Source organism: Candidatus Clostridium eludens, from assembly GCF_045310515.1.
Classification (GTDB): domain Bacteria; phylum Bacillota; class Clostridia; order Clostridiales; family Clostridiaceae; genus Clostridium_B; species Clostridium_B eludens.
In genome coordinates this window covers 57,672-112,868 of sequence record NZ_JBJHZX010000014.1, presented here as the reverse complement: position 1 = coordinate 112,868, position 55,197 = coordinate 57,672, and the positions used below count along the sequence as shown (strand labels likewise).

The window sequence follows — 55,197 nt, the reverse complement described above, 5'->3', positions numbered from 1 at the left end:
GAAACCAGTAGATCCTGAGTTTTCTCCCACATTAAATAATATTTTAAAAAAACCGGGTCTATAATATTATGCTTGGGCCTCATTATACAGACATGCTGATTTACTCTTCCACCTACTATATCCTCAGGTACTAAGGTATATCTTAAAGTAGGGTTTACATTTATATTAATCAATAAGTCTCCCTGTTCTAATTCTATACTTTTCATCTTCTCTGCCGTATCAGCTTCAATAAACACAAGTCCATTATAATCAAACATATTGTGACATATATTTTGACTTCTTACAAATGGTATTCCAGATTCTTTATAAAATTTTTTACCACCTTTTGGAGTAGTTCCTCTGCTTATTTTCGAACAAACATCACCTAATCTAACTTTTTTACGACTATTCTTCATACCCCAGTTCCTCCAAGTTAGCTTTTATTGCCTCATCCAACTCATTACTTTCCTTTATCTGCTTATACAGTTTATCTGTAAGTTTATTCATCTTTTCTTTAAAAGTAATATTGTTACAGTTGTTCTTTTTTCCGCATATACGATGAGCATTTACCATTTCTCCAATTTCCTCTGATGTTTGTACCATTATTCCTTCCTCCTAAAGCTGTAAATCAACAACTTAATATTTACAATTAAATCTATTTTCAAATTCAGTTATCAATTCATCTCTAAATTGAGGGTGTGCAATTTTTATAAGTTCCTTGGCTCTTTCTCTCAATGTTTTACCTTTAAGTCTCGCAATACCATATTCTGTAATTACATACTGAAGATCATTTCTTGAAGTGGTGATTGCCGCACCTTTAGTCAAGAACGGAACTATTCTTGAAATCTTACCACCTCCTGCAGTAGATGGTATAGCAAGAATTGATTTTCCACCATCAGCCATACTAGCTCCTCTCATAAAATCAACCTGGCCACCTACACCACTTATCTGTTTTATACCTACACTTTCGGCACATACTTGTCCCATTAAATCTATTTCTACACAAGAATTTATACATACCATTTTAGAGTTTTTCATAACCACCATAGGATCATTTACATAATCTACAGGATAAGATTCTACCATAGGATTATTATTAATAAAATTATATAGTCTTTGTGTTCCCATTAAGAAGGTTACAACTATTTTTCCAGGGTGAAGTGCCTTTTTCTTGTTTGTGATTACTCCAGCTTCAACTAATTCCACAACTCCGTCAGATATCATCTCCGAATGTATTCCAAGATCTTTTTTATTCTTTAAAAACAGGAGTACTGCATCTGGAATAGCACCTATTCCAAGCTGGAGGGTAGAACCATCTTCTATAAGTGATGCACAATATTTTCCTATTGTTTTTTCCACATCTCCTATTTTAGGAGGTTTTAACTCAACCATTGGGCGGGAACTTTCCACTATATAATCAATATCAGAAATGTGTATAAAATTATCTCCAAAAACTCTTGGCATATTTTCATTTACTTCTGCAATTACAAGTCTGGCCTTTTCTGTAGCTGCCTTTATATAATCAGTTGATACTCCATAACTACAGAATCCATGTTCATCAGGTTTGCTTACTTCAATAAATGTTACATCTACAGGTATATAATCTTCTTTAAATAATCTTGGTATTTCATGAAAGAAACATGGAATATAGTCTGATCTACCTGAACTGATAGCTGCCCTTGTCCCTCCTCCTGCAAACAAAGAATTATAATGTATGTATTTTTCTACACCTTCTTCAGTATATTCTTCAGTTTTAGCCATAGGTATCATGTTGTACAATTGTACACTTTTATATTTTTCCTTGTTTTTAACCAGGGCATGTAAAAGTACTAATGCTGCTGCACAAGCATTACCAAAAACTATTTTGTCCCCACAACTTACTTTTGATACGGCTTCGTCTGCGCTGACAACCTTACTTTTGTATAACTCCTCCAAATTTTTAAAAATCATTTTTATAACCACCTTTCAAAATTAAAAAAATTTTTTTATACTTTTAAATGATGCTTTTTCAAATATCAATATTAATTTAAAGTTTGATATTTGTAACTTATAGTTCTTTGTTTAAACAAAATTTTGATTATTTAGGCCATAAATGTAAAATTAAACAAAATGAATAATTTGTTTAATTTATTATAACATAATATGGCTATATATTCAATTTTTATGATAAATTTTTATTTGAATGCCTATAAAAGGAAAATATTTGTTTACTATAGTTACTATTTTTATAAAATACATTATGGTAGTTTAGGCTGAGTGCATACTTCTATAGTAACTTTAAATGAGTGAATTTCGTTCCATATATTTTCATATGATTTGATTATTTTTTCTGAATTAATATTTACTAAATATTTTTATTAGAATAAAACATTGATAAATAGTCACTTGTAAAATTGTATTATGATTTTTGTTCATTTATACTAACAAAATGAATGTAGCTAAAATATTAATATTATTAATTTATAATTACAGTTAACATGTAAAAATTGTAATATTAGATATACTTATTTCAACTACAATATGACATGTTTTTATTGTTATGACTAACATAAAATATGCTAAATTGTAAAAATATAAAACAAATTATTCATTTTGTCTTATTAGTTGTATAACGTATATTGAGTAATATGTCTACATGTTCTATTTTTTGTAATTTTCATTTCTTCACTATATAAGTTTTAATGAATATAAATATATTTGACTTCTTATAAATTTTTTATATAAAATCTCTTTTTCAAATATAAATTTTGCCTTTGAAAATCTAATATTCATTAAAATTACAAAAAACAAATAATCCTTTCAATAATACAAGTATTAAAAGGATGAAACAGATTATATACTTATCCATAAGAAATTAACAAGTACATGTTCATTTTGACACCCCCTATCACTCGTAGAGATAATGGCCAAAAATATAGGCAGGTCTTCTGACTTAAGAATCATTATTTAAGTACGCCTTCCCTGTTTCCAAGTGACATATTGTACTTAAACTCATCTAATACAGCTACGGGATAGTTCAGGAATTTTACCTGATTCCCTTTTAATTAATCAATCTTGATTAAACCTATATTTGTTATTAAATTTTAGTATATTACCATTTTATTGTAAGTATAACACTATTAAGCGATAAAATCAATCTATATACTATTTTAAATATTTCTAATTTCATTTTACTGATAGGCTTTTTTCTTTTTAGTATAAAAATCAAAATTTAAAAGTAAGTGTTTGAATTACTACTGTTTAGTGGAATATTTTGAATACAGGTGAATTTAGCTCTATTTGGTTCTGGAAATTTGCCTGTTTCATAGCATGAATTTTATTTAATAATAATATAGATAATATAGCAAATATCATAAATCTAAGATAGGGTGATAAATGTGTCTCATAGAAAAGTAATTGAGGAGTATTATTGTGATTTAAATAACCTGACAGATTTATTATCTAAATTAACTAATAATTATAGGGTGCTTATAGGAGGTGCTGGCGAATTAAACTCTATAGCACTAGCTCATAAAAAAGATATTAAAAATGCATTGCATAGGGCAAATGAATTAGGAGATATAATTGATAAAATATTAAATGGCTTGGGAAAAACTACAGAAGGATATGTAGAATATTGTAAAATGAGGGCTGAAATTATAAAAGGAAAAATGTTAGTTCAATATATGGAAACTGAAATAAATGAAGAATTATTTTTAAATAGTTTGGATGATCTAAATAGTGATGATGATATAGATGATAATGATGATATAAAAGGAGATGAAGAAGATTAGGTATACAGTATACTTGACCTAATCTTTTATGAAAAATCATAATAGTTATATAAATTTAATAAAATCAAATTTTTTTAAATTTATGGTTAGATATCATAAGATAAGAAAGTGCTATAATTAGTAAAATTGTAATTTCTGAAGGAAGTGGGTGGTTTAAAGTAAGTAAGCAATAGAGTGATATAAACATACCTGTAAAAGTTATAGGGATACCCAAAAATTGTCCGTCAAAATCAGTAACATTAAATCTTGCCAGTCTATAAGCGCCACATATTGGCAGCAATAATACTAATAAATATCCTAATAATCCTAAATATGAAAAATTATAAATGTTAAAAACAAGAACTGAAGGGGCTACACCAAACGAAACTAGGTCCGCAAGAGAATCTAATTCTTTACCTAGATTACTGGATACATTTAAAAACCTAGCAATCCTCCCATCATATCTATCGGCTAAACATGCAAGTAGTATAAATACACCAGCCCATATATAATTTTCTTCAAAAGACATCATTAGAGACATTACACCACAACTGAGGTTAGTAAATGTGAATACGTTAGGCACAGAACTTTTTGCTATTTTAGCCACTGTGATCACTCCTTAAAATAAGAAAATATTTTTATTGTTTTAAATGAGTAAAAAGTATATAATTACATAAGCTAATTATAACCTATTTTAATAAAATAGTTAAGTGTATAATATACATTATATTATAGTTGCCTTTTATTTGGTTTATTTTTTAGGTTTCTCTTACAACTTTATAGTATTATGATTTAAATAATAATACATTTAAATATAGAATTTTCTTTATGCATTTAATAATAGATGTTAGTTATTATAAAAATATGGCTGAAACTAATTTTTGCTAAAAAGGATAGTTAAAAACTTATGGGGTATAATAAAAAAAATATTATAAAATATGTAGTGAATATTTTGTTATTTATATTAATTGTAGCTATATTATTCAACCATAGAAGACATTTCCATTGTATAAACATGGGAAATATTAAAAGATATATACAAAGTTATGGTAGGTTTTCAGCCTTAGTTTTTCTATTACTTTATATGTTGAGACCTATAATGTTTTTAATGCCTGCATCTTTAATGGCTATTATTGCAGGGAATATTTTTAATTATTATGTAGCTGTTCTGCTAAATATGATTGGATGCTTTGGGTCAGCCACAATAGCGTTTTTTCTGGCTAGATTTTTAGGCCGTTCATTTGTAGACAAGTGTCTGAAAGGTAAAGCCTTAAAATTTAATAAAAATATAGAGAAATATGGTTTTAAAATTATGACTATAATGAGACTGTGTTTTGTATTTCCGTATGATCCCTTAAGTTATAGTGCAGGTCTTACAAAAATTAAATATAGAGACTTCATTTTAGGAACTTTAGTAGGTGTTTTCCCTGAAATTGTAACTTACTCTTTGATGGGAAAGCATTTGGGAAATCCTTTTTCATTTAAATTTATATTGCCTATAATGATTTTGTTTATTATAGCATTCATTTCGGTGTATACATATAAGAGGTCCAAAAATACCAGTATTTATAAGTAATATAGCTCTTTAAATTAGGAGATAATAAATTTTGAAATCTAAAATTTAGAGGGGTGTTATAATGAAGGTTAAGAATATAATGACTAAATCTGTAGCTAGTTTAAATCCCGATGACACTGTACAAAAGGCAGCACAAGTCATGCAGGAAAATAATGTAGGATCTATCCCGGTGTGTCAGGGAGGAAAGGTTATAGGAATTATAACGGATAGAGATATATCTATAAGGGCAGAAGTAACTGAGGGTGCTGGTTCTAAAACTGTAAGGGATATTATGTCATCAAATCCAGTAACAGTATCACCAGATATGGATGTACAAGACGTTTCTAGAATAATGAGTGAAAGACAAATAAGAAGAGTTCCGGTAGTAGAAAATAATAATATAGTGGGTATAGTGTCTTTAGGTGACCTGGCTGTAAATCCTAAATCTAATAATCAAGCAGGAGACGCACTAAGTAGTATATCTCAGCCAAGTAATTCACAGTTTTAGAGATTAATAATTTGTAAATAAATCCACAAGAATTGCTGAGTAATCTTGTGGATTTATTGTTCGTGGTGATATAATTATGTTACGCTATGCATTTAATAATAAGTTTATCATTTAGGAGAGTTAACATGAATAAAGTGAAATTTATTTATAATCCATATTCTGGGGAAAAGGCTATAATATATAATATAGAAAACGTTATTAAGATACATCAAAAATATGGATATCAAATAATACCTTTTAGGGTCAGCTTTGAAGCTGATATGAAAGAGGCTTTTAAAGACATAGATCAGACTTATAAATATATATTAGTAGCTGGAGGAGATGGTACAGTAGATACTGCTGTAAACCATATGAAAAAATTAAATATAAATATACCTATAGCTATACTTCCTGTAGGTACTGCTAATGATTTCGCTAAATTTATAGGGATGTCAGAAAATATTCAAGAGGCTTGTGAACAGATAATAAATAGTATCCCCAAAAAGTTAGATTTAGGAAAAGTAAATGATAAGTACTTTATAAATGTAGCCAGTACAGGTTTATTTACAGATGTATCGCAAAAAACAGATGTAAATTTAAAAAATACAATTGGGAAATTAGCTTATTATGTTAAAGGATTAGAGCAACTTACTAATCTTAGAAAGTTGAAAGTAAAAGTAAAGTCTGAAAATGCAGTTTTTGATGGAGATATGTATCTAATGCTTATATTTAACGGGCAGACAGCAGGGAATCTTAAGTTTGCATATAAAGCTAAAATAGATGACGGACTTTTAGATATAATTATAATAAAAGCATCAATGATAAAAGATACTATTGCACTTTTTATAAAAATGCTTCGGGGAGATCATTTAGAAAATACATCAGGACTTATATATTTTAAATCAAATAAAGTAGAAGTATACTGTAAGGAAGGCATAGTAACTGATATAGATGGAGAGAGAGGTCCTGATTTTCCGCTTATGGTGGAGTGCATAAAGGGTGGAATAGAAGTTTTAGGGATAAAACATAAAATTCATAAATAGGCTTAATGCAAGTTTTTCTTTAAAATAGTAATATGGACTAGGTAATATTAATAAATATAAGTTAGGATACTACTAAAAATAGGGAGGATACATGATAATTTATATTTTTTTATTACCGGTTATGTTTCTAATGCTAATTCAAGGATTGGTTTGGACTAAATCTCTACCAGGTAAAATAAAAGTAATAACCTTTATTATTATTATAGCTATGATATTTAGATATATTTCAATTTCTATTATGCTTTTTGCTACTAATATGAAGTATTTATATATGCTTAAAATTCCGTTTTTTTTAAATTTAATTGTAGTTCCTATGATAGTGTTTACTGTATTATACATTTTTATTAGAAAAAATAATATTAAGTTTTACTATATATTTATAATATCTATAATGTTGATTTTACTATATATTTTTATTATGTATAAATGTGCAGCTGTATTGCAAATTGTAGAAAAATCAGTATACACATTAGTTTTCTTGCAGCATATATATATATATTGGACATACATAGTGTTTAATACTTTAATAATATTTTTTGTTTTAGGATTTGTTAATAAAAAAGGTGTAAACAAATTAGGAATATATTTAGTATTGCTAGCGGCTTTTGTGACCGTAATAGAATCTATATTATGGTTTATGGGTATAAGGATTTTAGTAGAAAATATACTTGGGGATATATTCTGGGTAATTGTATTAATTTATGCATTAAATAAAGTTAAGAAAAATTTAGTAACTAGATTAAATTAGGCTATATAGGAGAAGTCAGTTGTTATAAGTCTATATAAAAACTCACAATGTTTAAGGTAATTGAAGATATACTATGAGATGTGCCATGAAAATGAGCAAACTTACAATAAATTAATGTAATGAGTAAATATAAATAAATTTTATATTTACTGTTGCATTTCAATGAATTTGTAATATAATTAATAGTAGAGAATAAATTATATATATTTTTATTATGTTAGGTGAGGCTCCTATATAGACACATGCTGCTGCCCGGAAACATCGAGAGATGCCAATGGGTCAACAGGTATTACCGAATTAAGGTTTTACTTAATGTAGCTGGACAAAGTTTAGTCTAAAGCTATATAGTGCTAAAACTCAGACGATTTAAAAGTTTTAGTTTAATATGGAGCCCTTAGGGCTTTTTTTAGTTTATTTGCATATATTTAAATTTTTTAATTTAGGTGGTGTGTCAAATGGAAAACGGACCGTATGGAGGTCGGTGTATTTTAAAACAAAAATTTAGAAGGTATACAGGGGATTATTTTAGATAATTGTGTAAATTGGTTTTATAAAATATTTCTCTGTATATTGAAGGAGGAATATTTATGAAAAAATTATCTAGTTTCTTTTTGAGTAAGATTCTCTGTAGAAAAATTTATGATGAATTCAATGAATATGTAGGAAAATTATGTGATATTTACGTTTCTGTTGATGATGGAATACCAAAGGCTATAGGGTATAAAGTAAAAAAAAAGTCAGAAGTATTTAACTGTGAGTGTAAAAATATAAATTTTTATGAAGATAATGATAAGGTAATAATAAAAGGAGAGGGAATAAGAGAAATAATACTGCAACGATATTCGTATCTTTTATCAAAACATTTACTGGATAAACAGATAGTAGATATAAATGGGAAAAAACTTGTAAAAGTTAACGATATTAGGATTACAGAAATAGCAGGAGAATATAGAGTTGTAGCTGTTGATACGGGAGTTTTGGCTTTAGGAAGAAGGTTTGGTCTAGAAGGGGTTGTAAAAAAGTGCTATGATTTGTTTGATAAAAAACCTGAAGATAGCTTAATAATATGGAATAATGTGGAGTCTTTGGAAGTTATAAATGATAATTTAAAGTTGTGTATACCATATAAAAAATTATCTAAGCTTCATCCGGCAGATTTGGCGGATATACTAGAAGATATGGATATAAACTATAGGAAAAGAGTTTTTGAAAGTCTAGATGAAAATTTAGCAGCAGATACTTTAGAAGAGATAGCTCCAGAAATGCAGGTAGATATTTTGGAAAATTTAAGTCAATCTAAAAGGGATGAAGTATTATATAATATGCCAAATGATGAAATAGCAGATATTTTAGAGGAAGCTGATGAAGAGACTGTTGAAAAAATACTTTTCAATATGAAAAAGGAAGATGCAGAGGAAGTAAAAGCTCTTATGGGTTATAAAAAAGAAACTGTAGGAAGTATAATGAATAAAGATTTTATTTCTTTTAATATAAACATAACAGTTAGGGAAACTATTGAACTTTTAAAGGAGATTAAGCCAGAAGACGAAGTATCTTATTATATATATATTATTGATGATAAACAAAAACTTCAGGGGGTTGTGTCTTTAAAAGATTTAATATTATCAAACTTTGAAGATAGATTGAAAGATATAATGGAATGTAGTGTATCTACAGTGAACCATAATGAAAATATTGATAAAGCTATAGAAATTTGTTCAAAATATAATCTCTTTTCACTGCCTGTATTAGATGATGATGAGAGATTATGTGGTATAGTAATAATGAATGATATAGTAGAAGATATATTAATACCTAGCTGGAGAAAAAGATTGAGGAAAGTAGGGTAGGTAATATTATTGTTAAAGCTCTGGAAGAATACTATTAATAATCACCAAAAGGGTGAAATTAATAGTATTTTTTTTCATGTATTTTTTACTATATTTGTGCACAAACTAGATTTACATAATAAAATATCAAAAGGAGAGATGGCTATATGGTAAAAAAGATTATTAAGTTTAAAATAGAATTAATACTAATATTAATTATAATGTTTACATATATATCTACTTCTTTATTTTTACTTCCTTATAATAATGCGGTAAAAGCTGTAGCTTATTATTATGGCTCAAGGGGAAATGTAGTTACACAAGTACAGACAAAGCTCAGAGATTGGGGATATTATAATGGAAATGTAGATGGAATATATGGATATCAAACTTATACTGCGGTAAAATATTTTCAGTCCAAAAATGGATTGAATGTGGATGGAGTAGTTGGAGATGCTACTTTGTCAGCGTTAGCCATAAATGTGGCTGGAAGCAGCGGTAGTGAAAGTAATAATCAAGATGTAATACTATTGGCACGTTTGATAAATGGTGAGGCTAGAGGGGAACCATATGAGGGGCAGGTGGCAGTAGGAGCTGTGATTTTAAACAGGACCAGAGATCCTAGATTTCCATCCACCATAGCTGGAGTAATTTACCAACCAGGAGCTTTTACTGCTATAGTAGACGGTCAGGTACATGCTAATATGCAGCAAAGTTCTATAAATGCGGCCAGAGATGCCTTAAATGGCTGGGATCCTTCAGATGGGGCAGTATATTATTTTAATCCGGATACAGCAACTAGTTCGTGGATATGGTCAAGGCCTCTTATCAAAATTATAGGTAAGCATAGATTTTGCAGATAAAATATATTACGAATTTTAACTTTCCACATATATTAATATTTGTTACAATTAAGTATAAGAAAATTATATTATTATATAACTATAATATATTGGGAGTGATTAAAGCATGTTTGATTTTCTAAAGAAAAATTTTGAGTTAACGGCTCCGATTGATGGAAAAATAATTGATCTGTCACAAGTACCAGATCAAGTATTTTCAGAGAGAATGGCAGGAGATGGTGTGGCAATTGATACAACTGGAGATATGGTTTTAGCCCCTGCAGACGGAACTGTGGTTCTTATACTTAAGACAAATCATGCTTTTGGAATGGTTTTAAAAAATGGTACTGAATTATTAGTACATGTTGGCGTTGATACTATAGAACTAAATGGTGAAGGATTAGAAAGATTGGTAGAAGAAGGTATGAAAGTAAAGGTTGGGGATCCTATGATAAGATTAGATAGGAAGTTTATAGAAGAAAGAGGATATTCTCTTATAACTTCAATTATTATAACAAATTCAGAAACCCTTAAAGATATAAAGTATAATACAGGTAAGACAGTTAAAGCGGGAAAAAATGAGTTAATTATGTATAGAATAAAGTAAACAGCTATTTAATTTACTATTTATTCAATTATGACTTTAAATTTATAAAAAATAGAGAGCCAAAATAGTTGGAGTTTCGACAATATTATTTAATAAAAATTGCTAATAAATAGTATATAAGCATATATATTCTTATATAACCGTAGGTACAAGATTTTTATTGTCACATATAAGGGATAATTTATAATAGTACTAATCTATGAACTGACACATTTCTTTTATAGTATATGTTAATATATTTTTAATGTTAGTATTACTATAAGTAATTGTTGGGGAGGTATTGATTATGGTAGTAGAGAATTTTATTTCCACTGAGACTGTAGAAGATATGAAGTATGTGTATTATTATAGATTGCTTAAAGGAAAAGCGGTTATCACATATCAAAAAGATCGCATAGAAATTCAATCCTATGGTATAGAAGTAGAGAGACAGGACATATTAAATGAAAAATTAGTAAATGTACGAAGAGATTGTATAGAAAGTATAAGTCCATATAGACATAAAGTACATAATCTACTAAAATTGTTATATGAGAATAAAGTGTCGCCACTGCATTTAGTTGATACAATTGGTGATTATGTAGACAGATATATTTTGGATTTCGATAGAGAAGTAAAGTATATAGCATACTAAATCTAGTATAAAAAGGGGAGAGATCCTCTTTTTTAATTACATGCGAGTAGAAAAACAATATTATAAAAGGATAAAATTCTATTTTATCCGAACGCTACAATTACTAACACCCCCATCGCACTCTGTGAAAGCGATTCACACAAAATTAAAAATTTTGGTTCTCTGCTTTTCTATCAAAGTGGGGGATAAGCACTGCTACGCGTCTGGATAAGTTCTTCTCCTAAAGGATAACGTATTCTAAGTGCTAAAGACACTAAGAATACTGTTAATAAGTTCAGATGGAGAAAAGTATTTCTCATAAGCAAACTCCACCTGAACCTAAGAATCACTTGATGAAATGGCCTATTTCTCTGAACATGCCTAAATATAAAATTAACTAGCACTTAGGTAAAATTGTATGTGAACCTAATTTAGTATTTACTGTGCTAATAAATAAATGTAATATAAGATATAATAGTATATTATTTAAGAATTGGATTTGGGGGTGTATTATATTTTGATATTAGGTGTTGGAGTAGATATAGTTGAAATTAGAAGGATTAAAGAAGCCATTGATAAACATGGTAATTTCATAGATAGAATTTTTAGTAAAAATGAAGTAGAGTACCTTAAAAATAGAAATCTAAGGCCGGAATTTGTAGCAGGTAGGTTTGCGGCAAAGGAGGCTGTTGTAAAATCATTGGGCAGTGGATTCAGGGGCTTTGATTTTAAAGACATAGAAATAGATAGAACTGCCTCTGGCAGACCAACTGTAGTACTAAAAGGAAAAGCTAAATTAATGATGAATAAATATGGAAATTATAAGATTCATTTAAGCATATCTCATGGAGTAGATAATGCTATAGCCTACGTAATAATGGAGGTTGATAAAATTGAAGATAGCGACTGTAGAAATGGCTAGGGCCATAGATAGTTATAGTATAAATGAGCTAAAGATACCAGGTATTGTTCTTATGGAAAATGCTGCACTTAAAGTAATTAAAAATATAGATTTGGAGAATTATGATTCTTTTTGTGTAATATGTACACGAGGAAATAATGGAGGGGATGGCTTTGCAGTAGCTAGGCATCTTTATAATTTAAATAAAAGGTTGCAGGTATTTTTAGTTGGAAAAGAAGAAGGCATGAGTGATGACTGCAGGGTAAACCATAGCATTTTGAAAAAATTGGGACTACAGATATATAAAGTAAATTCTCAAGAAGGAATAGATGACCTTAAAAAATGTATAGAAAAAAGTGATGTTACAATTGATGCACTATTTGGAACAGGCATTTCTAGAGATATAAAGGGAATTGAGAGTTCTGTTATATCACTGATAAATGAAAATAGCAGGTATACAATTTCTATAGATATTCCTTCAGGACTTAATGGTGATACTGGGAAAGTTTTGGGTAATTGTGTAAAGGCTAATAAAACTGTTACTTTTCAATTGTATAAAAGAGGATTTTTGACATATGGAAGTGATGAATTTACAGGGGAAATATTAGTAGAAGATATAGGAATTCCACAAGTAGCCATTGATAAGTTTAATAATAATGAATTTATAATTGATAAAAGTTTTGTTAGAAACAATTTAAAAGGAAGAAATAAATTTGGCCATAAGGGAGACTATGGAAGAGTATTTATTATAGCTGGTTCTGAAGGATTTAGTGGAGCTGCATATATATGTACTCAAGGAGCTGTAAGGAGTGGAGCAGGACTTGTTACTCTAGGTTGTTATGAGAATATTAGGACAATAATTAGTTCAAAACTTGTAGAAGGCATGACCATAGCTTTGGATGAAAATTTAAATTTAGGAAAAACCATAGATAAAAGTGATGTTATTGCAATAGGACCTGGAATGGGAGCAAATTACAACACCTTAAATTTGGTAGAAGAAATTACAAAAAGTTTTACAAAGACTATGGTAATGGATGCAGATGGTATTAATGTTTTAAAAGGTAATCTTGAAATCTTAAAAAATAGAAAGTGCGCTGTAATTTTAACACCTCATCTGGGAGAAATGTCTAGAATTACTGGCTTAGATATTGAATATATAAGGGAAAATAGAATTCTTGTAGCAAAAAAGTTTGCTGCAGAAAATAATGTAATTGTACTTTTAAAAGGATACAATACAATTGTTACAGATGGAAATATAGTAGGCATAAATTCTACAGGAAATTCAGCTATGGCCTCAGGAGGCATGGGAGATTGCTTGACGGGAATTATAGCTTCTTTTGTAGCTCAGGGTTATGAGCCTTTTAAAGCAGCATGTACAGCAGCATTTGTACATGGATACTGTGGGGATAAGTTATCTCAGAATATGTTCTGTGTAAATGCAAGCCATATTTTAGAAGAATTACCCTTTTCTATAAAAGAATTAATAAAGTAATTTACAAACACTTATTAAATGAAAAAGTAATATAAGAAGACATAATAGAATAGATTAGTAGTGAAAAACTGTAAAATATGGAGGTATAAAGTGAGAAAAAAACTAATACTAGGAATTATGTCTTTTGCTTTAGTTATAGTTTTTTCATCCTGTAACAAAAATATTCAAAATACAGAAGATTTAATTTATTATTTAAAAGATTTAAACAGTTATAGTTGTAGTGTGAATATTTCCATGAAAAATACTAAACAAGAGATAAATTATAGTGGAAAACAATTTTATCATGCTGAATATGGAGATAGATTTGACCTGGGAAAAGACAGAATAATTTTATATAGGCAAAATAAAATAGTTTCTAAAGACATTAAAAGTGGAAATGTTTATAATGGAGATAAAAACTTTGATAGCTTGTTTAAATTTTGTTTTATAGACCAATATATATCATTAATTTATACTAATGAAAAAGTTGAAAGTTCATTTAAAAATATAGATAATCAACAATACCAGATTATATACTTGGATATACCAGGAAATAATAAAAACATGAGTAAGGCACAATTATATGTAAATCTAAAACATAATATTCCCACATATTTGATAATATATGACTCTATGGGAAAAGAGCGGATAAAAGTCTATTATACTAATTTTAAAGCTAATCCAGAATTGGGGGAAGATGTATTCCAGATAAACTAGTTTTCTATTTAGATACTTGTTAATTTTCATAATATATTCACAATCACAATAAAAAAGGTATATAATTTTAGTATATTTTATTTATTAATATTTTTTAATAGATAATTATTTTTATTAGTTTGTTACAATTATAATAAGTGAGGTGATATATTATGTTTAAAAACTATAGACCTGTATGGGAAGAAATTAATATAGATAATCTTGTATATAATATAGGTCAGATAAAGTTAAAAATTGGTGGTGGGGAGTTGATAGGGGTTGTTAAAGCTGATGCCTATGGCCATGGAGCTGTGGAGGTAGCAGAGGTTTTATTGGAAAATGGGGTAAATACACTAGCTGTAGCTGTATTAGACGAGGCGATAGAACTTAGAAAAAATGGAATTAAAGTTCCTATAATGGTACTTGGCATAGTGCCTCATATATTTTTAGAGGAAATAATAAATTATGACATAGAGCCTATAGTCCCTTCTTACAGTTATGCCAATAAATTATCCAAGCTAGCTGAAAATAAAGATAAAAAAGCTAAAATACATATTGCATTGGATACGGGAATGGGAAGGATAGGATTTTCTATGGATAATAATAGCGTAGAAGAAGTGAGTAAAATAAGTCAATTACCAAATATACAAATACAAAGTTTATTTTCACATTTTTCTACAGCAGATGAGACAGATAAAACTTATAGTTGTCAGCAATTTGAAAAATATAAATTATTCTATAAAGAGTTGATAAAGAAGAACGTGGAAATAAATACCAGGACCATAGCAAATAGTGCAGCCATAATGGAATTACCTGATACTTATTGTGATTCAGTTAGACCAGGAATAATAATATATGGATATTATCCTTCTAAAGAAGTAGACAAGAATAATTTAAGTATAAAACCTGTGATGACTTTAAAGGCCAATGTAGTTTATGTAAAGACATTAGAGGCTGGAAGCTATATTGGATATGGAAATAGATTTAAATGTAGTAGAAAAAGTATAATAGCCACATTACCTTTAGGATATGCAGATGGATATACTAGAAGACTATTTGGTAGAGCAAAGGTTATAATTAATGGGAAATTTGCTCCAGTGGTAGGGAATATATGCATGGATCAGTGTATGATAGATGTTACAGATGTAGGCGAAGTTAACATAGGAGATGAAGTCATAATAATAGGTGAAAAAGGCGGGTTAAGATTTAATGCAGATGATATAGCTGAAATTACTGGAACCATAAGTTATGAGGTACTTTGTATGATAAGCAGGAGAGTTCCAAAAGTATATATAAAAGGAGGGGAGGTAGTTAAGATTAAAAATTATATGATATAAGTTATGATATTATAATTACATATTACAGAAAATAATGGTACTTGCACATAGCCTTTGTGGTAATGTATCTTTGCAATATAATCACATTTATGCATCAAGAAATTGTAGCATTTCTTTATAATAAAAATTAAATTTACTTAAAGTACCTAAGTACTAAAAAGTTGTGAATATAAATTTCAAAATTGGTATAATATATAATATGATAATTAATAAGATAAAAAATTATTCATAATATTTGAATATGAGTTTTAAAATAAATACATATATACATAATTAATATCTAAAATTATTACATAATAAATTATAATATGCTTGGGTAGGGATATGAAGAAGGTTATATTAAGGATTTATGAAGATAAAAAGCCCTATGTAAAAAATTACAAGTAGAAAAATGATGAAATTATAGATAATTTCTTTGACACAATTGTAGATTTGGTACTATAATTGGTTTGTATATATCTTTCGCTTAGGGTAATAGGAGGTATTAATTTGTATATGTCAACTTCAAAGAGATTAGTAATAAACCTCTCAGAAACACTATATAATGAATTCAATAAGGCACTTAAAGAAGATTGCAAAAAAAGAAGTGAATTTATTAGGGAAGTTATCATATTATATATTAGTGAGAAAAAAAGGTTAAATAAAATATCAGAAATGGAAAAAGGGTATAGGGAAATGGCGCAGCTTAATCTTGAATTCGCAGAAATGGGCTTTGCAAGTGACATGAAGGAATTTAAAGAATATGAAGCGAAGCTTTCGGAGAGTGATTTGCAAGATGACAACAATAGTGAAAAGAGGAGATATATTTTATGCTGATCTAAGTCCAGTAGTTGGGTCTGAACAGGGAGGGGTAAGGCCTGTTATAATAATACAAAATGATGTAGGTAATAAATACAGTCCTACTGTAATTGTTGCAGCTATTACCTCTCAGATAAATAAAGCAAAACTTCCAACCCATGTGGAGATATCATCAGAAGCTTATGGACTTAATAAAGATTCGGTAGTATTGCTTGAGCAAATAAGAACTTTGGACAAAAGAAGATTGAAAGAAAAAATTGGCCATATGACAGATGTTGACATGGAAAAAGTAGATGGAGCACTTTTGGTAAGTATTGGGTTACAATAAGAGTTCCTATTATAATTAATTGTGTGCCAATATTTTATGATTTTAATTTTATAAATAACTTTACCGATATAAACCCTCGTGTTTAAAGCACGGGGGTAAAGTTTTTGTGTGATTTTATATATAAAAATAAAATTTTATGTTAAAATAATTATAAAAAATTTGTTTAGTTTATTTAGGAGGTTAGGTTTGTGGAAAAAAATATAGAGGAACTTAAGAAAATTGCAATTACTATAAGAAAAGATATAGTAAAAATGCTAACTAAAGCCGGATCAGGTCATCCTGGGGGCTCCTTATCCATAGTGGAGATTTTAACTGTATTGTATTTTTATGAAATGAATATTAGTCCACAAAATTTTAGGGATTTAAATAGGGATAGATTTGTATTATCCAAAGGCCATGCTGCTCCTGCACTATACAGTGTTCTGGCAGAAAGGGGATATTTTAATGTAGATGAACTTCAATCTCTAAGAAAGCTGGGATCCATGCTTCAGGGTCATCCTAATATGAATGAGGTACCTGGTGTAGATATGTCTACAGGTTCTCTAGGACAGGGAATATCTGCAGCTGTTGGAATGGCTTTAGGCGGAAAAATTGATAAAAAAGATTACAGAGTATATACTTTGCTGGGAGATGGAGAACTTGAAGAAGGAGAGGTTTGGGAAGCTGCCATGGCTGCAGCCCATTATAAACTGGATAATTTAACTGCTTTTGTAGATGCCAATGGACTTCAAATAGATGGTCCTTGCGAAGAAGTTATGTCCGCATATCCTATTGGAGATAAGTTTAAGGCATTTAAATGGAATGTTATAGAAGTAGATGGACATAGTTTGGAGCAGTTAATAGATTCTATTAAAAAAGCAAAGTCAACTAAAGATAAACCTACTGTTATAATTTGTAATACTATTAAGGGTAAAGGAGTTTCTTTTATGGAAAATCAAGTGGGATGGCATGGTACAGCACCTAGTATTGAACAATGTGAAAAGGCATTAAGTGAAATAGGAGGTGAAGAGTAATGTCAAATAAAATAGCAACTAGAGAAGCTTATGGAAAAATATTAGTGGAATTAGGAGCAAAGAATAAAAAAATAGTAGTTTTTGACGCAGACCTTTCCAAATCCACTAAAACGTCTAATTTTAAGGAAGCCCATCCCGAAAGATTTATGGATATGGGTATAGCAGAATCTAATATGATGGCAGTAGCCGCAGGAATTTCAACTTGTGATAAAATACCTTTTGTAAGTACTTTTGCCATATTTGCAACAGGAAGGGCCTTTGAGCAAATAAGAAATTCCATATGTTATCCTAATTTGAATGTTAAGATATGTGCTACTCATGCAGGAATTACGGTAGGAGAAGATGGTGCATCTCACCAGTCCGTAGAAGATATATCACTTATGAGAAGTATACCTAATATGATAGTTATATGTCCAAGTGACGCAGTAGAAACAGAAGAGGCAATTAAGGCCATAGTAGAAATGAAGGGTCCCTGTTATGTGAGACTTGGAAGATCCGGGGTACCTGTTATAAATAATAATGAGAATTATAAATTTCAACTTGGAAAATCAGTGAAGCTCCGTGAAGGCAAAGATGCAGTAATCATGGCTACGGGTATAATGGTAGATGCAGCATTGGAAGCTTATAATATACTTGCAGAGGAAGGTATAAAAGTATCCGTTTTAAATATACACACAATAAAACCTATAGATAAGGATGAGATAATAAAAGAGGCAAGGCAAACAGGGGTTGTTGTAACTGCAGAAGAACATAGTATTATTGGAGGACTTGGTTCTGCTGTGTGTGAAATTTTAAGTGAAAATTTGCCTACTCCAGTGATAAGGGTAGGTATAAAAGATACTTTTGGAGAAAGTGGTAAGCCTGCAGAACTTTTAAAGGCTTATGGATTAACTTCAGATGATATAGTAAAGGCTGTTAAAAAAGGATTAACTTTAAAATAAATTATGATAAAAGCGATGTTATATAATTTTATGACATCGTTTTTAAATGATAAAAAATTTAAGCCTGCGTGTTATGTAAATGTTTACTTGCATGATTTTTACTTGTAAATTTTATGCCGAATAATAAAATAATATAGATTTTAATGTAATAATTTATTTAATGTTAATAATTTTATATTTTTGGTTTTTGTCACGTTATGATATAATAAATTTTATAATATGACAAACTTTAAAAATGTATATAAATATAAGGAGGTTTACATGATAGAGTTTAAAAACGTGAGTATGGTTTATAATAATAACATATTCGCATTGTCTAATATAAATTTAGAAATTGAAAAAGGAGAATTTGTTTTTTTAGTTGGATCTAGCGGTGCAGGAAAAACTACGTTTGTAAAGGCACTTTTAAAGGAAATTCAGCCTACAAATGGAGAGATTGTAGTTAATAATATAAATGTTACAAATTTAAAGAGAAGGCAGATACCTTTATATAGAAGAAAGTTAGGGGTTGTTTTTCAGGATTTTAGGTTGATACCCACACTTAATGTATATGAAAATGTAGCTTTTGCAATGAGAGTTATAGAATCTCCTTCAAGGGATATAAGAAAAAAAGTGCCTGTTGTATTGTCTCTAGTTGGCTTATCTAATAAATACAAATCCTTTCCTCATGAGCTTTCAGGAGGAGAGCAGCAAAGAGTTTCTTTAGCAAGGGCTATAGTAAACAACCCATCCATATTAATAGCAGATGAACCCACTGGAAATTTGGATCCGGATACTTCTATGGATATAATGGAAACTATAAATGATATAAATCATGCAGGAACCACAGTATTAATGGCAACTCACGCAAGCAACATAGTTAATTCTATGAGAAAAAGAGTTATAGAAATAGAAAACGGTGTTATAGTAAGAGATGAACAAAGGGGTGCATATGGCTATGAGGATTAGTACTATAAGTTTTTTTATAAAAGATGCATTTAAAAGTTTAAAGAGAAATAAAACTATAAGTATGGCGTCAGGAGCCACAGTGGCAGCCACATTATTTATATTTGGTATATCTTTGCTTACAATGCTGAATATTAAACAGGGGATACTAGAAGTTCAATCTAAGGTAGAGGTAAAAGTTTATCTTAAGGATAACATAACTACAGCTCAGAAAAAAGATATTGAGGATAAGGTAAAATCTATAGATGGGATAGTTAGCTTAGATTATGAAACAAAATCTGAAGCACTGGATAAATTTAAAAGTCAGTTGGGAGAGCAAAATAAATCTCTTGTAGAGGGACTGGACAAGGATAATCCTATTCCCGGTGCATATATAGTTAAGGTGCAAAAACCAGAAATTGTTTCAGCAGTAGTTGAAAACATAAAGGGAATGCAAGGTATAGACAGTATTCAAGATGGAAGAGGTATTGTAGACAAGATTATAGCTATAAGTAGAACTATAAAATGGGCAGGAAGTATTATATCCATAATATTAATTGGAGTTTGTTTATTCTTGATAGGGAACACTATAAGAATAACACTGTATTCTAGAAGAAAAGAAATAGGCATAATGAAGTATATTGGAGCTACAGATTGGTTTATAAGATGGCCTTTTATCATAGAAGGCATTATAATAGGCCTGGTAGGGGCTGTAGTTTCAAATGTAGTATTATACTATTTGTATAAGATAGTATACAATAAGGTAGCAAATACATTTATAATGATTCAGCTTATTAGTCCTCAGTATGTAATTACCAATATTTTGGGCATATTTGTTTTAGCAGGTGTAATTATAGGTGCTGTAGGCAGCGTATTGTCTATTAGAAAGTTTCTTGCAGTTTAGGCTTCTAAAAATAATTTCACCATATGATGGTAATTCAACTTATTATTTATCTTTGAACATAGATAATAAAGCATGTAGAATATTTTTGTTTCTGCATGCTAATTTTATATGTGCTATTGGTAAAGTATTTGTAAATAGGTGTGCAAATTTATTTTTTTTAGTGTTATAATAATTTAAGATTTACATAAATACTATATATAGTGAATGTTTCGGAAAATGAGGTGTTAGTATATTGAAAGTCAAAAGGAATTGGATAGTTTATACTGTAGTTATTTTAATTGTAACAAATGTTCTTACAATGTTTGGAACTGTGAACTTTATAAAAAATGCCCAGGGAAGTGCGGTAGGTAAATTTGAAAAATTATTTGAAGTTAGAAATGAATTATATAAGTATTATTATGGTTCCATAGATGATAATACTTTACTTGAAGGTGCCATTAAGGGTATGACTGAATCCTTAAATGACCCTTATACTGTATTTATGAATAAAAAAGAATTTGAAAGTTTTAATGTTCAGACTGAAGGAAATTATTATGGAATTGGCATTCAGGTTATGGCAAAAGGCGATAACATTGTTGTAATAGATGTATTTGACAATTCTCCTGCGAAAAAAGAGGGAATAACTTCTGGTGATATAATACAAAAAGTGAATGAAACCAGTGTAACAGGAAAAAATCTAGATAAGGCAGTATCTCTTATAAAGGGAAAGGAAAATACAGAAGTTACTCTAACATTATATAGAGAAAATAAGGGAAGTTTTAATGTAAAAGTCAAAAGGCAAAAAATAGATATTAATACTGTAAAAGGTGAAATTCTGGGAAATAATGTGGCGTATATTCAAGTAGATATGTTTGATGAAAATACAGCTAAAAATTTTAAAAATGAACTAGAAAAATTAAATAGCCAGGGCATGAAATCTTTAATTTTAGATTTAAGAGATGATCCAGGCGGCATGCTAGATCAATGTGTAGATATGGTTTCTAATTTTGTTCCTAAGGATAAGGTAATAGTATCAACCATAGATAAGTATAAAAGTAAAAAAGAATATAAATCAGAGGGCGGAAATTTTAATAATTTACCTGTAACCATACTCACCAATGAAAATACTGCTAGTGCTTCAGAAATATTTTCAGGAGCCCTAAAAGACTATAAACTTGCTACTATAGTTGGAGAAAAAACTTATGGAAAAGGAGTAGTTCAAACTATACTGAATACTGGAGATGGTACCGCACTTAAAGTTACTATATCCAAGTATTATACTCCTAATGGTAAAGATATAAATAAAAAAGGGATAAATCCTGATGTAGAGGTGAAATATCCAGAGGAGCTTAAAAAGTCTGCTTATGATAGAAGCAAGGATCCTCAATTTATTAAAGCGTTTGAAATAGCAAAAAGTAAGATAAAGTAATTAAATTTTAGGTTTAATTATAAATATATTTTAGATTTTAAGTTAGGCAGACAAACTCTGTCTAATTTAATTTATCCCAATGCGGTAATTAGCTAATGCTCTCATCTTACCGCTAGTCAGAATAAAGACAATATAAGATTTCAATGGCAGGAATCCCAAATTTAAGAATTTTGTTTATGGAGAGGGGAATTAATCTTAATGATACTATTGTACACATTAAAGTCTGTAGCTTTTGCACTAACAGAGCCATATTTAGTGCTCCTTTTAGCTATTTTAGCATTTACATTATATAGAAAAAACAAACAGACAGTTATAATGCAGCAGATGATAATTGGAGAAAAAATCAATTCTCCTTTTGAACTTACCATATCTCAAATTGTCATAGGAATTTTTGCTGGAATTTTAGTAAGTATTATTATGTCTTATCTAGGAGTAGTTTTTGATGAAAATTCGGCTGTAGATTTAATATTTTTAGCATCGATAATTTTTATGTTTTTTAACCCCAGATTTATATGTTTTTCTTATTCAGGTGCAATACTAGGCCTTATAAGTCTTATGTTAAGTATAGCATCAGAGGTTTTTAATATACCTACTTTAAATTTTTTAAAAATAGATGTAGTTTCACTTATGAGCATGGTAGCTATATTACATTTAGTAGAAGGAATCTTAATTATGGTAGATGGAAAGACAGGGGCTATTCCAGTTTTTACAAGCAAAAATGGAAATATAATAGGAGGATTTGCACTTCAAAGATATTGGTCAATCCCCATGGCTATAATATTTATGTTTCATCCAAAATCTATAGTAGGTGATTTCTCACAGATACCTATTCAAGGATGGTGGCCCTTAATAAACACGTCTATACCCTATGATATTTTAAAGAATGCAGTTATGGTTCTAATACCATTTTATGCTGTAATGGGATATAACAGTGTAACATTTACCAGGGATGCAAAAGAAAAAACAATTATATCCGGTGCACTTGTGATTTTATATAGTGTGGTTTTGTTTGGTATGGCACAGTTAGCTGTGGTAAATATCTGGCTGAAATTTTTAGTGTTAATATTTGCACCAGCAGCTCATGAAGGGATTATTATGCTTCAGAGGAATTTAGAGGTAAAAGGAACACCTAAGTATATAAGCAGCAATGAAGGTATTATGGTACTTGCCGTGGCACCTAACTCTCCCGCTAATGAAATGGGAATTAAGAGCGGAGATTTATTAGTAGAAATAAATAGTGAAAAAATTGAAAGTGAAGACAGAATAACAGAAATAATAAAAGAATGTTCAAATTTTATATGGTTTAAGATAAAGACAGTAGCGGGAAATTTCGAACAAGTTAGTTACAATAGAATGAATAAGAATAAAAGGCTTGGAATAGTTTTTGTACCTAGAAAGGTACCTAAAAACAGCATGATAGTAAAGCTGGATAAAAACAGATTTTCAGAAATACTAAATAAGATGAAAAATAAAGATAAGGATGATTAGAAAATGGGAAGATTTAAAATATACTCTGAATTTAAACCTACTGGAGATCAGCCTCAGGCTATAGATAGTATAGCTAGCCATATTTTGCAGGGAGATAAATTTCAAACATTACTTGGAGTAACTGGATCAGGTAAAACTTTTACTATGGCAAATATAATAGAGAGGGTACAGAAACCTACGCTTGTACTTGCACATAATAAAACTCTAGCTGCACAGTTGTGTTCAGAATTTAGAGAGTTTTTTCCTGATAATTGTGTAGAATATTTTGTATCTTATTATGATTACTATCAGCCGGAAGCATATATAGCCCAGACAGATACCTATATAGAAAAAGATGCATCTATAAACGATGAAATTGATAAATTAAGACATTCTGCTACTTCTGCGTTACTGGAAAGACGAGATGTAGTAGTAGTGGCATCTGTATCTTGTATTTATGGGTTAGGAAATCCAGAGGAGTATAAAAAGTTGACTCTATCTTTAAGACAGGGAATGATAAAAAACAGAGATGAAATACTTAAAAAATTAGTAGAGATACAGTATGAAAGAAATGATATAAATTTTATAAGAGGTACTTTTAGAGTAAAAGGAGATATAGTGGATATATTCCCAGCTTCTTCGGCAGAACGTGCCATAAGAGTAGAATTTTTTGGAGACGAAATTGATAAAATACGGGAATTTGATGTTTTAACAGGTACTACCATTGGAATCAGAAAACATGTTTCTATATTTCCGGCATCCCACTTTGCTACTTCACAGGAGAGATTAGAAGTATCCATAGGTAAAATAGAAGTAGAATTGGAGGAAACGCTTAAACAACTCATATCTGAGGATAAATTGCTGGAAGCCCAGAGGCTAAAACAGAGAACCAATTTTGATATAGAAATGATGAGAGAAGTAGGCTACTGTAGTGGAATTGAAAACTATTCAAGGATATTGGATGGAAGACCAAAAGGAAGCCCGCCACAGACTCTCATAGATTATTTTCCTGAGGATTTTTTATTATTTGTAGATGAAAGTCATGTTACACTTCCTCAAGTAAAAGCCATGTATGCTGGAGATAGGTCTAGAAAAGAATCCTTGGTGAGATATGGTTTTAGATTGCCTTCTGCTTTTGATAACAGACCTTTAAAGTTTGAAGAATTTGAAAAGAAGTTAAATCAAGTGACATTTGTAAGTGCTACTCCTGCAGAATATGAACTAAAGCATTCCCAGAATATATCTGAACAAGTATTGAGACCTACCGGGTTATTAGATCCTGAAATTATAGTAAGGCCAATAAAAGGTCAAATTGATGACCTTTATAATAATATACAAGAGACTATACATAAAGGTTATAGGGTGCTAGTTACTACTCTTACTAAAAAAATGGCAGAGGATTTAACAGAATATTTTAAAGACATGGATGTAAAGACCAGGTATCTTCATTCAAGTATAGCTACTGTAGATAGAATGAAAATAATAAGGGATTTGAGAAAAGGAGAATTTGATGTCTTAGTGGGAATTAACCTTCTAAGAGAAGGTCTTGACATACCAGAAGTTGCATTAGTTGCAATTTTAGATGCAGATAAAGAAGGATTTTTAAGATCAGAAAAATCCCTTATACAGACTATAGGAAGAGCGGCTAGAAATTCTGAGAGCAGAGTTATAATGTATGCAGATAATATTACAAATTCTATGGATAGGGCTATAAGTGAAACTAAAAGAAGAAGAAAAATACAAATGGAGCATAATGAAAAAAATGGTATAAAGCCGACGACCATTAATAAGGCTATTAGAGAAATTATAGAATCCACTATGGTTTTAGAAGAAAAAGAAGAATATAATAGTTTAGAAGAGGCTGTAAAAGCAGATAACGAAAAATTAAATGAACTTATTGAAAATCATGAGAAACAAATGGCTGCAGCAGCTAAGGAACTTAGATTTGAGGAAGCTGCGAAATTAAGAGATATAATAGTAAAGTTAAAAAAACAAAAGAACAAGAATGTATCTGGAAAGAATTAAAATATCTAAGGAGTAAAATTAATGAAAAATAGCATAGTGATAAAAGGTGCTAAAGTTCACAATTTAAAAAATGTGGATTTGATATTACCTAGAGATAAGTTGATAGTTTTTACCGGACTTTCTGGATCGGGAAAGTCTTCCCTAGCTTTTGATACTTTATATGCAGAAGGACAGAGAAGATATGTAGAGTCTTTATCTGCTTATGCAAGACAATTTTTAGGGCAAATGGATAAACCGGATGTAGAATATATTCAAGGATTGTCACCAGCTATATCCATAGATCAGAAAACAACTAGCAGAAATCCTCGTTCTACAGTAGGAACAGTTACTGAAATATATGATTATTTGAGATTATTGTATGCCCGTATAGGTGTACCGCATTGTCCTAAATGTGGGAAGGAAATAACCCAGCAGACTGTAGATCAAATAGTGGATAGAATTATGGCTATGGAGGAGAGAACTAAAATACAGATACTTTCCCCTATGATAAAAGGACGTAAGGGAGAGCATGTAAAAATACTAGAAAATATAGTAAAGAACGGCTTTGTGAGAGCTAGAATTGATGGAAATATAGTAGACCTTCAAGATGAAGAGATAAAGCTTGAGAAAAATAAAAAACATACTATTGAAGTTATAGTAGATAGACTTGTAATAAAAGATGAAATAAGAAGCAGACTTGTAGATTCTATAGAAGTGGCGTTAAAATTGTCAGAAGGAACAGTGATCATAAATGTCATTGGAGGAGATGACATTTTGTTTAGTGATAAATTTGCATGTCCCGACTGTGGCATAAGCCTTGGGGAAATTACTTCAAGAACTTTTTCTTTTAATTCTCCTTTTGGTAAGTGTGATGCTTGTGATGGACTTGGTACATTACTTGAAATAGACGATAATCTTGTTATACCTGATAGAAAAAAAAGTATATTAGACGGAGCTGTAATGTGCTGGGGAGAAGGAAGTTTGAAAGAAGATTCATGGACTTTCAGTATATTAAGAGGCCTTTCAAGTAAGTACAAATTTAAATTGGATACTCCCGTAAAAGATTTAAATCCTCAAGTTTTAGATATGTTACTATATGGATTAAAGGGAGAGAAAATAAGGGTCAGGTATAAAAAAGAAAATAGGGTAATGGAGTTTAATCATGCTTTTGAAGGAATAGTAAATAATTTAAAAAGAAGGTATATGGAAACAAATTCTGATTACATAAAAAGGGAAATAGAAAACTATATGAGTCATAATCCATGTCCAAAATGCAAAGGAGCAAGATTAAAACCAGAAGCACTTGCAGTTACAGTAGGGGGAAAAAATATATTTGAATTTTGTAGTATGTCTATAAAAGACGAATTGAAATTTTTTCAGGAAATAAAATTGTCAGAAAAGGATACAATTATAAGTCAGCAGATATTAAAAGAAATAAATTCCAGGCTTGAATTTCTCATAGATGTGGGGCTTGATTATTTAACTTTATCAAGAACAGCGGGAACTTTATCAGGAGGAGAGGCCCAGAGAATAAGGCTTGCAACACAAATCGGTTCTAGTTTGGTAGGAGTACTTTACATATTGGATGAACCCAGCATAGGTTTGCATCAGAGAGATAACGATAGATTAATTGCTACCTTAAAGCATTTAAGAGATCTGGGAAATACGGTTATAGTGGTAGAACATGATGAAGATACCATAAAACAATCGGACTTCATAGTAGATATAGGCCCTGGAGCAGGAGAACATGGGGGAGAAGTTGTTGCAGCAGGAGATATTTCAAATATTATAAATTGTGATACTTCTATAACTGGACAGTACCTAAGTGGAAAGAGAAAAATAAACGTACCTGAGAATATAAGAGAGGGTAATGGGAAATACATAAAGGTAATAGGAGCCAGAGAAAATAATTTAAAAAATATTGATGTGGAGTTTCCGCTTGGAGTATTTAACTGTGTTACGGGTGTATCTGGTTCGGGAAAAAGTACCTTGGTAAATGAAATATTATATAAGGCCCTGCATAAAAAATTAAATAATTCAAAGGATAATCCAGGGATATATGAACATATTACAGGAGTAGAAAATATAGATAAGATTATAAATATAGATCAAAGTCCTATAGGTAGGACACCTAGATCAAATCCTGCAACTTATACAGGAGTATTTGACATAATAAGGCAGGTGTTTTCAAATACTCCTGAAGCTAAAATGAGAGGGTATAAGCCTGGACGGTTTAGCTTTAATGTAAAAGGAGGAAGGTGTGAAGCCTGTAGTGGTGATGGAATAATAAAAATAGAAATGCAATTTTTATCAGATGTATATGTTCCTTGTGAAGTATGTAAAGGTAAAAGATATAATAGAGAAACTCTTGAAGTGAAATATAAGAACAAAAATATTGATCATATACTTAATATGACTGTAGAAGAGGCGTTGAAATTTTTTGAAAATATACCAAGAATAAAAAATAAATTACAGACCTTAATGGATGTAGGGCTTGGATACATTAAATTAGGTCAACCTTCAACACAGCTGTCTGGAGGAGAAGCACAGAGAATTAAATTGGCTTATGAATTGTCTAAGAGGAGTACGGGAAAAACTATATATATATTGGATGAACCTACTACAGGACTCCATATAGATGATGTTAATAAGCTTATAAATATACTTCAGAGAATTGTAGATGTAGGTAATACAGTAGTGGTTATAGAACATAATCTAGATGTTATAAAGTGTGCAGATTACATCATTGATCTTGGACCTGAAGGAGGAGATAAAGGCGGAAGTATTCTCTGTACAGGTACCCCGCAGCAGGTGGCCGAAGATAAGAACTCCTATACGGGACAATATCTAAAAAAGATGTTATAATCTATGTAAAGACTAGCATAGGCACACTTATAATGCTAGTCTTTCCATGTGTTAAGGGAGGATATTTTTAAATGGATCTAAGTAAATTAAGTATGATTTTTAAAATTGTAATTATAGGTATAGTTTATATTATAATATTTTGGGCACTAAAAATAATGTATAAGGATATAAAAAATGGAGGAAAAAGAAATAGAAATCCAGCTAGGAAATCCTTTGGTCTTGAAGTAGTTAATCCAGGTAAAAATTCAAACCTTAGAAGAGGCGCTGTAATTCCGGTGAGGAGAGAAGTAACTATAGGCAGGAAAAACGATAATCAGCTTATATTAGAAGATCCTTATACATCAGGTCATCATGCCAGAGTATATATAAAAAATGCAAAAGATTGTGTATTAGAGGATCTGGGAAGTACTAATGGAACTCTTTTAAATGGGAAGAAATTAAGGGGAAAACATTATTTAGCCCCAGGAGATGAAATCAAAATTGGAAATACAGCTTTTAAAGTTATAGGATAATTTGTCAGATGTCTATTGTAGTAGAAAAATTTATTGTAAGAGTTTTAAAAAAGTTACTATAATTGTTATAGGTGGTGAATATATTGGATACTACTAGGGATGAGAGAAAATTACTAAGATATACATATTTGCTATGTTTTGTTTGCTTTCTGAATCTAGCCATAATAAAGCAGCCTTTTGATAAAGGTGCTATGATAATGGCACTTGTGATCTGTTTATTAATAGGGTATTCTTATTTTGTAATAAGAAAATTCTTTTCCGACGGAGATAAATACATATTTATTTTTTCAAGTATACTGTCAGTTATAGGCATGGTTATGTTGTACAGGATAGATATGACAGTTTCTATTAAACAGATAATATGGTTTGCAATCGGGGTTACGGGATTTATACTTATTGTGGTTTTAATGCCGGATACCAGTAGGTTTAGTAAGTATAAGTATATATATTTGGTATTTACACTGATATTTATGGGAATGGGTACGGTTGTAGGTACTGCTACAGGAACTGAGATAAATGGTGCTAAGAACTGGGTTAGCTTAGCAGGAGTTCAATTTCAACCTTCAGAATTTGCAAAACTGTTTCTAGTGGCATATCTGGCAGCAGATTTAAAGGACTATAAAAATTTTAAGAATTTAATAATACCCGGTATAGCAGTAATGATATCCTTGGCATTTATGGTACTCCAAAAAGATTTAGGCTCTGCCCTTATATTTTTTGGAATAGCTGTAACTATGATTTATATAGCTACTTCTAAATTTAGGTATGTATTAATTTGTTTTTTACTTTCATCAGGGGGAGCTATACTTAGTTATAAGTTATTTAATCATGTTAGGACAAGGATTATGATATGGAGAAATCCCTGGCCTTATGCTACTAATCAAAGTTATCAAATTGTCCAATCTATGTTTTCCATAGCATCCGGAGGACTTACAGGAACAGGACTAGGGTTAGGCCATCCTGAATATGTGCCTATTAATACTACGGATTTTATATTTGCGGTACTTTGTGAAGAATTGGGTATTTTAATAGGTTTTTCTATAATAATATTGTATTTTTTATTGTTTTATAGGTGCATGAGAGCTGCGGTATACGGCAATGATAAATTTTCAAGACTTTTGGCAGTGGGTTATAGTGCAATGATTGCATCTCAGGTTTTAGTTATAGTAGGAGGAGTCATGAATGCTATTCCTCTTACAGGTATAACGCTGCCTCTTGTAAGTAGAGGGGGGAGTTCCATGCTTATAACATTTTTTTCTTTAGGTATAATACAGAAGATATCGGAAGAAGGTAGGTAGCAGGATGAATAACATATTGAATAATATAAAAAAAGTAATGATGGTCTTTTTAATATGTTTCATAGCACTTATTTCCTATATGACTTATTTTGAGATGTCAATTGGACCTAAAATAGTAAACAATTCCTATAACAGAAGACTTTGGATAAAGAGAAATGAAGTGCTTAGGGGAACTATATATGATAGAAATGGCAATGCATTAACTAAAAGTGAACCTGTAAATCAAGAAACTCAAAAGAGAGAATACACAGGCGGTGCAATGTTTGCACATGTATTGGGTTATGTAGATATTAAGTATGGAATCACAGGTCTTGAGAGAAAATATGACCAAGAATTAATGTCTACAAATATTAAGGATAGTATAAAGAGCCTTATTGAGAATAAAGGAAAGACTCAAAAAAAGGTTGGTAATAATTTAAAAACCACATTAGATCTAGAGACACAGAAAAAAGCTTATGATTTACTGGGGGATAATAAAGGAGCTGTGGTAGTATTAAATCCTAAAACGGGAGAAGTGTTGGCAATGGTATCAAAACCTTCTTTTGATCCCAATGACATGCAAAATACATGGGAACAGTTGAATAAAGATGAAAGCAGACCCCTTATAAATAGGGCTACAGCGGGGCTTTATCCACCAGGTTCTACTTTTAAAACCATAACTGCTGTAAGTGCTCTGGAAAATATAAGCGGAATTCAAAACAGATCTTTTCAGGATACAGGAGAACTTTATATAGGAGGGGATTACACCCTGCATAATTTTCAAGGAGAAGTTTTGGGAAATATTACTTTTAAGGAAGCCTATACCCATTCTAGTAATGTGTATTTTGGTTCCCTTGGGCTGGAACTTGGAAATGAAACACTAAAGAAAACCGCAGAAAAATTTTTCTTTAATAAAGAAATTCCTACAGATGGTATACCTGTAGAACCTAGTAAATTTCCTGAACTAAAATCTTATGAAAAAGGAAGTATAGCTCAAAGTGCCATAGGACAGAGTAGTGATTTAGCAAGTCCTCTGCAGATGGCAGTGGTTACAAGTACTATAGCAAATGGGGGAGTCTTGATGAGACCTTATCTGGTAAGTGATGTGACAAATAGTCAGGGAGAAGAAGTAAAGAGCATACAGCCAGAACAGGTAGGACAGATAATTTCTCAGGATGTAGCATCTACCATGAAGGATCTCATGAGATCCGTGGTAGAATCAGGGACAGGAACTAATGCTTCTGTAGAGGGTGTAGAAGTAGCAGGAAAAACTGGAACAGCAGATAATGAATCTCAAGGAAAGTATTCTTCTCCACATGCCTGGTTCATAGGGTTTGCACCTTATGAGGATCCACAAGTAGCCGTAGCGGTAATTGTAGAGAATGGAGGACAGGGAGGTAAATTAGCTGCGTCCATAGCATCAGAAGTTATAAGAACAGCACTGCGAAAATAGTTAAAATTTAAACTTTTCTCGGGAATTTTCGCAGCAAAAGATAAAGTTCCTTTGAATTTAATGTTATAATATAGATACTTAAAAAGTAGTTTTAAAGTGCAGTGAAATTTTAATATTATAACTGTTTTTAAAGGAGAAAATATGAAAGGTAAAACTCATGCAGGTATTGGAGTAGTTACTTTTTTATCTGTTTATGATATACTTCCCGGAAAGTTTAATTATATTGGTATACTTGTAGTGATATTTGCATCCATACTCCCAGATATAGATCACCCTAAGAGTGTAATAAATAAATACATACTTCCTTTTAGAAATAAACTTACTAAAGTTATTTTTTATAATTGTTTAGGAATAATACTGTTGTGGTATGATTATTTATATAAAGGAGAACCTGTCATTAAGGCTATTGGTATATCATTTTTAATAATAGCCCTGTCTACCCATAGAAATGGATTAACTCATAGTTTGACAGGTATGATAATGTTCTCTTTTATTATAGGATATTTAGGGAATATGTATAATTTGTATCATTTGGTGTATTATTTTATTATAGGTTATGGAATGCATTTGTTATGTGATATGGCTACGAACAGAGGGGTACCATTATTTTATCCTTTTAAAAATAAAAAATTCAAGATGCCTTTAACTTATAAAACTAATTCTAAAATTGGATGTACTATAGAAGAACTTTTAATGATATTTGGGATATTATTTACCATATATAAACTTCCAGTTATATACAAATAATCTTAGGAGTGAATTTAGTGTTTGATTTTCAACAACAGTTAAAAATATTGCCGGATAAACCTGGAGTATATTTGATGAAAAATTCTTTAGGAGAAGTAATATATGTAGGAAAGGCAAAAGTTTTAAAAAATAGAGTTAGACAGTATTTTCAGAAATCTAAAAATCATTCTGAAAAAGTGAAGACAATGGTTAAACATATTTCAGAATTTGAGTATATAGTTACAGATTCCGAAATGGAAGCCCTTGTATTAGAGTGCAATTTAATAAAAAAATATAGACCTAGGTACAATATATTACTAAAGGACGATAAAATATATCCTTTAATAAAAGTAACTGTAAATGAAGATTTTCCAAGGATAATATTTGCGAGAAACATGGTAAAAGATGGTGCTAAATATTTTGGACCTTATATAAGTACCGGAGCAGTTTATGAGACGATGGAAGTTATAAAGAAAATATTTCCCATAAGGGATTGTAGACTTAATATAAAAAAAGAGGATGTAAAGGGTAGGAGGCCTTGCCTAAATTATCATATAGGATTATGTATGGCACCCTGTACTGGACATATTAATGCAGAAGAATATAATAAAATTATATCAGGGGTAGTAGAGTTTTTATCTGGAAAGAACAAAGATATAATTAAAAAATTGAAAGAAGATATGGACAGTGCATCCCAGAGGCTTGAATTTGAAAAGGCCGCAGAATTGAGAGATAAGATTTTTGCCATAGAAAAAATCATTGAAAAACAAAAAATAACCACAGGAGGATTTGAAGACGAAGATTTTATAAATATATATTCTGATGAAAAAGACAGTTGTGTTCAAGTGTTTTTCTTAAGATCTGGAAAAATAATAGGGAGAGAAGATTTTATTGTAGAAAATACACAAGATCTTCCTAAAGGAGAAATAGTAGCGAATTTTGTAAAGGAATTTTACGGAGGCACAGCGTATATATCAAAAACAATATATGTTTCAGAAATCTATGATATTCAACTACTGGAAGATTGGCTTAGTATGAAAAAGAATTCCAGAGTATATATTAAGGTACCCAAAAAAGGTGATAAAAAGGGAATTTTAGATTTAGTAGAAAAAAATGCTAAAACCACTTTGCAAAACTTTAAGTCAAAATTTATTCAAGATGAGAAAATGTATAAAACATCCCTTGAAGAACTCATGAAAATACTTAATTTAGATGGAATTCCCCATAGGATAGAAGCCTATGACGTATCTAATATCCAGGGAGTAGATTCTGTAGGTACAATGGTAGTGTTTCAAAATGGAAGGGCAAAAAATAACGATTATAGAAGATTTAAAATTAATACGGTAAAGGGTGCCAATGATTATGAGAGTATGAGAGAAATACTAAGGAGAAGATTTCAAAATGGTATGGAGGAAATAAACAGAATAAAAGAAAAAAATTTAGAATTTAGTGCAGGAAAGTTTAGTGTATTTCCTGATTTAATTCTTATGGATGGAGGAAAAGTGCAGGTAAATGCAGCCCTTGAAGTGTTAAAAGAGTTTAATATAGATATACCTGTATGTGGTATGGTAAAGGATGACAGGCATAGAACCAGGGGTCTTATGTATAAAAATGAAGAAATACTAGTAAATATGAACTCTAATATAATTAAGCTTGTTACCCGAATACAGGATGAAGCCCATAGATTTGCTGTAACTTATCATAGAAGCTTAAGAAATAAGAGGGTACTTCATTCTGTACTGGAGGATATACCTAATGTAGGTATGAAGAGAAGAAAAGAACTTTTAAAAAAATTTGTAAGCATAGAAAATATAAAAAAGGCAAGTATAGAGGAGCTTACAAATACGCCGTCTATAGATAGACGTACAGCAGAGAGCATACTTTCTTATTTTAAAAAACATAAGAATTAAAAAAATGAAATAAGTTGTAAATAAAACAATATAATTCAAGATGTTTTAAAAATAATATTTATACGAGAATATATACATATTTAGGGCATAAACTGTATATTATCACTTGTAGAGAGAATATATATAAATCTTGATTAAGGATTATACATACATTATACTGAATATAATACATAATTTTAATTTTCGAGGAGAATATTTATAATGAATAAGTTTAAAGATTTTGCTATAAAGTTAAGGGAAATATTGAATGACCAGGATATAAAAATAGATGAGCCTATGAGAGGACATACTTCATTTAAAGTAGGGGGACCTGTAGATGTATTACTTACCCCTGAAAATTCTAATCAGGTAATAGATGTTGTAAAGTTATGTAAGAAAGAAAACATACCTTATTATATAATGGGAAATGGATCTAATTTGCTTGTGAGAGATGGCGGCATAAGGGGTATAATGATTAAACTTATAAAGTTGAATAAAATTAGAGTTGAGGAAAACAAGATTATTACAGAAAGTGGAGCATCCTTAAAAGATATTTCAGCTGCAGCATTAAATAACTCTCTAGCAGGCTTTGAATTTGCCTGTGGTATCCCTGGAAGCGTAGGGGGTGCAGTTACTATGAATGCAGGTGCCTATAATGGAGAAATCTCAAATGTAATAGAAAGTGCAAAGGTTATATGTGGAGATGGAGAAATTAAACTCTTAAATAGAGAAGAAATGGAACTGGGATATAGAATGAGTTCTATATTAAAAAATGGGTATACTATTTTAGAAGTTACATTTAGCTTACAAAAGGGCAATCATGAAGATATAATGAATCGTATAGAAGATTTAAACAGAAGAAGAAATGAAAAGCAGCCTTTGGAACATGCTTCTGCAGGCAGTACTTTTAAAAGACCCAAGGGATATTTTGCAGCAAAACTTATAGAAGATACTGGTCTAAAAGGGGAAAGCGTGGGAGATGCCCAAGTATCTGAAAAGCATTCAGGTTTTATAATAAATAAAGGAAATGCTACTGCAAAAGATATTTTAGCTTTAATAGCTATTGTACAAGATAGGGTAAAACAAAAATTTAATGTAGATTTATATACTGAAGTTAGAATTATAGGTGAAGATTAAACTAGAGCATAGTATTGAAGCGGAGGATTAGTGTATAGTGCACTTGATTCTCCTTTTTAGTTATGTTTTATTCTTATAGTTGGTTATGTTATAATTAAAAAAATAAATCTGTATATCATAATGATAAATTTTATATAACAAGGCTAAAATGTTGCCAATGGAGGGATGTAACTATGAGATTTGTTATAGTAACAGGATTATCTGGAGCTGGGAAAACTCAAGCTATAAGAAATTTAGAAGATTTGGGGTTCTTTTGTGTAGATAACCTTCCCCCTACACTAATACCTAAATTTGCAGAGGCCTGTTATCAAACTGACGGAAAAATTGATAAGATAGCGCTAGTTATAGACATAAGGGGAGGACAGTTCTTTGATGATATATTTGAGAGTTTGAAATACCTGCAGAGGCAGGAATATAAATATGAAATATTATTTTTAGATGCCTCAGATGAAGTATTGATTAAAAGGTTTAAGGAATCTAGAAGAAAGCACCCATTAGCACCTGACGGCAGAATTTTAAATGGAATACTTATGGAACGAAATAAACTTAGGGAAATAAAAGACAGGTCAGATAATATAATAGATACATCTAAACTAGCAACAAGAGAACTCAGAGAAGAGATAAACAGCATATATTCAGAGGAAGGACAGATGGAAACTCAATTAATAATTACTGTACTCTCTTTTGGGTTTAAATATGGTATACCTGTTGATTCAGATTTGGTATTTGATGTAAGGTTTTTACCCAATCCCTTCTATATCTCTGAACTAAAAAAGCATTCAGGTAAAGATAAAATTGTAGTAGACTATATAATGAACTTTGAAGAGACCTTAGAGTTCATAGATAAATTAGAGAATATGTTAGAATTTTTAATACCTAACTATTTAAAAGAAGGCAAGAGACAGCTTATTGTATCCATAGGATGTACAGGAGGAAGACATCGTTCTGTAACCATTGCAAATACCATTTATAATAGGTTAAAGGATAATGGTCATAAGGTAAATATAGACCACAGGGATATAGAGGAAGATGCTAAAGGTGGTAAAAAACTATGAAGATTATAGATTGGTTTAGGCCGGGCATTAAGGTTAAAAGATGGGTTATGCTTGGAGTTATGGGAGTACTGTTTATAATCTTTGGTGTAATAGAGTTTATAAATAGAAGATTTTATAGTTTCTATTATATATCTTTTTATATGTTTTTAATGATATCAGGAATTTTTGTGGTATATATTTCTATAACCCAGGGTATGAGGTCTATAATAGCCCTTATAAATAAAGGATATTTAAGTGTATCCTTAGATTCTAAGAAGCTGGAAAATTTAATATATGAAAAACGTTTATTAGTAAAAGGTCCTAAAATTGTTGCTATAGGTGGTGGCACTGGTCTTTCCACTATGTTAAGAGGTCTTAAGTACTATACTTCAAATATAACTGCCATAGTCACTGTAGCGGATGATGGCGGAGGCTCTGGAGATTTGAGGGAAGATTTGGGGATGCTTCCCCCTGGGGATATAAGAAATTGCATAATGGCACTGGCAGATACTGAACCTCTTATGGAGGAACTTCTTCAATATAGATTTAAAGACGGGAGATTAAAAAATCAAAGTTTCGGTAATTTGTTTTTAGCAGCCATGGACGGGATATCGGGAAACTTTGAAGAAGCTGTTCATAAAATGAGTTCTGTACTTGCAGTAACAGGAAGGGTAATGCCGGTGACTCTGGATAACTTAGTTTTAAAGGCAAAGCTGCAAAATGGTACTATAGTATCAGGAGAGTCAAACATTCCACAGCAGGCTATTAATCAGAATACTCGTATAGATGAAATATTTATAGAACCTAAAAATGCCAGGGCTTTAAAGGAAGCCGTGGATGCAATACTTGAAGCAGATGCAGTAATATTGGGACCTGGTAGTCTTTATACCAGTGTAATTCCTAATCTTTTGGTTAAAGATATAGCTAATGCAGTGAAAAAAACTCCTGCTATAAGACTTTATGTTTCAAATATAATGACCCAACCTGGAGAGACGGATGGATTTTCGGTGGAAGATCATATAGCAACTATTTTTAAACATGTTGGGAATGAAATAATGGATTATGTAATTGTGAATGTAGGCAAAATAGATGTAGAATTAGAAGGTAAATATAAAGAAGAAGAATCCCATTTAGTGAAAGTAGATGATGAAATAGTTTCTTCATTAGGGGTAAAGGTTATTGAAGGAGACTTCATAAGTATTAAAAATGGATTAATAAGACACAATTCTGAAAAATTAGCCTCTATATTGATAGAAACTATTATGGATAAAAAGCTTTTATATGATAGAAAGAAGAGAATAGAATATTTTTATTTGTCAGAGAGATTAAAAGAAAATAAAAGGTAAGTAGGAGATAGACATGTCATTTTCATTGAAAGTAAAAAATGAAATTTGTAGATATACAACTATTAATGAAAGAGAAGCCATAGCAGAATTGTCCGCAATAATGAAAGTAAGTGGAACTTTGCTTTTAGGAGCAAATAAACAGTTTAATTTTAAAATAATTACAGAAAATGCTGCTACTGCCAGATTTATATTTAAAATACTAAAGGATAAGTTCAACATACACACTAAAATATTAGTTAAGAAAAATAATTCTTTCAAAAAAAATAATGTGTATATAATAATGATAACAGAAAATATGGATGTAAAATACCTGCTTAAAAAAGTAGGTATTTTAAAAGAAGAAAAGAATGTTTTTTCTTTAGATTACAGTATACCAAAAAATATTATAGAAAGTGAGGAACTTAAAAGGTTCTATATCAAAGGGGCTTTTTTAGGAGGAGGTAGTATTAGTAATCCTGAAAAAACTTACCACCTTGAATTTGTCACCCATAACAGTGAGTATGCAAAGGAGTTAAGTAAACTCATAAATGGATATGGGTTAAATTCTAAAGTAATACAGAGAAAAAGTAGTTTTATAATTTACCTTAAAGAAGGAGAGCAAATAGTAGATCTATTAAATATAATAGGAGCTCACGCCTCTCTTTTAGAACTGGAAAATATAAGGATAATAAAAGAGATGAGGAATAATGTTAACAGGCTTGTAAATTGCGAAACTGCAAATTTAAGTAAAACTGTAAATGCATCTGTAAGACAATCTGAGAGTATAAAACTCATACAAAAGGAAATAGGATTAAATAGACTTCCTGCTAATTTAAGAGAAATTGCTCAATTGAGATTAAAATATCCGGATGAGTCTTTAAAGGAATTAGGGGAAATGTTGAATCCTAAAGTAGGTAAATCGGGGGTAAATCACAGGTTAAGAAGAATTGAAAAAATAGCAGATGAATTAAGAAAAGAAAGGTAGGAACTTAGTCCATGTCAAAGCATGAAGATATAGTGAGATATATACTTTCACTGGAAGCTGGAACTAGAATTTCGGTTAGAAATATAGCCAGTGAATTGGGTGTTAGTGATGGAACGGCATATAGAGCAATAAAACATTCTGCTGACCTTGGCATAGTTACTACCATCCCTAGAGTGGGAACTGTACGAATAGAGAAGGTTGAGAAGAAAAATATAGAGAAATTGACTTATGCTGAGGTAATAAATATTGTAAATGGGAGTCTACTTGGTGGAAAAAATGGAATACACAAGATATTACACCATTTTGTAATAAGTGCAATGACCACGGATACTATGAAAAAATATATAGAGAAGGATTGTTTGGTTATAACAGGCAATAGAGAAGAAGTTCAAAAACTTGCTATTCTAAACCATGCAGGAGTCCTTATAACAGGAGGCTTTAACTGTAGTAGTGAAATAAAAGAGCTGGCAAATAAGAAGTGTCTTCCAATAATATCCACAAGCTATGATACTTTTACAGTAGCAAGTATGATAAATAAAGCTATTTCCCAAAATTTAATAAAAAAAGACATAGTTCTTGTAGAAGACATAATGAGAAGTAATCCATGTTATCTTAAAGCTACAGATACAGTGCTTGTATGGAGAAAGTTGATAAAGCAGGCTAAATATAAGGTATATCCTGTAGTGGATAATGAAAAGAGAATAGTGGGAATTGTAACATCAAAAGATCTGCCCAATGATGATTTAGATAATGATCCAGTAAGCAAGCTAATGCGAAAAGATCCTGTTATAGTAAAACCGAAGACTACGGTAGCTTATGTAGCTCACATAATGGATCTAGAAGGCATGGAATTAGTTCCAGTAGCAAATTATAAAAAATTAGTAGGTGTTATAACTAAAAGGGATGTAATAAAAGCACTGCACTATATGTTAAGACAACCTCAATCAGGAGAAACTCTTGAGGATTTAATATTAAAGAGATTTCAAGTGCAAATTAGAGATAATAAATTTTGTTTTATGGGAAGGATAACTCCAGAAATGCTAAATGATATAGGCACAGCTTCCTGGAGTGCTCTAAATATGCTGCTGTCTACTATGGCAATTGTAAGTTTAAGACAAAAAAATAATACCAGTATGCTGGCTGTGGACAGTATAAATACGTATTTTATGAAACCTGTACAAATTGATAGCCAGGTTGAAATATATGTTAATATGATAGACGAAGGCAAAAATTATTGCAAGGTAGAGGCAAATATGTTTAATGATAAGAAGCACATAGCAGGGAAATGTATTGTATCTGTGAGAATAATAAGAAAATAACAAGTTGTAAGGAATGTTGTTCAAATAATATTATGTAAATTACACTGGCATATTAGCCGGTTATTTTTTTTGAAGATAAATTAAAATTAGTTATAGAAAATATAAGTTAAGTCATATTTAAGTACTATTAATTTGGGAAAAACTATTGATTTAAGGAAACTATATGATAAAATGTAATAAAATAGTAATAAACTATATTGTTATAAGGAGAAGAAAAAGTATGGATATTAAAAGATTTAATGCTGATTTTGGAAATTCAACTAATAATTTTATGGTAGATGGATATTATTTTGAGATACCCACTAATGTGGTTGAAATAAGCAAAAAGCAAGCAGATGGCATGTTTGTATCAGGTATAAATGAGCCTAAGGATTTATTAGATAGATTGCTAATTTCAACTACATACGATGGTCAGGAACGCTATTATTTAGTCGGGGAGTTTGCAGAAAAAAGTAAATTATCAAATTCTCATGTAAATGGAATGAATGATAAAATACGTAGCGTTATACCATATATATCCTTCCTGGCCTCTATAGCCTACTATAACATAGTAATAAGTAATAGTGAGGATGATGAGGTTAATATTAGCTCTATGAATATGATGCTGCCTATATGGCTTTTAAAGCGGGCAGAAAAGTTTAGTATAGCTGAACATGAAATGGAGAGTAGATTTATTGGTGACCATAGGGTGAAAGTAATTACGTTAGGTATGGAAAGAGATATAAGAATAAAGGTTAGAAAATCAAAATGCAGGATAGAAAGTGAAGTGGCCAGGCATTCCTTAAAGTATAAAATAGTGGAGGAAAATGATGTTATCAAAATAGAGAAGAGATATGAGTTAGAAAACAAATTTAATAACTTTGAGGTTGTGCTTTCAGACATAGGCGGAGGTTCAACGGATGCTGTTAAGTTAGGAAAGGGACTGACAGCTCCAAAAGAAAGAGATAGTTTTAAAGTCATTGACATAGAACCATTTTTAGGACGCTTAGAAACTTTAAGAAAAGAAAAATTACTTGAATATTTTCATGATTTAAGGGCTTTCGAAAAATTTATAATAGCTAACTATAAAAATCAAAAGTATATTCTTAAAAATGAAAATGTAGGAAACAGTTTTGATTTTACAGAAATTATAACTGAAATGCTACAGGAATATTCAGATATGTTAATTACCCAAATCTTTAATGCATTCAAAGAAACAGATAAAGTTATAAAGTTCATATATTTTGGGGGAGAAGCTCCGGTATTAGAACCATATATGAAAATTTCCCTTAGAAAGCATATGAATGATGAGGCGGCACAGAATAACCATTATTTTTTACATGAAATATTACAAGATGATGAAAAGGAAGTTTTTATGCCTACATCAAGGACCATCAATTTAACTGCACTTGAGATATTCTCTATTAATGAAATGAAAAAATGTGAGAGTTCTAAGAATCAGAAGGAAGAAGAAAATTTAATAGTACACTAAAATTCAATAGAGCAAAGGAGAATACTATTAAAAAATGATAAAAAAAAGAAATCGAATGGCTTTAAATAGCAAAGAGATGCCAGATGATGTTTATCAAATTTTAAATGAGAAGGCTTTAAAAAGAAATTTGACATCCTATATTATAGATTTGGTAAAAAAGGAAGAAAATGACAAACTAATACTTGAAAGACTAGATAATATATCAGAATATATTAGTAGGATTTCTAGTAAGGTTTATGTTAAAAGTGATATGGAAGATAATATCATAGAAGAGAAAAGGTCATTAAAAGAAGGTATGATTATAAATGAAATTAAAGAAGTAACAGGAGAATTAGACCAAGAAGATACTGTTGATTATGATTATTAATTAATCATAATCAGTTTTTTTTATTACAATATTTTTATTTATTGTAATTAAGTAGTATTTAAGTGCAATTTGCTTTGTAAAAAATCATGCAATATAAGAATATATATGATCAAATGGGACTTAGTGTGATTTAAATACTATTCATAATATTAAATAATAAATTATAGAAATTCAATTAGTGATTTTTATAGTAGAATAGTAGTGAGGTTAATTGTTAATAGAAAGGGAGGTAAACTGTTTTAAATGGGTGATAAAAAATATCAATGGATAAGTCTGCATCAGCATACTGAATATTCTCTTTTAGATTCTTCAGCTAAAATCCCAAAACTTATAGCTAGGGCAAAAGAATTGGGCATGGATAGTATTGCTATAACGGATCATGGCGGTATGTATGGGTGTGTGGAATTTTATAAAGAAGCTAAAGCTCAAGGAATTAAGCCTATAATAGGGTGTGAAATATATGTATCTCAAAAATCTATGCACGTAAAACAGAATAATGGAGAAAATGAAAATTACCATTTAGTACTTCTTGTAAAAAGCAAACAGGGATATGAAAATTTGATGAAAATAGTTTCCACAGCTTCTATTGAAGGGTTTTATTATAAACCAAGAGTGGACCACGATTATTTAGAAGCACACAGTGAAGGTTTAATAGCACTAAGTGCTTGCATGGGTGGTGAAGTCCAATCCAATATATTAAAAGACAATATAAAGACGGCTAAGGAAATAGCTCTTTTCTATAAAAGAATTTTTAAGGAAGGATTTTATCTTGAACTTCAATATCATGGCATAAAAGAACAGCTTAAAATAAATCAGGAACTAATATCTATGTCTAAAGAACTTAATATTCCTTTAGTTGTGACAAATGATGCACACTATATAAGAAAAGAAGACTATAAAGCTCATGATATTTTACTTTGTATACAGACGGCAAAAACTGTAGATGAAGAAGATAGAATGAGGTATCCCTCAGATGAATTTTATCTAAAATCTCCGGAAGAAATGTATGAAATGTTTTCCCATGTACCAGAGGCGTTGGAGAATACAGTTAAGATAGCGCAGCAGTGTAACTTTGACTATGAGTTTCACAATTCAAAGCTTCCTAAATTTCCTCTTCCAGAAGGAATAGATCCTTATGAATATATGAGGCAATTATGTTATGAGGGACTTGAAAAAAGGTATAAAAGCATAGATGACAAATTGAGGAATAGGCTAGAGTATGAATTAGACATAATAAAGACAATGGGATATGTAGATTACTTTCTAATAGTCTGGGATTTTATAAGATTTGCAACGCAAAATAGAATAATGACAGGACCGGGTAGAGGCAGCGGTGCAGGTTCAATAGTTGCATATACTCTTGGCATTACTAAAGTAGATCCAATAAAATACAATCTAATATTTGAGCGTTTTCTAAATCCAGAGAGAATTTCCATGCCTGATATTGACAGCGATTTTTGCTATGAAAGGCGTGGGGAGGTTATAGATTATGTAGTGACAAAGTATGGTAAAGACAACGTATCACAAATTATAACCTTTGGAACCATGGCGGCCAGGGGATGTATAAGAGATGTGGGAAGGGCTATGAATTATCCCTACGGGGAAGTGGATAGAATAGCTAAAATGATTCCCGCGATGCCAAATATGACCATAGATAAAGCACTTGAGATTAATCCTGAATTTAGGGAAGCTTATGAAGAGGAACCAAGGACTAAAGAGTTAATAGATGTGGCAAAAGCCTTAGAAGGACTTCCAAGGCATACTTCTACCCATGCAGCAGGTGTGGTTATAGCTGCACAACCACTGGTAAACTATGTGCCTCTTCAAAGAAATGAAGGTAACATAGTAACACAATTTACAATGAATACATTAGAAGAGCTTGGCCTTTTAAAAATGGATTTTTTAGGGCTTAGAACCTTAACAGTTTTAAGGGATGCCCTTACTATGATCAAAGAAAATAAAGGAGAAAGCATTGACTTAGACAATATAGATTATGATGATAAATCGGTATACGATATGGTGGGCCAGGGAAAAACTGTGGGCGTATTTCAATTTGAATCTCCAGGAATGACTTCTTTTATGAAAGAACTAAAGCCTGATTCTCTAGAGGATATAATAGCAGGAATTAGTCTTTATAGGCCGGGACCTATGGCAGAAATACCAAAGTACATTAAAAATAAAAATAATATCCATGAAATTCAGTATGCAACACCAAAACTGAAACCTATTCTGTCTGTTACTTATGGGTGCATAATATATCAAGAACAGGTAATGCAGATTGTAAGGGATCTGGCAGGTTACTCTATTGGAAGAAGTGATCTGGTAAGACGTGCAATGTCTAAGAAGAAGCACCATGTTATGGAAGAAGAAAGGCGTAACTTTGTATATGGAATAGTAGATGAAAATGGAGAAGTTCAAGTTCCGGGATGTATAAGAAATGGTATATCGGAAAAAGTTGCAAATGATATATTTGATTCTATGATGGATTTTGCATCCTATGCATTTAACAAATCCCATGCGGCCGCCTATGCTGTGGTAGCATTTCAAACGGCATATTTAATGCATTATTATCCTACAGAATTTACAGCAGCAATGCTAAACAGCGTGAAAGGTGACAGTGAAAAGGTAGCATATTATATAAGATTTGCAAAAAGTATAGGTATAGAAGTGCTGCCACCTAGTATTAATGAAAGTTATGCAAAATTTACAGTTGAAGATGGCAAAATAAGATTTGGATTGTCTGCTATAAAAAATGTAGGAGAAAATATAATTGATAGCATAGTTAAATCCAGGTTAAAATATGGTAAATTTAAAGATCTAATAGACTTTTGTAGTAATATAGAGATACAGTCAATAAATAAAAGAGTGGTAGAAAGTTTAATTAAAGCAGGAGCTTTTGATTGTTTCGGAATTTATCGTTCACAGCTAAGCTCAGTGTATGAAAAGGTAATTGACGGTGTTACAAATTCTAGAAAGAAGAATATAAAAGGGCAGATGAGTCTTTTTTCTCAAATAGAACACAGCAGTGTAAGAATACAGTATCCCTCTATACAGGAATTTATGAAAAGGGATATGCTGTCCATGGAAAAGGAAATGACAGGATTATATCTTTCAGGTCACCCCTTAGATGAATACGAGAAGACTTTGAGATTGCAAACAGATACCAAAATATCAGATATAATAACAAGAGAAACCCTTGAAGAAAGTTTTATAGAAGAAATTAGAGTAAGGGACGGAGATAAAGTTATAGTTGGAGGAATATTGTCTGAAGTATCTAAAAAAATTACTAAAAATAATGATATGATGGCTTTTTCAAGATTAGAAGACTTATATGGAATTATGGAAATAATAATATTCTCTAAAGTCTTTCAAAAATTTAAAAATCTAATTCAAGATGATTCTATGGTCTTGATAAAGGGGAGAATAAGTATTAGAGAAGAGGAACAACCTAAGTTGATTTGTGAAGTTTTGGAACCGCTTGTGAGAATAGGTACTGAAAAACTTTATATTTTAATTGAAACAGAGGAGAATGTAAAAAATATTTTAAAAGAGGTTAAACCCATACTCGCAAATTTTAGTGGAGGTATTCCAGTATATTTGTGTACACAAAAAGAAAGAAAAAAATTTAGGCTGGATAGAGACCTATGGGTAAAATCTGATGTAGAGCTTATGTCCATACTGAGAAAAAGATTTGGAGACGATAATGTAAAAATTATATGAGTTAAATCCGTATATTTTTATTGTAAAGTAAACAAAATACTTAAAGGAAAAATTTTTCTTTGTTTAGGCATTTTCAAATAATGTATGTCAAAATATATCATTATTTAGTATACAAATTACAAACCATGGATTAAACAAGTTTAATTATATCATGGTAAAAAATACATAATTGTGATATAAATAAGATTATATATTGTATAAAAATTGGGTTTTTAATCAATAAGGGATGATAGTCCCTATAGTGGGAGGTTTATATATGAAAAAAATAGCTGTATTAACCAGTGGGGGAGATGCACCAGGTATGAACGCTGCCGTAAGAGCAGTAGTGAGAACAGCCCTAGATAAAGATTTTGATATACTGGGAATAGAAAGAGGATATAGAGGACTCATGAATGGCGAAGTAATACCTATGGAAAGAAAAAGTGTGGCAGATATTGTACAGCGAGGAGGTACCATATTAAAAACTGCCAGATCCGAAGAGTTTAAAACAGATAAAGGAAAGAAAATGGCAGTAGATGTATTGAAAAAGTTTGAGATAGAGGGACTTGTGGTAATAGGCGGAGATGGTTCTTTTAGAGGAGCTCAAGAATTATCCAAATTGGGAATAGCAACTATTGGAGTACCTGGAACTATAGATAATGACTTGTCATATACAGATTTTACTGTAGGTTTTGACACTGCAGCAAATACAGTTTTAGATGCCATTAATAAATTAAGGGATACTTCAACAGCCCATCAAAGGGTAAGTATTGTAGAAGTTATGGGAAGAAACTGTGGAGATATAGCCCTTTATGCAGGACTTGCGGGTGGAGCTGAAAATATAATTGTACCAGAAAAAGGATATGAAGAAGAAGAATTGTGTAAAAACATATTGGAGGCAAAGTTAAATGGCAAAGTGCATAATTTAATAGTCTTATCAGAAGGTATAGGTGGGGCTGAGGCTTTGGCAAAAAAAATACAGTATGTTACTGGAATAGAAGCTAGAGCCACAAAATTAGGCCATATTCAGCGAGGAGGCAGTCCTACATGCAGGGACAGAATACTGGCTTCAAGGTTTGGATATAGAGCTGTTGAATTATTGGAAGAGGGAAAAACTTCGAGAGTTATCGGCATTAAAGAGGAAAAAATTATTGATTTAGATATAGATGAAGCATTAAATATGCCAAGGAAGTTTGATGAGAAATTGTATGAAATAGCAAATGCGTTAGCCTAGCAATAGTGAAAAATAAACTTCGTATAAGGAGGATATGGAAATTATGCAAAAAACTAAAATGATTTTTACCATTGGACCTACTAGTGATTCAGAAGAGGTTTTATCCAAACTTATTGAAGCCGGAATGAATGTAACTAGACATAATTTTTCTCATGGGGACTATCCGGACCATGAGAAGAGGATAAATTTAGTAAAAGACCTGAGAAAAAAGTATAGTAAGCCAATAGCAATTATGCTTGACACTAAAGGACCCGAAATAAGAACGGGAAATTTTGAAAATGATAAGGTGGAACTAAAAGAAGGAGAAAAATTTACTATTTACTGTGGAGAAAATATTATAGGGAGTAAAACTAAATGTTCCATAACTTATGAAGGTTTATGCAATGATTTAAAAAAAGGAGATAGTATATTAATTGATGATGGATTACTTGCCCTGGAAGTAGATACTATTGAAAGTAATAAGATAAACTGCACAATTAAAAATAATGGAACAATTAGTAATCATAAAGGAGTAAATATACCTGGAGTTTCTATTGCACTTCCAGCCTTAACGGAGAAAGACAAAGATGACCTAAAATTTGGGTGCAGGGTTGGAGTAGATATGGTAGCAGCTTCTTTTATAAGAAAAGCTTCTGATATACTTACTATAAGAAAAGTACTTGAAGCAAATGGGGGACAAGATATACAGATATTCTCTAAAATTGAAAATCAAGAAGGTGTTGACAATATAGATGAAATAATAAAATTTTCTGATGGAATAATGGTGGCAAGAGGCGATATGGGAGTAGAGATTCTCATAGAACAGGTGCCTTTAATTCAAAAGACCATAATAGAAAAATGCAATAAAGCGGGAAAACCTGTTATAACCGCAACTCAGATGCTGGATTCTATGATAAGAAATCCAAGACCTACCAGGGCTGAAGCATCAGATATAGCTAATGCCATATTTGATGGAACAGATGCTATAATGTTAAGTGGTGAGACTGCTAATGGAAAATATCCTGTAGAAGCGGCACAAACCATGGCAAGAATAGCTCTGGCGGCAGAAGAAAAAATTGATTATAATTCTCTGCTTAAAAAAAGGAGTAAGGCCCACATACAAAATGTACCAAATGCTATAAGTCTTGCTACTTGTACTACTGCTTCAGAATTGAGGGCTTCTGCCATAATAACTGCCACCCAAAGCGGACATACAGCCAGAATGGTTTCAAAGTATAGACCACAATGCCATATTATAGCAGTAACTCCAAGCGATAAAGTTGCCAGAAGACTTGCATTGAATTGGGGAGTATTTCCTATACTTACCAATAGGGTTGATTCTACAGATGAATTAATAGAAGATTCTGTTAGAATATCATTAAAAAGTGGCTATGTGAAAAAGGGAGATTTGGTAATTATAGCAGCAGGCATACCTGTTAGTTATTCAGGTACCACTAATATGTTGAAGGTTCATATAGTTGGGGATATATTAGTTCAAGGAAGAGGAGCAGGAGTCAGACCTGGTTATGGAAATGCTAAAATAGTAGCTACTCCTAGGGAGGCACAGGAAATAGTTGAAAAGGGAGATATTTTAGTAGTTAAAGATCTGGATAGGGAATATATGGATGTACTGGATAAGGTTTCAGGAGTTATAGCTGAAAATGGAGGACTAACTTCTCATCTTGCTATTGAGTGTCTGACAAGGGAAATACCTATTATTTGTGGTGCCGGAGGTGCTACTGAAGTATTAAAGACAGGTACATTTATAACTATGGATATTATTAGAGGAATAGTATATAATGGTAGAACTAATATAATGTAAAGAAATGTTCATTAAAAATTTACATAAATTTATTGTATATTACAGAAATATATGGTTAAAATTATATGATGGGAAATTAAGAGACAACTGATTCCATATTTAAGCACCTTTACAGGTGCGATTTTTTTGTAATATAATAATATATCTTAATAATTTAAACTCTTTGTAAATTATTAAGGTAATTTATTTAGTAGGTGAATAGATGAAAAAAGAAGTGGAAAAAAACGAAGAATATGTATTATATATAGATGGAATGGGATATCAAGGTGAGGGAGTAGGAAAAATAAATGGTTTTACAATCTTTGTACCTGGAGCTGTTGAAGGAGAAAGAGTTAAAGTAAAAGTTATTAAAATAAATAAGAATTTTGCTTTTGGCAAATTAATAGAGGTAATGGACCCTTCTAAATACAGAATGGCCCCAGCTTGCAGCATATATAAAAGATGTGGGGGGTGCCAACTCCAGCATATGTCTTATAATGGACAACTGCATTTTAAGGAAAATAGAGTGAAGGACTGTCTGGAGAGAATAGGTAAACTGGAAGTAGAGATCCAAGGGCAAGATTTTGAAACAGAACAAAAAAGTCACATGGTAAAATTATACCGTACCATAGGTATGAAAAATCCACATAGATACAGGAATAAAGTGCAATTGCCAGTAGGTAAGTTAAATGATAGTATAAACATAGGATTTTATGCAAAGAAAAGTCATGAAATAATTGATATGAGCAGTTGTTTTATACAGAGCCAAACTGCAGATGAAATAGTTAAACTAACCAGACAATGGATTAAAAAATATAATATAGAGCCTTATAATGAAGGAAATCATAAAGGGGTTATAAGGCATATAATGATAAGAGAAACTTTTGCCACAGGGGAGATTATGGTGGTAATTATAACCGCTCTTTCTCACTTGCCCTATAAAGAAGAATTTATACAATTAATAACTAAAAATGTACCTGGCATAAAGAGTATAATACAAAATATAAACAGTAATAAGACTAATGTAATACTGGGGGAAATATGTGTAACTCTTTGGGGACAGGATGTAATAAGTGATTACATTGGCAAGTTTAAATTTAGTATATCTCCATTATCTTTTTTTCAGGTAAATCCAGTGCAGACAGAGATACTTTACAATAAAGTGCTTGAGTATGCGGAATTAACTGGTGATGAAATTGTATTTGATGCATACTGTGGAACAGGAACTATATCTTTATTTTTGTGCCAAAAGGCAAAAAAAGTATATGGCGTGGAGATAATTCCCCAGGCAATAGAAAATGCCAACATAAATGCGAAGGAAAACTCCATAGATAATGTGGAATTTATAACAGGGAAGTCAGAGGTAGTGATACCACAACTAATACAAGAAGGAATAAGGGCAGATGTGGTAGTAGTAGATCCTCCTAGAAAAGGATGTGAGGAAGCACTCCTTCACTCAATTGCTGGTATAAATCCCAGAACAATAGTATATGTATCCTGTGATGCGGCAACTCTTGCCAGAGATTTAGCCATTTTAAAAAAGCTTGGTTATATAACAGAAAAGGTACAACCAGTAGACATGTTCCCTCAAACTGCTCATGTTGAGTGTATAGCTAAAATAACTAAGTAAAATCAGGGGTTAAGGGAAGTTTGAATAATAAAAAACAAGCAATTACTACGAATTTACTACCAATGAAAATGGATTCGTAGTAATTATTTTTTTGCTACCAAAGTTTCGAATATATCTACAGTATCTTGTTTCATTTTATCTGTGACATGAGAGTATGTGTCCATGGTAGTAGCAAGTTTACTATGACCTAATCTTTCCTGAATATCTTTAGGTTTAGCTCCATTTTCTAGTAGCATAGTAGCATGGGTATGCCTAAGCATATGAAAGTGAAAATTAATACCTAGATCATAATTAATAACTTTGCTTAGGTATTTTAACGATTCAGTTGAAATCAATTGGCCATTTTCTTTAGTGGATATTAGGTCAGTAGTTTTATGAAATTTTCCATGAAAACTATATTCAGTTTTGGTATAGTATTTGCCGTATCTCAATTGATTTTCTTTTTGCCATTTCTGGTGATGCTTTAAAATACTAATTAAACTATCACCTATTTTTATAGTTCTGTTGGAGCTGTCTGTTTTAGGTGTGTCAAATTCCCATATGAGACCTCTTTTTAATAAACTCTTTTCTACAGTCAGGGTTTTACTCTGAAAGTTAATATTATCCCAAGTAAGCCCACATACTTCTCCGGCTCTTAATCCGGTATAAAAGGCTATTTGCACCACTATATAAAAAGAGCTGCCTATAGGAAACCTATCAAGTATTTTATTCACTTCATCCATAGTTAATGTTGGCATTGCTTCATCAGATTTTTTAGTATTAAATTTAGGAATAGAAACATATGTCATAGGGTTTTCCTTAATTAATTCATATGGGTGTACAGCCATCTTCAAAGCTCCAGAAAGAACTCCATAAAAATTTGAGATACCATTTTTAGTGTATCCATTTAATTTTTTATTGTTGAGAAATTTCTGTAGTATATTTGGGGTTAAAGACTTAAGCTTATAATTTCCTAAATCCTTATTTATATGTCTTTTTACAATTCCCTCATATGCATTGTAGGTATGTAGCTTTAAATTAATCTTAACGTGATTTTCAAGCCAATAGTTAAAGTAATCAATAACACTTATATTACTATTGATTTTAGTGTTCCCAGTACTTTCATACTCATTTAAAGCCATTCTAAGGGCCTTTTCAGCCTCAACCTTAGTTTTACCTCCTTTCCTACAAATTTTCTTATAGGTGTTGCCTACTTTAGCAGTATTAAAATAGTAATACCATACGTTATTGCGTTTATAAACTCCAGGCATAAATTATTATTTCCCCTTTCAAGTTATATTTACAGTTTAGCTATTTCTTAGAATTTGAATTTAAACTATTTCTATTGTAAATTGTATCTCATATTTCGGAACGATTTTCATAAAACATGTAAGTCGAAATGTTTTAATTATCAATGGAAATAAACATATAAAATTCATTTTATTAACTTAAATTCATAAATTATCTTATATTACCATGGTTATAACTGTACCATTTTTAATTCTTTGTATAGAATCCAAAGAATTACTTGGATTTATTGTGATATTAAAACATTTATTTACCATTATTCAGGGTGCGAAATGTAAGTTGTATCTATTCTTTTTATCCATTCATAGTATTCATCACCTTCAGACACCCAGCGGTGCCAACCTTTAATATATACTGAACCTTGTTTTTCTTTTTCTTTAATTTCAATTAAAATGTCCTTTATTGCATTTTCGACTTTAGAAATCAGTAGCTCATCATAACCTTTCATAGTTAATGTGCCATATGAATACCCAAAGACCATTTCAACATTAGGATCAGTTAAAAAGTTGAAAAGTGCTTCCGTATGGGGAGATTCAATGGCAATAAGTTTTTTCATATCTTCAAGTGAAAGATTACGATTGTGATATTCATGTACGGTTCCTTTTATAAATTCTTTAATTTCTTCATTAACATCAAAACATGAATTGTAAAAAACGTCATTATAGATTTGTTTTACTACCCATTCGTCAATTTCGTTAAGATAAGTCAATAATTTTTTTTGTATTTCTAAGGAAAGATTTTTTCTATTATTTTTAATAGAAGATGATAGTTCTTCGGAACTAACATTTATATTATTAGCAATTACTTCGATGGGGTTAGGCGTATCCTTAAAGTAATCTAATATGGATGATAATATATATTCAGAAAATGTTTTATCCATAGTAAGAGCTTTAATGCTCACATCAAGAGCCTTAGCAATTTTATTTAATGCTATAGCATCTGGAGTCCTACTATTTCTCTCATAATTGCCTATAGAAACACGAGTTACTTCTGCTTTTGTTGCAAGTTGTTCTTGAGTCCATTTTTTTTTAAGTCTTAATTCCTTTATTCTATTTCCAATATCCAATTTAATCACCTCTTTATTATTATATCATTTTTGATAACAAATGAAACATTTGAATTTAAATATTATTGACATGGTAACAAATGAAACATAAACGTAATGTGAAAATAAGGTTGATGAGCTTAGTTGGATGACAATTTAAAAGAGAGCCATTAAACACCAAACTATATAAAAAATAGATATCAGTAAATGTACAAATTGAATCTTCTAAAAAGTAATTTATCAACAAGACTAAGTATAATGGGCGAGATTATCAAAACTCTGGATATAAATGTACGTAAGTTATCTTTTAGTCTTTATTAAAGTAAAGAAAAACTTATTTTGAGAATTCGTATCTAAATCCATATTGCGGTAAGGTGAAACAATACATGATGCTTTAAAAAATACACTTGGAGGTGCTAAGTGAATAAATTAGTTTTTTTAGAAAAAGGCAGTTTAAAAGAAGAACCGTTTACTACATCAAGAGTTATTGCAGAAAATGGATCAGTCGAACATCGTACAGTTACAAAATTAATTCAAATATATGAAAGTGATTTAAAAGAATTCGGAAGGCTTGGATTTGAAATCGAACCCTTGAAAACAAAAGGTGGAATTCAAAACACTAAATATTATAGGCTTAATGAACAACAAGCAACTTTATTAATAACTTATATGAAAAATACATTACAAGTGAGGAATTTCAAAAAAAACCTAGTAAAACAGTTCTATATTATGAAAAAGGAATTGGGTAAAAAAGCTATTTCCAGAGGTAAGGCAATAGAAAAAAGAAATGTATTAACAGATGCGATAGACAAACTTCCGGATAGTCCTCATAAAGCTATGAAATATAAACATTATACGGATTTAGTTTATAAAATAGTTTTGAATAAAAATACTAAACAGTTAAGAGAACAATTTAAATTAAGTAAAGGTGAGACACCGAGAGATTATTTTTCAGCAGAAGAAATAAAAAGGATAGAAATTGTAGAAAATGAAATAGCCGTACTTATTGGCTTAGGGAATGATTATTCAACAATAAAAATGATGCTTCAAAAGAAATACTTAATGGCAATTTAGTTTTAAGTAGGTGATTAACTTAAGGAAATATGAAAATGGAGTGTATAGTAGCTAAGTAGCTAGAAAGAATTTTGTATTATATATACAGAATAGATATTGCCTGATTCATGAAGCAAGAGAATACGATTATATAGGTCTAAAAAAATAGAGGTGTTAAAATGGCTAAAGTAGCGATAGGAAAAAAAGAGCTTCCAGAATTATTATGTACTGTTGAGGAGACTTCAACAATACTAAAAAGCAGTACCAATACTATATATAGACTCATAAGAGAAGGAAAATTACAGGCATTAAAGCTTGGTAGGTTAAAAATACCAGTGTTTGAAATAGAAAGATTCTTAAGAGAGAACTTAGGAGAAGATTTATCAGAATATATATGTTGAGCAGGTGATTAATTGCTTATAACATATCGACACTTTTGCATATTTTTTATATTGACTATATGGGTTAAGGCATTGATAACAATGGCCTTAACCTATATAGTGGGAGGTGATTTTGAAATGGGATTAGATAGAACTAAAATATTTGTTAGGGATGTTAAGTTTAATGGTTTAGTTAATGATAATAAATTATGAACGAGTTATCCTAGCGAAGCGTTTACAAATAAATATAAGCAGAGAATAGATTTTTACAAACATGGAACTATGATATGTGATGTAGGAGTATTTCACTTAGAATACTTGAGAAAGTCTCTAAATAACGGAGATCTTAAAATATCTTTCAGTATATCTAAAGCCTTTAATGGTAACAACAGTATTCCTAAGTCTAATGTTTCAGTTTCTGATTTATATTCTTTACTTGAACATAGGTTAAATTGTGCTTTAGATGTAAAACAGCTACCACCTATAGATGATTGGACAATATCACAAGGTGAAAATAATTGTGATATTGTTGATACTAAAGAAAACTTATTAGAAAGATTCAATTTACTTAGAAAGACAAAAGTTCCATATCGGAAACTAGATGACAGTTTAGCAGATAAAGGAACGTTATATTTGTATAGTGGCAAAAATAGAAAGAAAAGTAGTACAGTAATTGTAATTTACTTTAAAATAAAAGAACAGGAGAGTAAAAACACCGATATTCGTTCAATATTATCATTGAATGAGGGTATAGAAGATTTAAGAATTGAAGAAAGAAATACTAGAAGGGCACTAAAAAAGAAGGTAGCTAAATTCAAAAATAGATACAATCTATTCAATCTATTGCCTCCAATGTATTTAAGAATTAGTGACAAGCCATCAAGTAAGGAATATTATAATATTTATGAGAATGATATTAGGCAATATGTTTCTTTTAATAAAGTGAAGGCGAAAGTAAGATATACATATTTAAAAGAGTCTCATTACAACTTTTATGTATGTTTAAACTATGAGTCAAAAATAAAAGCTAATGTAGCTGACATTTTAGATAAAGACTATCAGTTTAGTGTAATTACGAATCT

General features: G+C 30.7%; 49 protein-coding genes and 2 riboswitches (1 of these 51 cut by a window edge). Of the genes, 43 read left to right on the top strand and 6 right to left on the bottom strand.

Annotation, left to right across the window (positions count from 1 at the left end; translation table 11 throughout):
• From ACJDU8_RS11025 to ACJDU8_RS11015, 3 genes are all read right to left on the bottom strand, one after another.
• The coding region (locus tag ACJDU8_RS11025; protein WP_406792211.1) for a restriction endonuclease subunit S at positions 1-395 on the bottom strand (395 nt) is incomplete at its 3' end.
• Positions 385-582 carry a hypothetical protein gene (locus ACJDU8_RS11020; protein ID WP_406792210.1) on the bottom strand — a complete coding sequence of 66 codons (198 nt, stop codon included), beginning with the start codon at positions 580-582 and terminating at the stop codon, positions 385-387. The genes ACJDU8_RS11025 and ACJDU8_RS11020, both read right to left, overlap by 11 nt.
• Positions 583-615: 33 nt before the next feature.
• Positions 616-1,929 (bottom strand): acetyl-CoA hydrolase/transferase family protein, encoded by a 1,314-nt coding sequence (locus ACJDU8_RS11015; RefSeq protein WP_406792209.1) that lies wholly within the window; start codon positions 1,927-1,929, stop codon positions 616-618.
• A gap of 950 nt (positions 1,930-2,879) precedes the next feature.
• Positions 2,880-3,062, bottom strand: a riboswitch (cobalamin riboswitch).
• A 294-nt stretch (positions 3,063-3,356) separates the two neighbouring features.
• On the opposite strand from ACJDU8_RS11015, the gene ACJDU8_RS11010 reads away from it, so the two are divergent.
• The gene (locus tag ACJDU8_RS11010) at positions 3,357-3,752 is read left to right on the top strand and encodes a hypothetical protein (RefSeq protein WP_406792208.1); all 396 of its coding nucleotides are present in this window, start codon (positions 3,357-3,359) and stop codon (positions 3,750-3,752) included.
• A gap of 64 nt (positions 3,753-3,816) precedes the next feature.
• Here the strand turns inward: ACJDU8_RS11010 and pssA are convergent, their stop codons facing one another.
• The gene (gene pssA / locus ACJDU8_RS11005) at positions 3,817-4,338 is read right to left on the bottom strand and encodes a CDP-diacylglycerol--serine O-phosphatidyltransferase (protein WP_406792207.1); all 522 of its coding nucleotides are present in this window, start codon (positions 4,336-4,338) and stop codon (positions 3,817-3,819) included.
• A 300-nt stretch (positions 4,339-4,638) separates the two neighbouring features.
• On the opposite strand from pssA, the gene ACJDU8_RS11000 reads away from it, so the two are divergent.
• The 38 genes from ACJDU8_RS11000 to rlmD all read left to right on the top strand — a co-directional run bounded on the left by ACJDU8_RS11000 (position 4,639) and on the right by rlmD (position 50,350).
• Positions 4,639-5,307 (top strand): TVP38/TMEM64 family protein, encoded by a 669-nt coding sequence (locus ACJDU8_RS11000; protein WP_406792206.1) that lies wholly within the window; start codon positions 4,639-4,641, stop codon positions 5,305-5,307.
• Positions 5,308-5,368: 61 nt separating this feature from the next.
• On the top strand, positions 5,369-5,794 hold the full coding sequence (locus ACJDU8_RS10995) for a CBS domain-containing protein (RefSeq protein ID WP_406792205.1): 426 nt from the start codon (positions 5,369-5,371) through the stop codon (positions 5,792-5,794).
• 125 nt (positions 5,795-5,919) lie between these two features.
• A complete protein-coding gene (locus ACJDU8_RS10990) occupies positions 5,920-6,816 on the top strand; it encodes a YegS/Rv2252/BmrU family lipid kinase (protein ID WP_406792204.1) in 897 nt (298 codons plus the stop codon).
• A 91-nt stretch (positions 6,817-6,907) separates the two neighbouring features.
• The gene (locus ACJDU8_RS10985; protein ID WP_406792203.1) at positions 6,908-7,564 is read left to right on the top strand and encodes a hypothetical protein; all 657 of its coding nucleotides are present in this window, start codon (positions 6,908-6,910) and stop codon (positions 7,562-7,564) included.
• Positions 7,565-7,770: 206 nt separating this feature from the next.
• Positions 7,771-7,940, top strand: a riboswitch (M-box (ykoK) riboswitch).
• 211 nt (positions 7,941-8,151) lie between these two features.
• Positions 8,152-9,414: a magnesium transporter gene (locus ACJDU8_RS10980; RefSeq protein ID WP_406792202.1), complete on the top strand. Its 1,263-nt coding sequence runs from the start codon at positions 8,152-8,154 to the stop codon at positions 9,412-9,414.
• 146 nt (positions 9,415-9,560) lie between these two features.
• Positions 9,561-10,256 carry a spore cortex-lytic enzyme gene (gene sleB / locus ACJDU8_RS10975; RefSeq protein ID WP_406792201.1) on the top strand — a complete coding sequence of 232 codons (696 nt, stop codon included), beginning with the start codon at positions 9,561-9,563 and terminating at the stop codon, positions 10,254-10,256.
• 106 nt (positions 10,257-10,362) lie between these two features.
• Positions 10,363-10,842, top strand: coding sequence for a PTS sugar transporter subunit IIA (locus ACJDU8_RS10970; RefSeq protein WP_406792200.1), 480 nt, complete (start codon positions 10,363-10,365; stop codon positions 10,840-10,842).
• Positions 10,843-11,128: 286 nt separating this feature from the next.
• Complete coding sequence (locus tag ACJDU8_RS10965) at positions 11,129-11,476, top strand: DUF6514 family protein (protein ID WP_406792199.1); 348 nt, start codon at positions 11,129-11,131, stop codon at positions 11,474-11,476.
• Between the two features lie 496 nt (positions 11,477-11,972).
• Complete coding sequence (gene acpS, locus ACJDU8_RS10960) at positions 11,973-12,377, top strand: holo-ACP synthase (protein WP_406792198.1); 405 nt, start codon at positions 11,973-11,975, stop codon at positions 12,375-12,377.
• Positions 12,349-13,848 (top strand): NAD(P)H-hydrate dehydratase, encoded by a 1,500-nt coding sequence (locus tag ACJDU8_RS10955; RefSeq protein ID WP_406792197.1) that lies wholly within the window; start codon positions 12,349-12,351, stop codon positions 13,846-13,848. The genes acpS and ACJDU8_RS10955 overlap by 29 nt, the downstream gene beginning before the upstream one ends.
• Before the next feature lie 90 nt (positions 13,849-13,938).
• Positions 13,939-14,544 (top strand): germination lipoprotein GerS-related protein, encoded by a 606-nt coding sequence (locus ACJDU8_RS10950; RefSeq protein WP_406792196.1) that lies wholly within the window; start codon positions 13,939-13,941, stop codon positions 14,542-14,544.
• A gap of 152 nt (positions 14,545-14,696) precedes the next feature.
• Positions 14,697-15,860, top strand: a complete 1,164-nt coding sequence (alr, locus tag ACJDU8_RS10945) for an alanine racemase (RefSeq protein ID WP_406792195.1) — start codon at positions 14,697-14,699, stop codon at positions 15,858-15,860.
• A gap of 495 nt (positions 15,861-16,355) precedes the next feature.
• Positions 16,356-16,676 (top strand): CopG family ribbon-helix-helix protein, encoded by a 321-nt coding sequence (locus tag ACJDU8_RS10940; protein ID WP_041701016.1) that lies wholly within the window; start codon positions 16,356-16,358, stop codon positions 16,674-16,676.
• On the top strand, positions 16,636-16,986 hold the full coding sequence (locus tag ACJDU8_RS10935) for a type II toxin-antitoxin system PemK/MazF family toxin (RefSeq protein ID WP_406792194.1): 351 nt from the start codon (positions 16,636-16,638) through the stop codon (positions 16,984-16,986). Before ACJDU8_RS10940 ends, ACJDU8_RS10935 begins: the two co-directional genes overlap by 41 nt.
• A gap of 188 nt (positions 16,987-17,174) precedes the next feature.
• On the top strand, positions 17,175-17,999 hold the full coding sequence (locus ACJDU8_RS10930) for a transketolase (protein WP_406792193.1): 825 nt from the start codon (positions 17,175-17,177) through the stop codon (positions 17,997-17,999).
• On the top strand, positions 17,999-18,940 hold the full coding sequence (locus tag ACJDU8_RS10925) for a transketolase family protein (protein ID WP_406792192.1): 942 nt from the start codon (positions 17,999-18,001) through the stop codon (positions 18,938-18,940). Before ACJDU8_RS10930 ends, ACJDU8_RS10925 begins: the two co-directional genes overlap by 1 nt.
• A gap of 261 nt (positions 18,941-19,201) precedes the next feature.
• Entirely contained in the window at positions 19,202-19,888 is a 687-nt protein-coding gene (gene ftsE / locus ACJDU8_RS10920; RefSeq protein ID WP_406792191.1) for a cell division ATP-binding protein FtsE, read from the top strand.
• The gene (gene ftsX / locus ACJDU8_RS10915) at positions 19,878-20,768 is read left to right on the top strand and encodes a permease-like cell division protein FtsX (protein ID WP_406792190.1); all 891 of its coding nucleotides are present in this window, start codon (positions 19,878-19,880) and stop codon (positions 20,766-20,768) included. Before ftsE ends, ftsX begins: the two co-directional genes overlap by 11 nt.
• A gap of 232 nt (positions 20,769-21,000) precedes the next feature.
• Positions 21,001-22,176, top strand: a complete 1,176-nt coding sequence (locus ACJDU8_RS10910) for a S41 family peptidase (protein WP_406792189.1) — start codon at positions 21,001-21,003, stop codon at positions 22,174-22,176.
• Positions 22,177-22,374: 198 nt separating this feature from the next.
• Positions 22,375-23,664 (top strand): PDZ domain-containing protein, encoded by a 1,290-nt coding sequence (locus ACJDU8_RS10905; protein ID WP_406792188.1) that lies wholly within the window; start codon positions 22,375-22,377, stop codon positions 23,662-23,664.
• Between the two features lie 3 nt (positions 23,665-23,667).
• On the top strand, positions 23,668-25,668 hold the full coding sequence (gene uvrB / locus ACJDU8_RS10900) for an excinuclease ABC subunit UvrB (protein WP_406792187.1): 2,001 nt from the start codon (positions 23,668-23,670) through the stop codon (positions 25,666-25,668).
• Between the two features lie 21 nt (positions 25,669-25,689).
• Positions 25,690-28,512 carry an excinuclease ABC subunit UvrA gene (gene uvrA, locus ACJDU8_RS10895; RefSeq protein ID WP_406792186.1) on the top strand — a complete coding sequence of 941 codons (2,823 nt, stop codon included), beginning with the start codon at positions 25,690-25,692 and terminating at the stop codon, positions 28,510-28,512.
• 71 nt (positions 28,513-28,583) lie between these two features.
• Positions 28,584-29,024, top strand: a complete 441-nt coding sequence (locus tag ACJDU8_RS10890) for an FHA domain-containing protein (protein ID WP_406792185.1) — start codon at positions 28,584-28,586, stop codon at positions 29,022-29,024.
• 83 nt (positions 29,025-29,107) lie between these two features.
• Positions 29,108-30,322: an FtsW/RodA/SpoVE family cell cycle protein gene (locus ACJDU8_RS10885; RefSeq protein WP_406792184.1), complete on the top strand. Its 1,215-nt coding sequence runs from the start codon at positions 29,108-29,110 to the stop codon at positions 30,320-30,322.
• A 4-nt stretch (positions 30,323-30,326) separates the two neighbouring features.
• The gene (locus tag ACJDU8_RS10880; RefSeq protein WP_406792183.1) at positions 30,327-31,754 is read left to right on the top strand and encodes a peptidoglycan D,D-transpeptidase FtsI family protein; all 1,428 of its coding nucleotides are present in this window, start codon (positions 30,327-30,329) and stop codon (positions 31,752-31,754) included.
• Positions 31,755-31,895: 141 nt separating this feature from the next.
• Entirely contained in the window at positions 31,896-32,501 is a 606-nt protein-coding gene (locus ACJDU8_RS10875) for a metal-dependent hydrolase (RefSeq protein WP_406792182.1), read from the top strand.
• Between the two features lie 17 nt (positions 32,502-32,518).
• A complete protein-coding gene (uvrC, locus tag ACJDU8_RS10870; RefSeq protein ID WP_406792181.1) occupies positions 32,519-34,390 on the top strand; it encodes an excinuclease ABC subunit UvrC in 1,872 nt (623 codons plus the stop codon).
• A gap of 201 nt (positions 34,391-34,591) precedes the next feature.
• Positions 34,592-35,506 (top strand): UDP-N-acetylmuramate dehydrogenase, encoded by a 915-nt coding sequence (gene murB / locus ACJDU8_RS10865; RefSeq protein ID WP_406792180.1) that lies wholly within the window; start codon positions 34,592-34,594, stop codon positions 35,504-35,506.
• A gap of 173 nt (positions 35,507-35,679) precedes the next feature.
• Complete coding sequence (gene rapZ, locus ACJDU8_RS10860; protein ID WP_406792179.1) at positions 35,680-36,561, top strand: RNase adapter RapZ; 882 nt, start codon at positions 35,680-35,682, stop codon at positions 36,559-36,561.
• Positions 36,558-37,886 carry a gluconeogenesis factor YvcK family protein gene (locus ACJDU8_RS10855; RefSeq protein ID WP_406792178.1) on the top strand — a complete coding sequence of 443 codons (1,329 nt, stop codon included), beginning with the start codon at positions 36,558-36,560 and terminating at the stop codon, positions 37,884-37,886. Before rapZ ends, ACJDU8_RS10855 begins: the two co-directional genes overlap by 4 nt.
• Before the next feature lie 13 nt (positions 37,887-37,899).
• Positions 37,900-38,850 (top strand): DNA-binding protein WhiA, encoded by a 951-nt coding sequence (gene whiA / locus ACJDU8_RS10850; protein WP_406792177.1) that lies wholly within the window; start codon positions 37,900-37,902, stop codon positions 38,848-38,850.
• Positions 38,851-38,861: 11 nt separating this feature from the next.
• Positions 38,862-40,169, top strand: coding sequence for a DRTGG domain-containing protein (locus ACJDU8_RS10845; protein ID WP_406792176.1), 1,308 nt, complete (start codon positions 38,862-38,864; stop codon positions 40,167-40,169).
• A gap of 220 nt (positions 40,170-40,389) precedes the next feature.
• Positions 40,390-41,640: an Alp7A family actin-like protein gene (locus ACJDU8_RS10840; RefSeq protein ID WP_406792175.1), complete on the top strand. Its 1,251-nt coding sequence runs from the start codon at positions 40,390-40,392 to the stop codon at positions 41,638-41,640.
• A gap of 34 nt (positions 41,641-41,674) precedes the next feature.
• Entirely contained in the window at positions 41,675-42,007 is a 333-nt protein-coding gene (locus ACJDU8_RS10835) for a hypothetical protein (protein WP_406792174.1), read from the top strand.
• A gap of 243 nt (positions 42,008-42,250) precedes the next feature.
• On the top strand, positions 42,251-45,727 hold the full coding sequence (locus ACJDU8_RS10830) for a DNA polymerase III subunit alpha (protein ID WP_406792173.1): 3,477 nt from the start codon (positions 42,251-42,253) through the stop codon (positions 45,725-45,727).
• A 256-nt stretch (positions 45,728-45,983) separates the two neighbouring features.
• Positions 45,984-46,940: a 6-phosphofructokinase gene (pfkA, locus tag ACJDU8_RS10825; RefSeq protein ID WP_406792172.1), complete on the top strand. Its 957-nt coding sequence runs from the start codon at positions 45,984-45,986 to the stop codon at positions 46,938-46,940.
• Positions 46,941-46,983: 43 nt separating this feature from the next.
• Positions 46,984-48,741 (top strand): pyruvate kinase, encoded by a 1,758-nt coding sequence (gene pyk, locus ACJDU8_RS10820; RefSeq protein WP_406792171.1) that lies wholly within the window; start codon positions 46,984-46,986, stop codon positions 48,739-48,741.
• A gap of 202 nt (positions 48,742-48,943) precedes the next feature.
• A complete protein-coding gene (gene rlmD / locus ACJDU8_RS10815) occupies positions 48,944-50,350 on the top strand; it encodes a 23S rRNA (uracil(1939)-C(5))-methyltransferase RlmD (protein WP_406792170.1) in 1,407 nt (468 codons plus the stop codon).
• Positions 50,351-50,433: 83 nt separating this feature from the next.
• On the opposite strand, the gene ACJDU8_RS10810 is transcribed toward rlmD, so the two are convergent.
• Both ACJDU8_RS10810 and ACJDU8_RS10805 read right to left on the bottom strand, forming a co-directional pair.
• Positions 50,434-51,600, bottom strand: a complete 1,167-nt coding sequence (locus ACJDU8_RS10810) for a tyrosine-type recombinase/integrase (RefSeq protein WP_406792169.1) — start codon at positions 51,598-51,600, stop codon at positions 50,434-50,436.
• Positions 51,601-51,893: 293 nt separating this feature from the next.
• Complete coding sequence (locus ACJDU8_RS10805) at positions 51,894-52,703, bottom strand: helix-turn-helix domain-containing protein (protein WP_406792168.1); 810 nt, start codon at positions 52,701-52,703, stop codon at positions 51,894-51,896.
• A 399-nt stretch (positions 52,704-53,102) separates the two neighbouring features.
• Here ACJDU8_RS10805 and ACJDU8_RS10800 point away from each other — a divergent pair, with 399 nt between their 5' ends.
• The 4 genes from ACJDU8_RS10800 to ACJDU8_RS10785 all read left to right on the top strand — a co-directional run.
• Positions 53,103-53,756: a Rha family transcriptional regulator gene (locus ACJDU8_RS10800; RefSeq protein ID WP_406792167.1), complete on the top strand. Its 654-nt coding sequence runs from the start codon at positions 53,103-53,105 to the stop codon at positions 53,754-53,756.
• Between the two features lie 158 nt (positions 53,757-53,914).
• Entirely contained in the window at positions 53,915-54,136 is a 222-nt protein-coding gene (locus ACJDU8_RS10795; protein WP_406792166.1) for a helix-turn-helix domain-containing protein, read from the top strand.
• 12 nt (positions 54,137-54,148) lie between these two features.
• Positions 54,149-54,328, top strand: a complete 180-nt coding sequence (locus tag ACJDU8_RS10790; RefSeq protein WP_406792165.1) for a hypothetical protein — start codon at positions 54,149-54,151, stop codon at positions 54,326-54,328.
• 69 nt (positions 54,329-54,397) lie between these two features.
• Positions 54,398-55,197 carry the 5' portion of a hypothetical protein gene (locus ACJDU8_RS10785; protein ID WP_406792164.1) on the top strand. Its footprint extends 115 nt past the window's final position, so the window shows 800 of its 915 coding nt (coding positions 1-800); its start codon is at positions 54,398-54,400; its stop codon lies off the right edge, out of view.

What these genes read in the sequence shown, in the direction of transcription:
- ACJDU8_RS11020 (WP_406792210.1), bottom strand. Translation starts at nt 582, where the DNA reads ATGGTACAAACATCAGAGGAAATTGGAGAAATGGTAAATGCTCATCGT.
- ACJDU8_RS11015 (WP_406792209.1), bottom strand. Translation starts at nt 1,929, where the DNA reads ATGATTTTTAAAAATTTGGAGGAGTTATACAAAAGTAAGGTTGTCAGC.
- ACJDU8_RS11000 (WP_406792206.1), top strand. Translation starts at nt 4,639, where the DNA reads ATGGGGTATAATAAAAAAAATATTATAAAATATGTAGTGAATATTTTG.
- ACJDU8_RS10995 (WP_406792205.1), top strand. Translation starts at nt 5,369, where the DNA reads ATGAAGGTTAAGAATATAATGACTAAATCTGTAGCTAGTTTAAATCCC.
- ACJDU8_RS10990 (WP_406792204.1), top strand. Translation starts at nt 5,920, where the DNA reads ATGAATAAAGTGAAATTTATTTATAATCCATATTCTGGGGAAAAGGCT.
- ACJDU8_RS10985 (WP_406792203.1), top strand. Translation starts at nt 6,908, where the DNA reads ATGATAATTTATATTTTTTTATTACCGGTTATGTTTCTAATGCTAATT.
- ACJDU8_RS10980 (WP_406792202.1), top strand. Translation starts at nt 8,152, where the DNA reads ATGAAAAAATTATCTAGTTTCTTTTTGAGTAAGATTCTCTGTAGAAAA.
- sleB (WP_406792201.1), top strand. Translation starts at nt 9,561, where the DNA reads ATGGTAAAAAAGATTATTAAGTTTAAAATAGAATTAATACTAATATTA.
- ACJDU8_RS10970 (WP_406792200.1), top strand. Translation starts at nt 10,363, where the DNA reads ATGTTTGATTTTCTAAAGAAAAATTTTGAGTTAACGGCTCCGATTGAT.
- ACJDU8_RS10965 (WP_406792199.1), top strand. Translation starts at nt 11,129, where the DNA reads ATGGTAGTAGAGAATTTTATTTCCACTGAGACTGTAGAAGATATGAAG.
- alr (WP_406792195.1), top strand. Translation starts at nt 14,697, where the DNA reads ATGTTTAAAAACTATAGACCTGTATGGGAAGAAATTAATATAGATAAT.
- ACJDU8_RS10940 (WP_041701016.1), top strand. Translation starts at nt 16,356, where the DNA reads ATGTCAACTTCAAAGAGATTAGTAATAAACCTCTCAGAAACACTATAT.
- ACJDU8_RS10935 (WP_406792194.1), top strand. Translation starts at nt 16,636, where the DNA reads ATGACAACAATAGTGAAAAGAGGAGATATATTTTATGCTGATCTAAGT.
- ACJDU8_RS10925 (WP_406792192.1), top strand. Translation starts at nt 17,999, where the DNA reads ATGTCAAATAAAATAGCAACTAGAGAAGCTTATGGAAAAATATTAGTG.
- ftsE (WP_406792191.1), top strand. Translation starts at nt 19,202, where the DNA reads ATGATAGAGTTTAAAAACGTGAGTATGGTTTATAATAATAACATATTC.
- ftsX (WP_406792190.1), top strand. Translation starts at nt 19,878, where the DNA reads ATGAGGATTAGTACTATAAGTTTTTTTATAAAAGATGCATTTAAAAGT.
- ACJDU8_RS10905 (WP_406792188.1), top strand. Translation starts at nt 22,375, where the DNA reads ATGATACTATTGTACACATTAAAGTCTGTAGCTTTTGCACTAACAGAG.
- uvrB (WP_406792187.1), top strand. Translation starts at nt 23,668, where the DNA reads ATGGGAAGATTTAAAATATACTCTGAATTTAAACCTACTGGAGATCAG.
- uvrA (WP_406792186.1), top strand. Translation starts at nt 25,690, where the DNA reads ATGAAAAATAGCATAGTGATAAAAGGTGCTAAAGTTCACAATTTAAAA.
- ACJDU8_RS10890 (WP_406792185.1), top strand. Translation starts at nt 28,584, where the DNA reads ATGGATCTAAGTAAATTAAGTATGATTTTTAAAATTGTAATTATAGGT.
- ACJDU8_RS10880 (WP_406792183.1), top strand. Translation starts at nt 30,327, where the DNA reads ATGAATAACATATTGAATAATATAAAAAAAGTAATGATGGTCTTTTTA.
- ACJDU8_RS10875 (WP_406792182.1), top strand. Translation starts at nt 31,896, where the DNA reads ATGAAAGGTAAAACTCATGCAGGTATTGGAGTAGTTACTTTTTTATCT.
- murB (WP_406792180.1), top strand. Translation starts at nt 34,592, where the DNA reads ATGAATAAGTTTAAAGATTTTGCTATAAAGTTAAGGGAAATATTGAAT.
- rapZ (WP_406792179.1), top strand. Translation starts at nt 35,680, where the DNA reads ATGAGATTTGTTATAGTAACAGGATTATCTGGAGCTGGGAAAACTCAA.
- ACJDU8_RS10855 (WP_406792178.1), top strand. Translation starts at nt 36,558, where the DNA reads ATGAAGATTATAGATTGGTTTAGGCCGGGCATTAAGGTTAAAAGATGG.
- whiA (WP_406792177.1), top strand. Translation starts at nt 37,900, where the DNA reads ATGTCATTTTCATTGAAAGTAAAAAATGAAATTTGTAGATATACAACT.
- ACJDU8_RS10845 (WP_406792176.1), top strand. Translation starts at nt 38,862, where the DNA reads ATGTCAAAGCATGAAGATATAGTGAGATATATACTTTCACTGGAAGCT.
- ACJDU8_RS10840 (WP_406792175.1), top strand. Translation starts at nt 40,390, where the DNA reads ATGGATATTAAAAGATTTAATGCTGATTTTGGAAATTCAACTAATAAT.
- ACJDU8_RS10835 (WP_406792174.1), top strand. Translation starts at nt 41,675, where the DNA reads ATGATAAAAAAAAGAAATCGAATGGCTTTAAATAGCAAAGAGATGCCA.
- ACJDU8_RS10830 (WP_406792173.1), top strand. Translation starts at nt 42,251, where the DNA reads ATGGGTGATAAAAAATATCAATGGATAAGTCTGCATCAGCATACTGAA.
- pfkA (WP_406792172.1), top strand. Translation starts at nt 45,984, where the DNA reads ATGAAAAAAATAGCTGTATTAACCAGTGGGGGAGATGCACCAGGTATG.
- pyk (WP_406792171.1), top strand. Translation starts at nt 46,984, where the DNA reads ATGCAAAAAACTAAAATGATTTTTACCATTGGACCTACTAGTGATTCA.
- rlmD (WP_406792170.1), top strand. Translation starts at nt 48,944, where the DNA reads ATGAAAAAAGAAGTGGAAAAAAACGAAGAATATGTATTATATATAGAT.
- ACJDU8_RS10810 (WP_406792169.1), bottom strand. Translation starts at nt 51,600, where the DNA reads ATGCCTGGAGTTTATAAACGCAATAACGTATGGTATTACTATTTTAAT.
- ACJDU8_RS10795 (WP_406792166.1), top strand. Translation starts at nt 53,915, where the DNA reads ATGGCTAAAGTAGCGATAGGAAAAAAAGAGCTTCCAGAATTATTATGT.